This is a genomic window from Leeuwenhoekiella sp. ZYFB001, assembly GCF_011784865.1.
Taxonomy (GTDB): Bacteria; Bacteroidota; Bacteroidia; order Flavobacteriales; family Flavobacteriaceae; genus Leeuwenhoekiella; species Leeuwenhoekiella palythoae.
The window spans coordinates 2,975,999-3,033,669 of the sequence record NZ_CP050460.1; the positions used below are offsets into that span (position 1 = coordinate 2,975,999).

At 39.7% G+C, this 57,671-nt stretch carries 56 protein-coding genes (2 of these 56 running past the window's edge); 17 read left to right on the forward strand and 39 right to left on the reverse strand.

Annotated features, from left to right (window positions below):
* The 4 genes in view from HCN54_RS12850 to arsM are tightly spaced (at most 60 nt apart) and all read left to right on the forward strand, a layout consistent with a single transcriptional unit that may run on beyond the window.
* On the forward strand, positions 1-930 hold the 3' portion of the coding sequence (locus HCN54_RS12850; RefSeq protein ID WP_167598107.1) for a SusD/RagB family nutrient-binding outer membrane lipoprotein. The gene continues 513 nt to the left of window position 1, outside the view; 930 of the gene's 1,443 nt are visible here — the last part of the coding sequence; its start codon lies beyond the left edge, outside the window; the stop codon is at positions 928-930.
* Between the two features lie 10 nt (positions 931-940).
* Positions 941-2,278 (forward strand): sodium:solute symporter, encoded by a 1,338-nt coding sequence (locus HCN54_RS12855; protein ID WP_167598108.1) that lies wholly within the window; start codon positions 941-943, stop codon positions 2,276-2,278.
* Complete coding sequence (locus HCN54_RS12860; protein ID WP_167598109.1) at positions 2,260-3,087, forward strand: metallophosphoesterase family protein; 828 nt, start codon at positions 2,260-2,262, stop codon at positions 3,085-3,087. Before HCN54_RS12855 ends, HCN54_RS12860 begins: the two co-directional genes overlap by 19 nt.
* 60 nt (positions 3,088-3,147) lie before the next feature.
* Positions 3,148-4,116, forward strand: coding sequence for an arsenosugar biosynthesis arsenite methyltransferase ArsM (gene arsM, locus HCN54_RS12865; RefSeq protein WP_167598110.1), 969 nt, complete (start codon positions 3,148-3,150; stop codon positions 4,114-4,116).
* 59 nt (positions 4,117-4,175) lie between these two features.
* Here arsM and HCN54_RS12870 read toward each other — a convergent pair whose 3' ends face one another.
* The 8 genes from HCN54_RS12870 to HCN54_RS12905 all read right to left on the reverse strand — a co-directional run bounded on the left by HCN54_RS12870 (position 4,176) and on the right by HCN54_RS12905 (position 10,782).
* Positions 4,176-4,493 (reverse strand): type II toxin-antitoxin system RelE/ParE family toxin, encoded by a 318-nt coding sequence (locus HCN54_RS12870; protein WP_167598111.1) that lies wholly within the window; start codon positions 4,491-4,493, stop codon positions 4,176-4,178.
* Complete coding sequence (locus HCN54_RS12875) at positions 4,475-4,717, reverse strand: hypothetical protein (protein ID WP_167598112.1); 243 nt, start codon at positions 4,715-4,717, stop codon at positions 4,475-4,477. The genes HCN54_RS12870 and HCN54_RS12875 overlap by 19 nt, the downstream gene beginning before the upstream one ends.
* Before the next feature lie 96 nt (positions 4,718-4,813).
* Positions 4,814-5,743: a GTPase Era gene (era, locus tag HCN54_RS12880; protein WP_205881715.1), complete on the reverse strand. Its 930-nt coding sequence runs from the start codon at positions 5,741-5,743 to the stop codon at positions 4,814-4,816.
* 172 nt (positions 5,744-5,915) lie between these two features.
* Complete coding sequence (locus HCN54_RS12885) at positions 5,916-6,668, reverse strand: head GIN domain-containing protein (protein WP_167598113.1); 753 nt, start codon at positions 6,666-6,668, stop codon at positions 5,916-5,918.
* Positions 6,669-6,785: 117 nt separating this feature from the next.
* Positions 6,786-8,003, reverse strand: a complete 1,218-nt coding sequence (locus tag HCN54_RS12890) for a tetratricopeptide repeat protein (protein WP_167598114.1) — start codon at positions 8,001-8,003, stop codon at positions 6,786-6,788.
* Between the two features lie 25 nt (positions 8,004-8,028).
* Positions 8,029-9,462 carry a M56 family metallopeptidase gene (locus HCN54_RS12895; protein WP_167598115.1) on the reverse strand — a complete coding sequence of 478 codons (1,434 nt, stop codon included), beginning with the start codon at positions 9,460-9,462 and terminating at the stop codon, positions 8,029-8,031.
* A 2-nt stretch (positions 9,463-9,464) separates the two neighbouring features.
* Entirely contained in the window at positions 9,465-9,824 is a 360-nt protein-coding gene (locus HCN54_RS12900) for a BlaI/MecI/CopY family transcriptional regulator (protein WP_072983189.1), read from the reverse strand.
* Positions 9,825-9,984: 160 nt separating this feature from the next.
* On the reverse strand, positions 9,985-10,782 hold the full coding sequence (locus HCN54_RS12905; protein ID WP_167598116.1) for a DUF2797 domain-containing protein: 798 nt from the start codon (positions 10,780-10,782) through the stop codon (positions 9,985-9,987).
* 99 nt (positions 10,783-10,881) lie between these two features.
* Here HCN54_RS12905 and HCN54_RS12910 point away from each other — a divergent pair, with 99 nt between their 5' ends.
* Positions 10,882-12,411: a GH3 auxin-responsive promoter family protein gene (locus HCN54_RS12910; RefSeq protein ID WP_167598117.1), complete on the forward strand. Its 1,530-nt coding sequence runs from the start codon at positions 10,882-10,884 to the stop codon at positions 12,409-12,411.
* 131 nt (positions 12,412-12,542) lie between these two features.
* On the forward strand, positions 12,543-13,505 hold the full coding sequence (locus HCN54_RS12915) for a PD40 domain-containing protein (protein WP_167598118.1): 963 nt from the start codon (positions 12,543-12,545) through the stop codon (positions 13,503-13,505).
* A gap of 190 nt (positions 13,506-13,695) precedes the next feature.
* Here HCN54_RS12915 and clpX read toward each other — a convergent pair whose 3' ends face one another.
* The 8 genes from clpX to HCN54_RS12955 all read right to left on the reverse strand — a co-directional run bounded on the left by clpX (position 13,696) and on the right by HCN54_RS12955 (position 22,361).
* Complete coding sequence (gene clpX / locus HCN54_RS12920; protein WP_072983182.1) at positions 13,696-14,928, reverse strand: ATP-dependent Clp protease ATP-binding subunit ClpX; 1,233 nt, start codon at positions 14,926-14,928, stop codon at positions 13,696-13,698.
* Positions 14,929-14,973: 45 nt separating this feature from the next.
* Positions 14,974-15,648: an ATP-dependent Clp endopeptidase proteolytic subunit ClpP gene (gene clpP / locus HCN54_RS12925; RefSeq protein ID WP_167598119.1), complete on the reverse strand. Its 675-nt coding sequence runs from the start codon at positions 15,646-15,648 to the stop codon at positions 14,974-14,976.
* 152 nt (positions 15,649-15,800) lie between these two features.
* Entirely contained in the window at positions 15,801-17,123 is a 1,323-nt protein-coding gene (gene tig / locus HCN54_RS12930) for a trigger factor (RefSeq protein ID WP_072983179.1), read from the reverse strand.
* Positions 17,124-17,218: 95 nt separating this feature from the next.
* On the reverse strand, positions 17,219-17,560 hold the full coding sequence (locus tag HCN54_RS12935; RefSeq protein ID WP_072983177.1) for a phage holin family protein: 342 nt from the start codon (positions 17,558-17,560) through the stop codon (positions 17,219-17,221).
* A gap of 273 nt (positions 17,561-17,833) precedes the next feature.
* Positions 17,834-19,327, reverse strand: coding sequence for a G-D-S-L family lipolytic protein (locus HCN54_RS12940; protein WP_167598120.1), 1,494 nt, complete (start codon positions 19,325-19,327; stop codon positions 17,834-17,836).
* A gap of 13 nt (positions 19,328-19,340) precedes the next feature.
* Complete coding sequence (locus HCN54_RS12945) at positions 19,341-20,603, reverse strand: OmpP1/FadL family transporter (RefSeq protein ID WP_167598121.1); 1,263 nt, start codon at positions 20,601-20,603, stop codon at positions 19,341-19,343.
* 270 nt (positions 20,604-20,873) lie between these two features.
* A complete protein-coding gene (locus HCN54_RS12950; RefSeq protein ID WP_167598122.1) occupies positions 20,874-21,644 on the reverse strand; it encodes an alpha/beta fold hydrolase in 771 nt (256 codons plus the stop codon).
* Positions 21,645-21,647: 3 nt separating this feature from the next.
* Positions 21,648-22,361: a pyridoxine 5'-phosphate synthase gene (locus HCN54_RS12955; protein ID WP_167598123.1), complete on the reverse strand. Its 714-nt coding sequence runs from the start codon at positions 22,359-22,361 to the stop codon at positions 21,648-21,650.
* Positions 22,362-22,447: 86 nt separating this feature from the next.
* On the opposite strand from HCN54_RS12955, the gene HCN54_RS12960 reads away from it, so the two are divergent.
* From HCN54_RS12960 to murI, 8 genes are all read left to right on the forward strand, one after another.
* Positions 22,448-23,110 (forward strand): CBS domain-containing protein, encoded by a 663-nt coding sequence (locus tag HCN54_RS12960; RefSeq protein WP_167598124.1) that lies wholly within the window; start codon positions 22,448-22,450, stop codon positions 23,108-23,110.
* 5 nt (positions 23,111-23,115) lie between these two features.
* On the forward strand, positions 23,116-24,000 hold the full coding sequence (locus HCN54_RS12965; RefSeq protein WP_072983168.1) for an NAD kinase: 885 nt from the start codon (positions 23,116-23,118) through the stop codon (positions 23,998-24,000).
* Between the two features lie 99 nt (positions 24,001-24,099).
* Positions 24,100-24,792: a DUF6089 family protein gene (locus HCN54_RS12970; protein ID WP_072983167.1), complete on the forward strand. Its 693-nt coding sequence runs from the start codon at positions 24,100-24,102 to the stop codon at positions 24,790-24,792.
* A gap of 9 nt (positions 24,793-24,801) precedes the next feature.
* A complete protein-coding gene (locus HCN54_RS12975; RefSeq protein ID WP_072983165.1) occupies positions 24,802-25,542 on the forward strand; it encodes an isoprenyl transferase in 741 nt (246 codons plus the stop codon).
* A 4-nt stretch (positions 25,543-25,546) separates the two neighbouring features.
* On the forward strand, positions 25,547-28,129 hold the full coding sequence (gene bamA, locus HCN54_RS12980) for an outer membrane protein assembly factor BamA (protein ID WP_175546498.1): 2,583 nt from the start codon (positions 25,547-25,549) through the stop codon (positions 28,127-28,129).
* Positions 28,130-28,164: 35 nt separating this feature from the next.
* Positions 28,165-28,974: an OmpH family outer membrane protein gene (locus HCN54_RS12985; protein WP_167598125.1), complete on the forward strand. Its 810-nt coding sequence runs from the start codon at positions 28,165-28,167 to the stop codon at positions 28,972-28,974.
* Positions 28,975-29,039: 65 nt separating this feature from the next.
* On the forward strand, positions 29,040-29,552 hold the full coding sequence (locus HCN54_RS12990; protein WP_072983161.1) for an OmpH family outer membrane protein: 513 nt from the start codon (positions 29,040-29,042) through the stop codon (positions 29,550-29,552).
* 68 nt (positions 29,553-29,620) lie between these two features.
* Positions 29,621-30,412, forward strand: a complete 792-nt coding sequence (gene murI, locus HCN54_RS12995) for a glutamate racemase (RefSeq protein ID WP_167598126.1) — start codon at positions 29,621-29,623, stop codon at positions 30,410-30,412.
* Here murI and HCN54_RS13000 read toward each other — a convergent pair.
* The gene (locus HCN54_RS13000; protein ID WP_167598915.1) at positions 30,409-31,404 is read right to left on the reverse strand and encodes a type IX secretion system membrane protein PorP/SprF; all 996 of its coding nucleotides are present in this window, start codon (positions 31,402-31,404) and stop codon (positions 30,409-30,411) included. The genes murI and HCN54_RS13000 overlap by 4 nt on opposite strands.
* 137 nt (positions 31,405-31,541) lie before the next feature.
* Between HCN54_RS13000 and HCN54_RS13005 the strand changes: the two genes are divergently transcribed.
* The 3 genes from HCN54_RS13005 to HCN54_RS13015 all read left to right on the forward strand — a co-directional run bounded on the left by HCN54_RS13005 (position 31,542) and on the right by HCN54_RS13015 (position 33,785).
* On the forward strand, positions 31,542-32,447 hold the full coding sequence (locus HCN54_RS13005; RefSeq protein ID WP_167598127.1) for a NifU family protein: 906 nt from the start codon (positions 31,542-31,544) through the stop codon (positions 32,445-32,447).
* Between the two features lie 85 nt (positions 32,448-32,532).
* Positions 32,533-32,733, forward strand: a complete 201-nt coding sequence (locus tag HCN54_RS13010) for a dodecin family protein (RefSeq protein ID WP_072983154.1) — start codon at positions 32,533-32,535, stop codon at positions 32,731-32,733.
* 191 nt (positions 32,734-32,924) lie between these two features.
* Entirely contained in the window at positions 32,925-33,785 is an 861-nt protein-coding gene (locus tag HCN54_RS13015) for a mechanosensitive ion channel family protein (protein ID WP_072983840.1), read from the forward strand.
* Positions 33,786-33,789: 4 nt separating this feature from the next.
* Here the strand turns inward: HCN54_RS13015 and tsaB are convergent, their stop codons facing one another.
* The 22 genes from tsaB to sprA form a co-directional block, all read right to left on the reverse strand.
* Positions 33,790-34,464: a tRNA (adenosine(37)-N6)-threonylcarbamoyltransferase complex dimerization subunit type 1 TsaB gene (gene tsaB, locus HCN54_RS13020; RefSeq protein WP_167598128.1), complete on the reverse strand. Its 675-nt coding sequence runs from the start codon at positions 34,462-34,464 to the stop codon at positions 33,790-33,792.
* A 3-nt stretch (positions 34,465-34,467) separates the two neighbouring features.
* Complete coding sequence (locus HCN54_RS13025; RefSeq protein WP_167598129.1) at positions 34,468-35,730, reverse strand: efflux RND transporter periplasmic adaptor subunit; 1,263 nt, start codon at positions 35,728-35,730, stop codon at positions 34,468-34,470.
* A gap of 35 nt (positions 35,731-35,765) precedes the next feature.
* Positions 35,766-37,091: a TolC family protein gene (locus HCN54_RS13030; protein ID WP_167598130.1), complete on the reverse strand. Its 1,326-nt coding sequence runs from the start codon at positions 37,089-37,091 to the stop codon at positions 35,766-35,768.
* A 66-nt stretch (positions 37,092-37,157) separates the two neighbouring features.
* Positions 37,158-38,309, reverse strand: coding sequence for an efflux RND transporter periplasmic adaptor subunit (locus tag HCN54_RS13035; protein WP_167598131.1), 1,152 nt, complete (start codon positions 38,307-38,309; stop codon positions 37,158-37,160).
* Positions 38,310-38,340: 31 nt separating this feature from the next.
* Entirely contained in the window at positions 38,341-39,600 is a 1,260-nt protein-coding gene (locus tag HCN54_RS13040; protein WP_167598132.1) for an ABC transporter permease, read from the reverse strand.
* 9 nt (positions 39,601-39,609) lie between these two features.
* Complete coding sequence (locus HCN54_RS13045) at positions 39,610-40,854, reverse strand: ABC transporter permease (RefSeq protein ID WP_072983144.1); 1,245 nt, start codon at positions 40,852-40,854, stop codon at positions 39,610-39,612.
* The gene (locus tag HCN54_RS13050) at positions 40,847-41,548 is read right to left on the reverse strand and encodes an ABC transporter ATP-binding protein (RefSeq protein ID WP_072983142.1); all 702 of its coding nucleotides are present in this window, start codon (positions 41,546-41,548) and stop codon (positions 40,847-40,849) included. Before HCN54_RS13050 ends, HCN54_RS13045 begins: the two co-directional genes overlap by 8 nt.
* Before the next feature lie 119 nt (positions 41,549-41,667).
* A complete protein-coding gene (locus HCN54_RS13055; protein ID WP_167598133.1) occupies positions 41,668-41,889 on the reverse strand; it encodes a hypothetical protein in 222 nt (73 codons plus the stop codon).
* 10 nt (positions 41,890-41,899) lie between these two features.
* A complete protein-coding gene (locus tag HCN54_RS13060) occupies positions 41,900-42,475 on the reverse strand; it encodes a DUF420 domain-containing protein (RefSeq protein ID WP_072983139.1) in 576 nt (191 codons plus the stop codon).
* Positions 42,476-43,225 carry an SCO family protein gene (locus HCN54_RS13065; RefSeq protein ID WP_167598134.1) on the reverse strand — a complete coding sequence of 250 codons (750 nt, stop codon included), beginning with the start codon at positions 43,223-43,225 and terminating at the stop codon, positions 42,476-42,478.
* A 5-nt stretch (positions 43,226-43,230) separates the two neighbouring features.
* A complete protein-coding gene (locus tag HCN54_RS13070) occupies positions 43,231-43,863 on the reverse strand; it encodes a hypothetical protein (protein ID WP_167598135.1) in 633 nt (210 codons plus the stop codon).
* A gap of 120 nt (positions 43,864-43,983) precedes the next feature.
* Complete coding sequence (locus HCN54_RS13075; RefSeq protein ID WP_072983134.1) at positions 43,984-44,343, reverse strand: cytochrome C oxidase subunit IV family protein; 360 nt, start codon at positions 44,341-44,343, stop codon at positions 43,984-43,986.
* Positions 44,344-44,368: 25 nt separating this feature from the next.
* A complete protein-coding gene (locus HCN54_RS13080; protein WP_167598136.1) occupies positions 44,369-45,352 on the reverse strand; it encodes a cytochrome c oxidase subunit 3 in 984 nt (327 codons plus the stop codon).
* Between the two features lie 131 nt (positions 45,353-45,483).
* Positions 45,484-46,077 (reverse strand): heme-copper oxidase subunit III, encoded by a 594-nt coding sequence (locus HCN54_RS13085; protein WP_167598137.1) that lies wholly within the window; start codon positions 46,075-46,077, stop codon positions 45,484-45,486.
* Complete coding sequence (gene cyoE, locus HCN54_RS13090) at positions 46,077-46,970, reverse strand: heme o synthase (RefSeq protein ID WP_167598138.1); 894 nt, start codon at positions 46,968-46,970, stop codon at positions 46,077-46,079. Before cyoE ends, HCN54_RS13085 begins: the two co-directional genes overlap by 1 nt.
* A 187-nt stretch (positions 46,971-47,157) precedes the next feature.
* Positions 47,158-47,559, reverse strand: coding sequence for a Dabb family protein (locus HCN54_RS13095; RefSeq protein WP_167598139.1), 402 nt, complete (start codon positions 47,557-47,559; stop codon positions 47,158-47,160).
* A gap of 10 nt (positions 47,560-47,569) precedes the next feature.
* Positions 47,570-49,678: a gliding motility protein RemB gene (locus HCN54_RS13100; RefSeq protein WP_167598140.1), complete on the reverse strand. Its 2,109-nt coding sequence runs from the start codon at positions 49,676-49,678 to the stop codon at positions 47,570-47,572.
* Positions 49,679-49,815: 137 nt separating this feature from the next.
* Entirely contained in the window at positions 49,816-50,592 is a 777-nt protein-coding gene (locus tag HCN54_RS13105) for an energy transducer TonB (protein WP_167598141.1), read from the reverse strand.
* A gap of 113 nt (positions 50,593-50,705) precedes the next feature.
* A complete protein-coding gene (locus HCN54_RS13110; RefSeq protein WP_072983124.1) occupies positions 50,706-51,434 on the reverse strand; it encodes an energy transducer TonB in 729 nt (242 codons plus the stop codon).
* 57 nt (positions 51,435-51,491) lie between these two features.
* Complete coding sequence (locus HCN54_RS13115; RefSeq protein WP_167598142.1) at positions 51,492-51,878, reverse strand: VanZ family protein; 387 nt, start codon at positions 51,876-51,878, stop codon at positions 51,492-51,494.
* Positions 51,871-52,251 carry a glycine cleavage system protein GcvH gene (gene gcvH / locus HCN54_RS13120; RefSeq protein ID WP_167598143.1) on the reverse strand — a complete coding sequence of 127 codons (381 nt, stop codon included), beginning with the start codon at positions 52,249-52,251 and terminating at the stop codon, positions 51,871-51,873. Before gcvH ends, HCN54_RS13115 begins: the two co-directional genes overlap by 8 nt.
* Before the next feature lie 12 nt (positions 52,252-52,263).
* A protein-coding gene (gene sprA, locus HCN54_RS13125) for a cell surface protein SprA (RefSeq protein WP_240924888.1) crosses the window boundary here: on the reverse strand, positions 52,264-57,671 show its 3' portion. It continues 1,834 nt past the right edge of the window; 5,408 of the gene's 7,242 nt are visible here — the last part of the coding sequence; the start codon falls outside the window, past its right edge — the gene reads right to left on this strand; its stop codon occupies positions 52,264-52,266.

Genomic DNA, 57,671 nt, shown 5'->3' on the forward strand with positions numbered 1-57,671 from the left:
AACCTGGATCAGGGGATTGCCGCGATCAATGCCTACTCTGGCGCTGTGGCTCTAGAAGGCGATTTGTTTTTTGATGGGGACCTCAGCAAATGGATACAGTTTGCAAACTCTTTAAAGCTGAAAGCCTTGATGCGTATTTCAAGTCAGGAAGATGTAGCGGCCGCTATCGCTTCGATTTATGCCGAAGGAAATTTTATCACTACTAATGCAGATAATGCTGTTTTTGATTTTACTTCAAGTGCTCCTAATAGTTTCCGCTTTGCACAATTGCGCGCAGGAGATTTCAACAACTTTGTACTTTCTGAAACTATGGAGGATATTTTGACCGATCTTGACGATGATCGTATTTCGGTATTTTTCCGTCCTTTTGCCAATTCGACTTCCGGAGAATTTAACGGACTCATCAACGGAATTGATGCCTCACAAACTTCGATCGAGCCTGCTAATTATTCGTTGGCCGGAACACTTTTCCGTGAGAACACTGCGCAATTAGATGCTAATTTTATGACGGCTTGGGAAACGCATTTTATCCTTGCGGAAGCTGCTGAAAAAGGTTTTATAAGTGCTGATGCAGAATCTTTATACAATCAAGGCGTTCAGTTGGCTTTTGATTATTGGCTGACCGATCTTCCGGCAGAGTACTTGACCGGCCCGGCTGCGTATAACGCCGCAGGAACCACACCTATACAACAGATCATCACGCAAAAATGGATCGCCAACCTCATCAATGGCTATGAAGGTTGGATCGAATGGCGCCGCACCGGCTTCCCGGAATTTAGATCGGTAGCAGCGAGCTTGAATGATGGGATCATTCCTGTGCGTATGCCGTATCCTGCAGAAGAGCAGGCCTTAAATGCAGATAATTATCAGACAGCGGCAGCAGCTACAAACGACAACAGTTTAAACAGTCCCGTTTGGTGGGATAATTAAAATTACCAATTTGGATATAGCAATCTGGCAATGGATTCTGATCATCGCGTCTAGTGTGACGCTCTTTTTCCTTTCGCCTCTGGCAAAAACAACCGATGATTTTTTTAAAGCAACGCATCGCAAGAAGGCGCCCAATGCCTTTATGCTTACCGGTAGCTTGATCATTTCCTGGATTTTTGCCAAAAGTATTACCAATGCGGCCAATCTTGGATTGGAATTTGGTATTGTGGGTGGTGTTGCTTATGCCGCGTACTATCTCTCTTTTGTAATGGCCGGGATTCTCATTTATTCGCTGCGTACGCAAGGTGGTTTTACCAGTTTGCATCAGTTTCTCACCTCCCGCTTCGGTAAAAATGCCATGCGTGTGTTTTCGGTGTTGATCGCAATACGTCTGTTTAATGAGGTTTGGAGCAATACGATGGTGATCGGTAGTTATTTTGGAGACATAGGCAGCACTCCCTATTACGCTTCGATAATTGTATTTACGCTGCTAACGCTTGCGTATTCGCTAAAAGGTGGCTTGAGCAGTTCAATTTTTACCGACGTTTTACAAATGGGACTTTTTGGGATTCTACTGTTTGTGATCTTGGCGAGCATTTATTCAACTACTAATTTTACAGTGGCAGAAACCTTGCAATCTGGAGTTTGGAATTTTGATACCGGTTTGAATTTACTCTTTGCGGCGCTTATTCAAAGTTTGAGTTATCCATTTCACGACCCTGTTTTGACCGATCGTGGCTTTTTAAGTTCGCCAAAAGTCACTTTACGAAGTTTTCTTTGGGCAGGTATTTTAGGAGCGATCTGTATTGTGCTTTTCAGCGTTATTGGGGTTTATGCTAAAGCGATGGAAATGCAAGGCCAGGCGGCTGTTGAAGTGGGAAAAGCTTTTGGTAGCATAATCTTATTGATCATCAATTTTATTATGATCACTTCAGCAGCTTCGACTTTAGACTCTACATTTTCCTCATTTTCAAAGCTGGCAGCAGTAGATTTAAAACTAGGCGAAAGCATCAGTTTTGGTCGTTTAGCGATGTGTGTATTGGTTGTTTTGGGTACAATTCCTATCTTTTTAGATGCTGAAATTTTATCGGCAACAACCATTTCAGGCACGATGGTTATTGGCCTTACGCCTATATTTTTCTTTTGGAAACTCCCTGCCCCTAAACTCAGTTTTTACCTGAGTGTTTTTTGTGGCATTGGTTTCGGACTTTTATTGGTTTTTAACCTGATTCCTGAATGTTGGATTTTAACTCAAGGTCGTTATGCCGATCTTTTATGGGCCAACATTTGGGCCGCGGGATGTTGTTTAATTTTATATATGATACCCGCATGGATAAAACTGTGGTAGACCTTGGCAACCTTAACGGAAAGGTGCTTTTGTTTGGTGGAGTGTACAGCAATCTTCAAGCTTTAGAAGCGCTGAAGCAAATCGCCGAAGCGCAACACATCGCACCAAAAAATTGCTTGTGCACAGGGGACATTGTGGGGTATTGCGCACAACCTGAAGAAGTGGTGCAACTTTTTAAAATTTGGGGAGCGCAAAGTATTTTAGGTAATGTGGAGATTCAGTTGCGGGATGGTGCAGAAGATTGCGGTTGTGATTTTAGAAAAGGTTCGCGTTGCGATGGATTTAGTCAGATGTGGTTTCCGTACGCGCAAAGTAAACTCAGTAAAAGTTCGTTAGACTTCATTGCCACCTTACCTGATCATATTCAATTCCGCTTTGCGGATAAAAAGTTCGTTATGGTTCATGGTGACTATTTTAATGTTTCCGAATTTGTATATAAGTCTACCGACTGGCCCCTTAAACAGAAAAACTTTGATGCAACGGGTGCTGATGCGATCATCGCTGGTCATTGCGGTTTACCCTTTAATCACAGTAAGAATGAAAATCTCTGGCTCAATCCCGGAGTCATCGGAATGCCGGCAAATGATGGCAGTCCGCACGTGTGGTATGCGATTTTAGAGGAACAGGATGGCCAACTTAAGTTTACGCATCACACGATGGATTACAATTACAAATTGGCAAACCAACATATGCAAACCGACTTTTTACCGCAGGAATACGCCCGAACCCTGATCACAGGAATATGGGATAATACCGAAATTCTGCCGGCATATGAAAGCGGCTTGCAAGGTTTTGGCATTCAACTTTAATAGACAAAAGAACTTAAATAACCTTCTCTAGTTTATCTTTAGAGAATAACATAATGTATTATGAGCTATTTAGAAACCACCAAAAATGTATATCGTGACGCTGCACTCACTCCAGATGTTGGACTTTGTTGCACTACAAATCCCATTTGGGAATTGCCGGGATTGAAAATCCCTAAGATTATGCAAGAGATGAATTACGGCTGCGGAAGCACCGTAAATGCACGTGATCTTACTAACGATCCGAGGGTGCTTTATGTAGGCGTAGGCGGCGGAATGGAGCTGTTACAGTTCGCTTACTTCTCGCGCCAAAAAAGCGGCGTTGTAGGCGTGGATGTGGTCGATGAAATGCTCGAAGCTTCACGTAAAAATTTTGAGGAAGCTGAGGAATTGAATCCTTGGTTCAAGAGTGAATTTGTAGATCTTAAAAAAGGCGACGCGCTTCACTTACCTGTAGAAGATAACAGCATCGATGTAGCAGCTCAAAATTGCCTCTTTAATATTTTTAAAGCAGAAGAGCTTAAAAAAGCGATTGAAGAGATGTACCGTGTGTTGAAACCTCACGGCAGACTCGTAATGAGCGATCCTACTTGTGAGCAGGAAATGAATGAAACCTTGCGCAACGACGAGCGGCTACGTGCCTTGTGCCTAAGCGGAAGTTTACCTATAAAAGAATATGTAAAAGCCTTGACTGATGCCGGTTTTGGCACTATCGAAATTCGTGCGCGCAAGCCGTATCGCATTCTTGATCCTAAAAACTACCCGACAGACGAACTTATCTACATCGAATCTATTGAGGTTGCTGCAATCAAAGATCCTATGCCCGAGGATGGCCCGTGTATCTTCACCGGAAAAGCTGCCATCTATTATGGCGCTGAAGATTATTTTGATGATAAAAAAGGCCACGTTTTATTGAAAAACCAACCATTGGCCGTATGCGATAAAACGGCTGGTGCGCTTGCTGCCTTAGGCCGTGATGATATTTTTATCAGCGAAAGCACCTTTCACTATGATGGTGGTGGATGCTGTTAACCGCCGGCTTGCAGCCGGAGGCAGAAATATAAAGCCCCGCATTGCGGGGCTTTATATTTCTATTTATTTCTAGTTTTTAAATACTGTAATAGCTTTTTATCATCTTGACGGTTATCCCAAAAAGCCAGAATAATAATTTGGTCAGAATAGGCTTTATAAAAAATGCTGTACTGATTTAGTGGTGCAACCCGAATATCCTTATAATTAGTTGCCTTAAAAAGATTGGGGTTTTTAGCAATTTGTTTTGTGGTTTTTGAAACGAGACTAACTAACTTCTTAGAATACGTATTAGATTTATTTCGGTGAACCCAATATTCAAGTATTCCTACAAATTGCATATCTGCCGTGCGCGTCCATACTACATTGCGTCCAGCCATTTTAAATTTCTTTGATCTAATTCCTCCTGAGAAAGTAAAGATCCTGTTGCAACATCTTGCTCTGCCAGATCAAGCAATTCCTTTTGCGCTTCAGATAATTCAAGTATATCTGATTCGGCTTTGCCTGATGCGATTAAACGATCTAAAGCGACTAAAAACTCTTTATCTTTTATCGCTTGTATTTTCTCAATCAGTCCGTTTCTTAAAGTTTCAACAGTTGCCATCTCCATTCATTTTAGTTCTAATTTCCGAAAAAATATGCTTAAACACTAATTTAGCATTTTAAAAACCCACTTTATAAACCGACTGTGGCGCTGCCACTACTTCCCATTATACCCAAAGCGACGCAACTCGCGCTCACTGCTGCGCCAGTCTTTGTTGACTTTTACATAGAGTTCTAAATGCACTTGTTTGCCAAAGAAAATCTCGAGATCCTTACGGGCTTCTACGCCGATGCGTTTTAGCGCCGCACCTTTATGCCCGATGATAATTCCCTTTTGACTATCGCGCTCCACCATAATGATGCTGCGCATTCTAATGATATTTTCTTCTTCAAAAAACTCTTCGGTATCGATCTCTACAGAATACGGAACTTCCTTTTTGTAATGCATCAAGATCTTCTCGCGAATGATCTCGTTTACAAAAAAGCGCTCAGGTTTGTCGGTCAATGCATCTTTAGGATAAAAGGGTGGCGACACCGGTAAAGCGTCAAGAATACGATCAAACACCTGACTTACCCCAAAATTCTCCAAAGCTGAAATAGCGAAAATCTCTGCATTAGGCACTTTCTCCTGCCAATGGGTGCGGCTGGCTTCAAGCAACTCTTCATTTCCTTTATCAATCTTGTTGATGAGCAACAACACCGGAATATCAGTATTGCGAATTTTATTGAAGAAGTCTTCGTCTTTCAACTCTTTTTCGCCCAGCTCAACCATATAGATCAACACGTCGGCATCCTCAAAAGCCGACTTTACAAAGTCCATCATCGACGCTTGCAATTCGTATGCGGGTTTTATAATTCCCGGAGTATCGCTAAAAATCGCCTGAAAATCATCACCATTCACGATACCTAAAATACGGTGGCGCGTGGTTTGTGCTTTTGAAGTAATGATCGAAAGGCGCTCGCCCACGATCGCATTCATCAAGGTAGATTTACCCACATTTGGGTTCCCGATAATGTTTACAAAACCGGCCTTATGTGGTTTATTTTCAGCTTCAGATTGCAATGGGTTATTATTTTGAGCTTCCAAGATTGAGGTATTTTTTGAGGTTTTAAGCTGCAAAGATACGGTTTAAAATCAGCGTTTGAGATTTTGTGAGGTATGGAAAATGAGAGCTTCCCTAAATCATGGATGCAGGATTTTGAACTGGATGAAATTTGTGAGATTTCCGCCTTCGCGGAAATGACTAAAGCGCTTTGCGCTACTCAAATATTAATCGACCGGTGTACGTCTCTTCAACCTCAACAATAGGCGGACGATTGACTGAAATTAAATCTCCCGTGCTTAGAACACTTCCGCGCAAAGACTGAATGGGATTTACGATCACTTTATTGGTTCCGCGATGATAGATATTGGCATTTTGAATGGCAAAATTTTCGCCTTCAAAGCGAATATCACCTTCAAGAAATTCAATATTGGCTGTTTCGGCTGCGCCGGAAATAAAAAAATTACTGAGTCCGTTTGCGGTGATGTTGAGCGTATTCACATCCAACTCCAACCTAAAATCGCCGTCTTTATGATAAAAATCTTCTTCTTCAACATCTTCACTGGTCAGGGTTAACGAATCAAAAGACAACACGCCATCGCTTTGCACTTCATATCCTGAAGCATTACGGATTTCGGTCAACTCTGGAGTAGTCACATAAACTTTGCTGATGTTGTAGTCGCGCACGAGATTGCAGCCGTTGTCGTTAAACAGGGTAAGGACGCCATCGGTAACGCTTACTTCGATATCATTGACTAAATTTTCACCGGTGGCAAGCACTACTTTTTGCGTTTCGCCTTGTTTTACAATAAGCTGCAAACGCTCTTCAACAATAATCTTAGAAAATGCTTCTACCGGGATTTCTTGTTCGATGCGCTCCCCTTCAGCCTGAAAACAATTGAGTCCTTTTTCTGAGTTACAGGAAAGAAAAAAGATAAAGCTAAAAGATAGAAGTAGGTAATTTTTCACAGCGCTTGATTAAGAATGCTAAAAGTAAGCAACTGCTTTAATTATTGTTATTGTAATTACTATTAATATCACTAGAACTCAAAAGTATCTAGATAACGCTCAATGTGACAGAAGAAATTACTCCTCTTCTCCCTCAGCCATAAAGATCTCCCGATTGAGTTTATCTCGACGTTCTTTAGCGAGCTTTAATGTAGGATCAAATTTTGCATATTTCCCGTCCTCATATTTTTTAATGAAGTCCTCGTACAGTTTAAGCACCGCCCGGCGGTCTTCAAAATAATTGTCTGCGATGATCGCTTTAGTATATTCTGCGCTCTTATTTCTAGGGTTTTCATCCAAAGACCGGTTGACATACTTCATAGCGCTGGCCCATTCTTTTTTCATCTCGTAGGTTCGCGATAAGGTAAAGTACTCCTCAAACAATGGTTGGTCTTTGTAAAGAACTGCAAACAAGCCGTGCATTTCCGCAGCATCTAAATCGGCTGTGAAATTATATAATTTGGCTAAGGTTGCGTGATCGTAGGCATCTTCAGGAGCGAACTTTAAAGCGCCAAGATACTGCTCGATAGCATCCTCGTACTGTCGTTTTTTATAATAAAGATTGCCCAGTTTTTCTCTGATGAATTGGGTGTCTTGCCCCAGTGCCAATAATTTTTCGAACCACTGGATGCCTTCCTCATTCCATCCCTTGTAATAATAATTTTGAGCGAGCGTGCTGATGATCTCCACATTAGTAGGATAACTTTCTAAGGCTTTAAACGCCAGTTTTTCAACCATCGCAAAGTCCTTTTGTTTAAGATAAGAGGTCGCAACTTCGGCAAGTGCTTTTTGGTGCGTACTGTCTAAGGCGATAGCCCTTTCATAATCTTCTAAAGGATCGTGAACTTTTGCAAGCTTTTCTACTAAAACACTATCAGACTCTTTTATTGAAATGTCTCTAGGTCTGTTTTCATTAGCCCTTCCGCGCTGGTAATAAAAGTCTGGATTGGTATCATAAACTGAAATTAACACTGAAAAAACACTATCTGCTTCTTTAAACTGACGCTTGGTGATGAGCAATTTCCCATACTCATTCATTGCGATAACCTCATCTGTACCTGTTGCTGCTAATTTATAATTGGTAAGCGCATCGTCAAGAGTCCCTTTAGCTTGATGGGCACGCGCCAATTTTAAATAAACACGCTCGTTTTTAGCTTTGATTTGTTCATAATTTGCAATGGCCTTGCTGTAGTTTCCCACAGCATATAAACTATCGCCAATGGCCAAAGCCGAAACCTCTTGTGCTTCGGCCCGGCTGGCTAGTACTAAAAATATAAATAGATAAAAACTGCGCATTTTTGAGTGCTTAAGGTTTTAGAATCTACTTTGTCTGAAAAACAATAGGTAGTGAATACAATACATTTACTGCCTCTCCGTTTTGTTTACCTGGTTGCATTTGCGGTAGACTGCTTACGACACGCCTTGCTTCTTCTTCTAACCTAGGGTGTGGGCCACGAACGCCTATTTTATTAATATTACCTTGAGGATCTATCTCAAAGCGCACATAGATTCTATTAATACCTTTAAGCCCAAGTTCTTTACCTAGCTTAGTATTAAAGCTTGTATTTACGTGTCGCGAAACTTGTTCAGACATGCATTTTTTACGCTCCGCATTGGTCTGCAGACTTTCACACCCCGGGAAAACCGGCACTTCTTCTACAACGGCATAAGGAACATCATTAATTTCTTTTTGGCTTTGAGTTTCTACCACTTCTATAACAGCATCTTCGTTAAGCGAAGGCGGTGGCGGTGGCAAAGCTTTTTGATTCGCCTTGTTAAAAAGATTACTTACAAGTTCGCGCTCTTCAATGCTTATTTCTTCTTTAGCATCTAAAGTTGCCTCTAGATCTGCCACTTGTTCTTCAAGGGTAAGTGCTGCTTTATTTTCGGCGAGGCCGTTGTCATCGGTACATCCTACATAGGTTAGAATTCCGGCGATGACGGGGATCAGGACTAAATATTTGAGTCCGGCTCTTTGTTTACTTTGTTTTTGTAACATAACGATTCGTTTTTTGATTAATGAATGATTGAAAAATGTATTAATGAATGAAATGTGTTGCGTACCAAAAGCAGTATTTAATAACTGATTGTAATAGGCTTTCATTTCGGTTTTACGCATTGCCTGAGCATCTGCGATAAATTCGTGTATTTCGGCTAGTTTATTTTGATAGATATACACCAGCGGATTGAACCAAAAGATTACGCGCATCAGCTCAAACAGCATCAAGTCAAGACCGTGCCAGTGTTTGAGATGCACCTCTTCGTGCGCCATAATATGCGCTTTAGCCTCAGCATTGATATTTTCACCAATAAAAATGGTTCCCATAAACGTAAAAGCGGCATCGCTGTTGGGTATGGTGATCATCTTTGGCGTCGTATCATTTTTACGCTTAAACCTAAAGTAGCGCTGAATCTCTTGATATTTTCTGAACAGCATTCCCGTGCTAAAAAACACTCCGGCTGCATAAAGTAATAGATAGATACTCCAGTCTGTTTCTTGTGGTATCGGCGCAGCTGCAACTTCACTTGCTTCAGTAGTTATCACTACTTCCGGCAGAAAAAACATGTTTTCGCGCAGCGGAATTTGATTCTGAAACAATTCAAATTGCATAAAGGGCAAAACGAAAGCTAGAAGCGCTGTACTTATCAAATAAATTCTATTGATATTGAAGAAGGTTTCTTTGCGAAACCAAAGCTGGTACACGGCTAAAAACAATGCCTGAAAAACAATAACTTCGAGTATATATCTTACCATAACTAGTCGTCTTTATTAATTTCTTTTAAAATAGATTCGAGTTCGCTCGCGCTCATTTCTTTCTTTTTCACAAAGAAAGAAACCATGCTTTTGAAGCTTCCGTTGAAATAATCGTTTACCATTTTAGACATCGAGGCACTACTGTAATCTGATTTTTTCACCAGCGGAAAATAAATATGTCCTCTACCCTCCTTCTTGTAGCCCACAAATTCTTTGGTTTCCAGAATACGCACAATAGTTGATACGGTGTTGTAGGCCGGTTTAGGCTCCGGCATCACCTCAAGCATTGCGGCTACGTTAGCTTCACCCAGATCCCATAAAATCTGCATTACTTCTTCTTCGGCTTTGGTTAACTGTTTCATAATTTTACTGTTTAGGGAATTAGTTTTGTTATTGAACACTCAAATATAACTAATTAATTAGTTTAACTAACATATTAGTTATATAAATTTTAAAAAAAGTTTTCCAATCTGAAGAAAAAGCACCCTTCAGATTGGTGTAAACTACGATAAATACACGGGTTTAGGCCGAAACAGCAAGGCTTACTACATAGCCCTCCCAGTTGCGTACGTTAAAGACGGTTCCGTCCCCAAATAGAAGATACTGTCCTTTTATTCCTTTTAAAACACCTTGATACTCCGGCGTTTTTTCAAGGTTAAGGCTCTTTAGTTTTTTAGGGTATTGCAGTACCGGGAATTCTATATTGGTTTCCTGATTGCTGGCAATGTAGTACTCTAGCGCCTCGTCTGGAATGTACTGTTTTAAGGCGTCACGCTGCTCAACGAGGTTCTCATCTTCGATCTCATTTTTGAGCATTTTACGCCAATTGGTTTTATCAGCTATATGTTCTTTAAGAGCGACTTCGGTGATTCCTGCTAAATACCTATTAGGCACCTCAACGATCTCAATCGCTTCATGTGCGCCTTGATCTATCCAGCGCGTAGGTACTTGCGTTTTGCGCGTTACGCCCACTTTTACATTACTGCTGTTTGCGAGATATACAATATGTGGCTGCAGCTGTACTTTCTTTTCGTACTCCAGATCGCGATCTTCCTGATCCAGATGCGCCTTACTCAGCTCCGGTTTCATAATCCAGTCAGCTGCTTGAGGCACTTTATAGAAGTCTTCATAACAATATCCCTGACGGTAGATTTTTTTATTCAGGCCGCACGCAAGGCATTGATATTTTAAAAATTCGATGCGTATTTCTTTGTCTAAAAGCTGGTTGACGTGAATAAAATCATCTTCAAAAACCAAATAATATTGCACCGGATTTTGGAGCTCGGTTTGCATTTTGGTAAGTACGCCTTGGTATTGCATAAAAGTGAAGGATGTTGAATTAATTCAGTTTAAAAAAAGTATTTTTAGGCGTGATTTTTTATCAATCCTAATAAACTAGAGCTCAAATATACTAACAAAATGCCGATACCCTTAGTCAATTCTATCGCCAGCTGGTTTCTCAAAAAGCGTATTCACCAGATGGAATTGTTTCTAAAATATCCTCACGAAGTTCAAAATGAATTGCTGCTGAAGTTAGTACACAAAGCTAAAAACACAGAGATCGGTAAAAAATACGGTTTTAAAGATATTCGTTCCTATAACGATTTTGCACAACAAGTTCCCATCACCAATTATGAAGCCTCGCACGAAATGATTGAGCGTGCGCGTCGTGGTGAAAGTAACATCTTCTGGCCTTCCCCCGTCAAACTATTTGCTCAAAGCAGCGGAACAACAAACGCAAAAAGCAAATACATCCCGGTAAGCCCTGAAGCGCTCGAAGATTGTCATTATGCAGCGAGTAAAGATCTGCTTTGTGTTTATTTAAATAACAATCCCGACTCTCAATTATTTACAGGTAAGAGCTTGCGCCTGGGCGGAAGCAAACGCCTTTATGAAAGTAACGGCACCTCGTATGGTGATCTCTCAGCGATATTGATAGATAATATGCCGTTTTGGGCAGAGTTTAGCAGTACTCCCGGGAATGAGGTTTCCCTGATGAGCGATTGGGAAGTAAAGATGCAAGCTATCGTTCAGGAAACCATTCAAGAAAAAGTTACGAGTCTTGCCGGTGTGCCTTCGTGGATGCTGGTGCTCATCAACAATATTTTAGCCACAACCGGCAAACAAAGCCTTTTTGAGGTTTGGCCCAATCTGGAAGTATATTTTCACGGGGGTGTGAGTTTTGAACCTTATCGTGATCAGTATAGAAAAGTATTACCGCGTCACGACTTTAAGTATTATGAGATCTATAATGCTTCTGAAGGTTTTTTTGCACTTCAGGATAAAAACGAACGTAGCGATCTCTTGCTTATGTTAGACTACGGAATTTTCTATGAATTCATCCCAATGGATTGCTATGGGCAGCCCGGTCAGAAAATTATTCCGCTTAGCGAAGTTGAAAAAGGAAAAAACTATGCTATTGTGATTACTACAAACAGCGGATTGTGGCGCTATCGCGTAGGTGACACGGTGCGATTTACTTCTATAAATCCGTATCGTATACGCGTGAGTGGGCGCACTAAACATCACATTAACGCCTTTGGTGAAGAATTGATCATTGAGAATGCCGAAGAAGCCCTCAAGAAAGCAACAGCGCTTACCCAATCTGAAATCGTAGACTACACGGCTGCGCCTATTTTTATGGATGGAAAAGAAAAAGGTGCTCACGAATGGTTCATTGAATTTAAAGTGGCTCCTAAAGATCCGGAGCATTTTAATCAACTTTTTGACAAGGCTTTACAGGAGATCAATAGCGATTATGAAGCCAAACGCAAGAATAATATGACCTTAAATCCGCCCACAATACACTACGCCCGTACCGATCTATTTTACGATTGGTTAAAATCAAAAAATAAGCTTGGTGGTCAGCACAAAGTTCCCAGACTCAGTAATTCTAGAGAATTTGTAGAAGAATTGCTGGTTTTAAACGCCGCCTGCACACAAGGATAACCCCTAGACTTTCACTTCAACGAATTTTAATCCCGCTTCAACTAAAATATTAGCATATGCGCCCAGTCTCCCCTAAATTGGCTGCAACAAATCACAACTCAAATTACTCAAGCTTTTCGAAGCTAATAGCTTTGACACTGATAGTAGCTCTGCAAACCGGGTTACTATCAGGACAAAGTAAAAAAAGCGAAACTACGATCGCTTTCAATTCAAACTCCTCACCTAATTTATTTGCAAAAAGGTACACGTCATCGCCAGATGACCATACCTATATCGTTTCTGAACTTAGTTTCAACACTGCTTCAGATGAGTATGCCACGTGTTTGTTTGAAGATAAACTAGTTGTGGTCTCCAACCGAAAAATCACATCACGGTCCGGAAGTTCTACAGTTTTAGATCAAAGCGAATACAAACTTTTAGGCTTTTCAAAATTTAAAAACAACTGGCGGAATCCTCATTTACTTGCTGGAGCTTTTACAGGAAAAACCAACCACGGCGGTCTCACATTTAATAAAACGCAAACGCAGGTGTTTTACACTAAAACCGAAGCAGGTAGTACAAATTATCAACTATACGTTGCCACCCGAAACCCTAAAATTCCCGCACAATGGTTTGCTTCAAAACGTTTACCACTCGCTCCCAAAGAATATTCTGTTGAAAATCCGTGGTTAAGTCGCAATGGCAAAACGTTGTATTTTTCGAGTAATATGCCCGGAGGTTATGGCGGTTACGACTTATATTCTGTTAAAATATTACCTAACGGAAGATTTACAATACCAAAAAATCTTGGTAAAAACATCAATACTTCAGCTAACGAAAAATATCCCAGCTTAAGCGTTGAGAACCATATACTCTATTTCGCCTCTGATCGCCCGGGAGCTTATGGCGGCTATGATGTGTATAGCGCATATACCGATGCTGAGCTATATAGTTCTGCTCAAACTTTAGGTTCGGCGATCAACTCTGCGGCAGATGAAGTAGGTTTTGTACCAGTCACTGCAACTACGGGCTATTTCAGTTCTAATAAGAATTCGTTGAGCAAAAAAATGAATGTGTATCAGTACGAGCACGCAGCTTCGGTAGCCGGGTTTTGAACGAGCTAGTGAATAACCTTCCACACCTTCGGCAAACTAGCTAAGGGTAAGCTCTTAAAACATTAGCTGGAAGTAAATTTTTGATTTCGAGGCTTTTCAATAGTTATTGAGACGGAGTATTAAAGCCTTTGGCGGGGCCAATAAAAAAAGCCCGGCAATACCGAGCTTTTTCATCTTTATGTATTTCAGCTTAAGAAACTGCCTTAAGCTTTTTAATAGTTGATTTCTCTAGCTTAAACTGCGCATATTCTTTATCTACTTTAAAGGTAGTAAGATCAGAACTTGGCAGATCAAACATCGCGTCGGTAAAGATCGCTTCACAAAGTGAGCGTAATCCACGCGCACCCAACTTATATTCAATCGCTTTATCTACGATATAATCCAGCGCCGGTGCAGTGATCTCAAATTCGATATCATCCATCTCAAAGAGCTTTTCGTACTGCTTTATAATAGCATTTTTAGGCTCGGTAAGAATTGCTCTTAGTGTCTTTGCATCAAGCGGATCCATATGTGTGAGTACCGGAAGACGCCCAATAATTTCTGGGATCAAACCAAAATCTTTCAAGTCTTTAGGAATAATGTATTTCAAAAGATTTTCGCGGTCAATCACTTCGTCGCTCATACTCGCACTGAAGCCCACAGCTTGCATATTCAAGCGCTTGCTGATCACACGCTCAATACCATCAAACGCACCACCTGCAATAAACAAGATATGCTCTGTATTGACCTCAATAAATTTCTGATCAGGATGTTTACGACCTCCCTTAGGCGGAACGTTTACAGTAGTTCCTTCTAAAAGCTTCAATAACGCTTGTTGTACGCCTTCTCCGCTCACATCTCGTGTGATTGAAGGGTTATCACTCTTACGGGCGATTTTATCGATCTCATCGATAAATACGATTCCGCGTTGCGCTTTTTCAAGATTGTAATCTGCTGCTTGTAATAAGCGCGTTAAAATACTCTCTACATCTTCTCCTACGTAACCTGCTTCGGTCAAAACGGTAGCATCTACAATAGCAAGCGGCACATTCAGCATACGCGCAATGGTTTTTGCCATAAGCGTTTTACCGGTACCGGTTTGCCCTACCATTACAATATTACTCTTCTGTATCTCGATCTCATCTTCGGTCTCAGGTTGTAATAAACGTTTGTAATGATTATACACCGCTACAGCCATTACTTTTTTTGTAAAGTCCTGACCGATGATATACTCATCTAGAAAATCTTTAATCTCTTTAGGCTTCTTGAGTGTAAGCTCTCCATCTAACCCATTTTTGTTCACGTCTTTGGCTTCTTCAAGTACAATACCGTGTGCTTGCTCGATGCAACGGTCGCAAATGTGTGCGTCCAGCCCTGCAATAAGCAAGTTAGTCTCAGACTTTTTTCTTCCACAAAATGAACATTCTAATTCTTCTTTCGCCATAATTCAATCATTTGGGTAATTCAACAACTTCAACGTTGTTCTGACTTATTCTCTCGCCAGAATTTCGTCAATCATTCCGTATTCTAAAGCTTTATCAGCTTTCATCCAGTAATCACGATCACTGTCTTCATAAACCTTCTCGTAAGGCTGACCTGAATGTTTTGCAATTATCTTATACAATTCTTCTTTAAGCGTAAGGATTTCCCGCGCGGTGATCTCGATATCACTTGCTTGTCCTTGTGCTCCACCTAACGGCTGGTGAATCATCACTCGTGAGTGTGTTAATCCACTACGTTTTCCTTGTGCACCAGCACAAAGCAAAACTGCGCCCATAGAGGCTGCCATACCAGTACAAATAGTGGCTACATCAGGTTTTATAAATTGCATGGTATCATAGATCCCTAAACCTGCATACACACTACCACCAGGAGAGTTAATATAAATCTGAATATCTTTAGAAGCGTCTGTACTTTCTAAGAAAAGCAATTGCGCCTGAACAATATTTGCTACTTGGTCATTGATACCAGTCCCCAAAAAGATGATACGATCCATCATCAAACGTGAAAAAACGTCCATCGCCACAGCGTTCATCTGACGTTCTTCGATAATATTTGGAGTAAGACCTACCGGGTACATGCTACTCATGATTTTATCATAGTACATGCTGTTTACGCCCTGATCTTTAATCGCGTATTTTTTAAATTCGTCTGCGTAGTTCATAGTATTTTTTTCTAATTCCTGAAGCGCGCTAAGGCTTCAAAATAAAAGTTCAATAAAAAAGGTGTTTAAAACACCTTACTAATTTTTAAGTAAAAAGGCGTTTCAACATACCGTTAAAACGCCTTAAAGATACTATATAAATTAGAGAATTACTAGTTGTAAACTTCTTTGACAAACTCGTCAAAAGTCACTTCTTTCTCTTTTAATTTTACATTCTCTTTAAAGAAATCAAGCAATTTTTTGTTCATCAATTGCTCAGAAAGTCTTTTAACCTCATCCTGATTACTCAAAATACGTGCTGCGATTCCTTCTAACTCTTCATCTTTAGGATCGTTTTGACCAAACTGTGCCATCTGCGCTTTGATCATTTCTTTAGCATAAGCTTTAATTTCTTCAAAAGTGATCTGCAGCTCGTTATCTGCAATGATCTTACCTTCGATCAACTGGTAACGTAGTCCCTTTTCAGAACGCTCGTACTCTTCAACAGCTTCTTCAAAAGTCAACTCCTTCTCACCACTTCTCTGAATCCATTTCTTTAAAAATTCAGCAGGAAGATCAAATTCTGTATTCTCGATCAATCTTTCGGTTACATCATTGAGCAACTGCTGATCGCTTTGCTGCTTGAATTGATTTTCGCCTTCTTCTTTAATTTTTTCTTTAAGCTCAGTTACCGAAGTAATAACACCCGGGCCGTAAAGCTTATCAAAAAGATCCTGATCTAAATCTGCAGGCTCTCTGTGGTTTACTTCTTCAATAGTAAAAGAAACCTCAAGGTTTTTCTCTTTTGCTTCCTCTTCTGAAAGACCTAAGAATGAACGGTAGTCACCTGCTTCTTTAAACAAACCTTTAGTAGAAACAGTAACCGTGTCACCTACTTTTGCACCCACAAACGCCGAAGTATTTGCTTTACCTTTAAGTTTGTTTACTTCAAACATGGTTTTCTTTTCAAACTCAGCTTCTTCATTCACAAAGCTTCCAGAAACCTCATCGTCTTTCTCTACCTCCTGCTTGCTTGTGATTTTCCCATATTGCTTTTGAATAGTAGTGATTTGATTATCTACCATTTTATCATCAACAACAATAGTATAGCTTGTGATCGCTTTTTTAGGCTGAAGATCTATTTCAAACTTAGGCGCAAGACCTAATTCAAATTCAAAGGTATAATCACCGGCATCCCAATTAAGATCTTCCTGATCTTTAGGTAATGGATTACCTAACACATCAAGTTTTTCTTCAGTAAGATATTTTTGCAAACTGTCTTGTAAAAGCTTGTTTACCTCATCTACCAAAACGGCCTTACCGTACTGCTTTTGAACAAGACCCATAGGCACGTGCCCTTTTCTAAAACCAGGAATGTTTGCAGATTTTCTATAATCTTTAAGTACTTTCTGTACTTTGTCATTATAGTCATCTTTTGCAATATCTACCTTAAGTACTGCATTTAAATCATCAATATTCTCGCGTGTAATATTCATCTTCTAGTGATATTTTCCTATAAAATTTGGAGTGCAAAAGTACATCTTTTTTATATCCCCACAAAGTTTATAAGCATTTGGTATTCAGCAAGCTTCTAATCCTCTTTTATAAGTGCAAAAAGCAAGGACTGAAACAAGGAGAGCAACAAACTAAAAATCAATGCCCACCAGATACCATCTACTGCAAAACCACCCACGAAATAATCTGCTATCAAAATGATGATCGCATTGATAAAAAGCAGAAAAATTCCAAACGTTACTATCGTGATCGGCAGTGTAAGTATGACTAATATTGGTTTCACGATCAATCGCAACAGCGCGATTACCACCGCGACGATAAAAGCTGTAAAAAATGAGGTTACTCCTACACCAGGTAACAAATACCCTAAAATGATAACGGCTAATGCGGTAAGTAATAATTTGATTAAGGTTTTCATAAGGTTAGGTCAAGTTAAAGTAAACAACCTCAGAGCAAGTCCGTGAGGTAATAGTCGGTAACAAATTTTCAATTTCAAGGTATTTCGATCGCTATCTGGGCGAAATATTTAACCCGTTGGCGATGCCAATATAAGCCTTCGATACAAATCTTAAATACCTGAAATCGAGACCACACAGAAACCGATTTTAGGCATATTAGGATTTACGTAAAAATAAAAAAATCGCTATCCTCACAGATAGCGATTTCTATAAAGTAAACTTAATGTTTAAGCTTAATTACTGATGTTCACCGTTCCGTAATCACCTACGTTAACCATTGGTAGTGTAGAACCGTAAGTTTCATTTATTGCAGCAATTGCTTGATTTGCTAAATAGGCATAGCCCCTTGGCGTAGGGTGCACACCATCTAAAGAGAACGCTCCACCGGTGGCAAAAGTAGAAGTCAATGTACCTGCGTCAAAAGCGATACCACTTTCTGCCAGTTGGTTTAAAATAGCACGCGCATCAACAAATGCTAGTCCGTTAGCTTGAGCTAAACCTTGTATTGTTGCATTATAAGAAGCCTGCGCAGTAGCGATCATCGCCTGCTCTTCAGGAATTAAAACATATTGATCTCCAACAGGAACTCCTACTCCAATTACAGAATTAGGATTACTAGGATCTGCAAGAGTCCCAATGATACTTGATGATGTTAACACAAAAAGATCATCTGGAGTCGCTTGTCTTATTTTTGGGATTTCCTGACCATTGGTAGGATTAAGCAGTGTGGTAAGATTTTCATCTTCGATCACAATCGCGTTTTGACCCGCTGTGAAATTAATAGTTCTTGCATCACGCTCTTCAGTAGTGATAACTCCTAAAGCCGCATATTGTGCTAAAGCTCCATTATATTGCACATACGCTTGATTTACTCCTGCTGCAGTAGCCTCATCTAAAGGTATTGCGTTATAAGGCACCGTCGTAAAAAACGGTATAGAAGTCACATCAGGAATATTAAAAACCACTCCGCCTGAGGCCGAAGCTGTCAAAGCTTGAACTTCTTGATTATACACACTCGCAAATACATTAGGATCTGTAATATCATTAGCACCGTACGTCGTCGGGTCTAAATTTCCGGTCTGGTCTACTCCAGTTCCCCCGCTCGTTGCATAGCTTAAAATATCATTATTTCCAATCCAAAGGGAGAAAAACGACGGACTTTGAGCTGCCGCATCCCCTATAATTGTAGCATCAGTACTTGACGCAAAACGCACAAAATAGGGGTTTGCTGCACCTGCTGCTACCCCGGCAATATTACCGTAGCCCGGTGCTACTAAATGAAAACTTTTTGCTCCAGGAACACCCATATTATTAAAAGGTCCTTCTAAAACATTTGCAATATCAGTCGTAGGAGTTCCCTGCAAAGGTGTTGGGCCTGGATTACCATCAGCATCTAAGGTCAATACAAAACGATTCGGTTGAATTTGCGTACCATTAGCTAACAAACCACCCGTATTATCATCAACAAGAGGCTGTGTAAACATGCCTCCGCCAGCTAAGGCAAATTGACCTGCTAAAATATTAGGAAAACTATTCTGTTGCCCACTTATGTATAATGCGCCATCAGCATAGCCTGAGGTCAGTGAATTCCCTACAGCAACGTAGTTTGAAAAATCTGCTGAGCCACTGCTATAAAAGCCACCATCTTCAATAGGATTGTCTAATTCTGCCTCACAAGCTGTTAAAAGCACGGCTGACAAAGCCATATATTTAATATAATTTTTCATCGTATAGCTCTTTTTAAAGTTTATAAGTCAAACCAATTCCCGGAATAAACGCACTTGATTTATAAGTACCACCAAAAGAAGACCCGTCATCTACATAATCATAAGACTCATTGATCTCTTTAAAGCGCACATAAAGGAACGAGGCATCGATAGCAAAACTGCTTGAGATCGCATAAGAAAGTCCGGCTGAAAAACCATTACTATCGTTACGCGGTGTCTCAGGAGCGAAGTAGCCTGACTGCACCGGTGATTCGTCAAAATAATAACCTGCACGCAGCATGAATTTTTCACTTGCCGCATAGCCTACACCAAACTTATAAATAGAAGAATTTTTATAGTTACGAGGGTTAATAGATTCTGAACCATCTGCAAAAACAATATCCAGATCTTCATAAACATCCCAATATGTTCTGGTATAATCCACATTAATCACCCACTTATCTTTGCTATACGAAGCACCTACAGTAAGTTCTGCCGGAAGCGGAAGTGATGCATTAAAACCTTGAGTTCCGTTTGAAGGAATTGCAGTTCCTCCTACAACCACTGGTTGACCACTGTCATTAGGAAAGTTTGCAAAGGTTGCCGTACCATCTTCAGATTCTAAAATAATTTCAGAACGATAATTTGCCCCAAAAGTCAGGTTTTCGGTAGCTCTAAACATACCACCTACAGACCATCCCCAATTGGTTACCCCACTATCATCAATAGTTACGTTAGAGCGATTACCCTCTTGATCGGTTAAGAAACGATTGGCATTTCGGTTAAAGTTTACATTACCTGTTACAAAAATAGGCCCACCACCAACACTGAATTTATCGCTGATTTTAAAAGAAACCAAAGGTTGAATAAATACGGCCGCCAACTCTATATTGTTAACCAGATGCGAACCCGCCCAATCTGTTGGCCATTCTACTGTACTACCGTAAGGTGTATATACTGCAAGTCCTAAACTCAATTGCTCATTTAATGCATAAGAGCCGTATAGGTAAAATGGAGTTCCCATAGGGCTATCAGTATTGGCAAACTGACCGGTACTCTCATTTTGCCACGCCACACTAGAAAAAACACCAAAACCACCGGCTGAAGCATTAATCTTGTTCTCTAAATACACTAAACCGGCAGGATTGAAAAAGGCCAACTCGGCACTGTTTACATAAGCCACTCCGGTATGCCCCATCGCAAGGGCACGCTGACCTTGAAGTCCAACTCTATAACCTCCCGCAAACGTTATCGCCGAGGCTAATAAGAATAAAGACGTTGCTAAAACTCTCTTCATACTTTAAAAGGGTAAAATTATAATTTAATAATTGAGGTGAAATTTTTTAAGAATCTCATAAAAATTAACCATATTTATTATGCATGCACAATAAATACCTTCAACAATGTTATAAAAATTTATTGAGTTGTAATAGGATTTATAGTGATTTTATGATTACCTAATCACTAATTCGTTTAAGCACTAGCAGTAATAGCAATAAGAACTATAATTTATTACAAAGCTAAAATTCATCTTAAGAAGGAAACGTTTATCGAAAAAGACAAAACCCTACTCTAGGAATTTCATTACTTCAGAATAAAAGTCTTTCGGGTTTTCTGCGTGTAACCAATGACCTGCTTTTTCAATCCCTATAATTTCAGCTGCAGGAAAATGTGTTTTGATTAGCGGTTTATCATCTTCAGTGATATAATCAGACTTCAACCCATTTAAAAATAAAGTCGCTCCTTCATAAACCGTTTGAGTTGGCAATCCTTCACCTATGACCTCTACTTCCCTCTTGAGCACCGGCAAATTGACTCGTAAGGCTAAGGTTTTATCCTTCTGCCAATACAAGTTTTTTAATAAGAATTGTCTTGTCCCCCAGTCTGATATGTATTCTTTTAAAAAGTCATCTGCGTTACCACGTGAGGTTCTTGCTTCGTGACTTTCAGATAATGCCGTTAAACCTTTTAAAATTTGCTGATGATGCGGCGCATAATATTTTGGTGCGATATCAGCAATGATAAGTTTATTAATGTATTCCGGATAACGCATAGCGAAGAGCATTGCGGTTTTCCCACCCATAGAATGCCCCAGCAGTACAATATCTTTCAAGTCATGTTCCTGACAATACTTCTTTAGATCCTCAGCTAGAACTTCGTAGTTAAAGGTGTCGCTATGAAAGCTTCTTCCGTGATTGCGCTGATCAACCAAATGCATTTGATATCCGGCTTCTGCAAACTGATTGGCTAAAGTTTTCCAATTATCTCCCATTCCCAGAAAACCATGTAAAATCACAAAGGGTTTTCCTGTGCCGGTAATACTGCTGTGTAAAATCATAAATTAAATTAAGGCGTCTAAATACGATTTGATGGTTTTTTCTAGTCCGTCATAAAGCGCTTCGGCGATCAATGCGTGCCCAATAGAAACTTCTAACAGCCCCGGAATACTATCAGCGAAAAACTTGATGTTTTCTAATGAAAGATCGTGCCCGGCATTGAGCCCCAAATCTAAGTCCTGAGCTAGCAATGCGGCATCTACATAAGGCTTAACCGCATTAGGATGCCCTTCTTTAAAACCCACCGCAAAAGCTTCGGTGTATAACTCGATGCGATCTGTACCGGTTTCCTTTGCACCTTCAATCATTTCGACAACAGGATCAACAAAAATAGAGGTGCGAATTCCATGAGATTTAAATTCGGCGATAACTTCTTTTAAAAAGACTTTGTTCTTTAACGTGTCCCAACCTGCATTTGAAGTGATCGCATCTACAGAATCTGGCACTAATGTCACCTGATCTGGCTGAACTTCTAAAACCAAGTTGATGAACTTCTCAACCGGATTACCTTCTATATTCAATTCAGTTTTTACAACCGTTTTTAAATCTCGGGCATCCTGATATCTAATATGACGCTCATCGGGCCTTGGATGAATGGTAATTCCCTGCGCTCCAAAAGATTCAATATCTTTTACCGTCTTAATTAAATCAGGAACATTACCTCCTCTGGCGTTACGTAATGTTGCGATCTTATTAACATTTACACTTAATTTTGTCATCTCAATAATTGTAACTTTGCTTGCAAAAATACGAAGTAACACAGGCTCTGACCCTACTTTTTTAATTAAATTGCATCAAAGAGGCTATGAAAATCACAGATTACATCATTAAGGATATTGACCCGCTTGACGAGCATCTGCTCATGGGCGAGGCTCAAGAACTGTTTACACAAACCACCTACTCCCACGTGCCTATTTTAAGAGAAGGAGTTTATGTAGGTTGTCTGAATGAAAATGATGTACACTGTCTGGATGCAAAAGAAGTGATCGCAGAAAACAATCATATGTACGAAGTGTTTTTTGTGCGTACTGATACCAACTGGCTCAATGTTTTAGAAGCTTTTGCACAAAACAACGCTAACTTGATGCCCGTACTTGATGAGGAAAACGCTTCTTATTTGGGTTACTACGAGCTTGCAGATGTGATGACCTATTTTAACAGCACGCCTTTTTTAAGCGAAAACGGAAGCATCATCGTTATTGAGCACGGCATTTATGATTACAGCTTTAGTGAAATCAGCCAGATCATAGAGTCTAACGACGGTAAAGTGCTAGGCGCATTCATCTCTCAGATAAAAAATGAGGTTGCTCAAATCTCCATAAAGATTGGATCAGACACGAGCTTTAATACGATTCTTCAAGCCTTTAGGCGCTATGGCTACGTAGTCGTTTCTGAGCATCAAGAAGATGCCTTTATAAAAGATTTACGTGATCGCTCTCAATATTTAGATAAATATCTCAACATTTAAAATGTATGAAAGTAGGTATCTACGGTCAATTTTATCATAAGAATTCAGGACATTACGTTCAACAACTGCTTGATCTTTTAAATCAAAAGGACGTTGAAGTTATAATTGAAGAGAATTTTCTGAAGTTGATTCATGAAAATGAAGAAATTGACAAAACCTATTCACACTTCAGCACTTTTGAAGAGTTAGATAACACCTACGATCTTTTTTTTAGTATTGGCGGTGATGGCACGATCCTGCAAACAGTTACCTACGTACGCGATCTTGACATTCCCATAGTGGGTATCAACACCGGACGCTTAGGATTTTTAGCCACAGTAAATAAAGAGAAGCTGGTTAGTTCTGTAGATGAAATTCTCAAAAACAACTATAGCATCACTGAGCGATCTTTAATAAGTATCAAAACTTCCAAAGGGGAAGAAACTTTTGGCGGACTCAACTTTGCACTCAATGAGGTTACAGTAAGCCGAAAAAATTCTACCTCGATGATCTCTGTAGATACTTCGCTAAACGGTGAACGTCTCACAAATTACTGGGCAGACGGCTTAATCATTTCAACTCCCACAGGATCTACAGGATATTCCCTAAGTTGCGGCGGACCGGTAATTATGCCAAAAACTTCAAGTTTTATACTTACACCCATAGCACCACATAACCTCAACGCCAGACCTATTGTGGTTCCTGATTCTACCGAAATAAAATTAAAAGTGAGCGGTAGAGAAGAAGAACATCTGGTATCACTAGATTCTCGAATCGCCACGCTTCCGGTAGAAACAGAGATCACACTTACCAAAGCACCCTTCAATATTAAACTGGTGCTTTTAGAAGAAGACACTTTCCTGACCACATTACGCAAAAAATTATTGTGGGGCGAAGACAAGCGCAACTAGGCAATATTTTTTACACTTTCTTGTTTATTCAGCAGATGCATTCGTCTTAATAAGAAGCACCTAAACAATATTGTTATATTTGCAAACTTTTTACAGCCTATGAGGTATCTTTTAGTATTTACACTTGTTTTATTCGCCGTTGGTTCTACACAAAGCCAGACGTACGAGGTGGGTGTACTCGCAGGAGGAAGCAATTTTATAGGCGATGTAGGCAGAACGAATTATATTTCTCCAAACAACATTGTTTTCGGCGGAATCGCTAAATGGAACCGAAGCGCCAGACATGCATTTAGAGCAAGTATTCTTTTTACCAACTTAGAGGCTTCAGACACAGACAGTAATGATGCCAGACGTCAAAACCGCGGATATAGTTTCACAAACACTGTCATTGAAGGATCAGTAGGTATTGAATATAACTTTTGGGATTTTGACATGCATCAAAGCTTTGATAAGCCGCATACTCCGTATTTATATACAGGATTTACTTACTTTTACCACGATTCTTTTGCGCTTGATCCCGTAGAAGATGCATTGGTTAACACAAGTTCTGAATGGGATCTGGCAATCCCAATGGTTATTGGTTATAAAGCGTACATTGGCGGCAGCATCGTACTTGCTGCAGAGTTAGGTGCACGGTACACCTTTACCGATAACCTTGACGGAAATTTTCCGGGGACCGAAGAATATAATTATGCCAGTTTTGGCAACATTAATAATAAAGACTGGTATATGTTTTCAGGAATCACTGTAACCTATACCTTTGGCAGACAACCGTGTTATTGCGGTTTTTAATGACGAATAATGGATTTTTTAGACGAAATAGATCAACATAAGCTCCCTAAGCATATTGCCGTGATAATGGACGGTAACGGTCGTTGGGCTAAAAATCAAGGACTTCTGCGTGTAAAAGGTCATAAAAAAGGGACTAAAGCTGTACGGGAAACCATTGAAGCCTGCGCAGAACTAGGTGTAGCATTTGTTACGCTCTACGCCTTTTCTACCGAAAACTGGAACCGTCCTAAACTTGAGGTGGATACGTTGATGAATCTTTTGGTTTCTTCTCTTAAAAAGGAAATCAAAACCTTACAAGACAACAACATCTCCTTATCTGCCATTGGAAGTCTCAATAACTTGCCCGAAAAAGCACAACGCGAACTCAAAGAAGTTATTGAAAAGACTAAGAATAATACACGCCTTAAGCTTACCCTTGCGCTCAGCTACGGGTCTCGCGAGGAGTTAGTAAAAACTATACAAGACATCAGTCATAAAGTTAAAAAAAACTTAATTTCGCCACATTCAATAAATGAGTCAGTCATTAAGGAGCATTTGTATACTCACGATATGCCTGATGTTGATTTACTTATTCGCACAAGCGGAGAGCAGCGGATAAGTAATTTTTTATTATGGCAAATCGCCTATGCAGAGTTATATTTCACACCTGTACTATGGCCTGATTTTACAAGAAAACATCTGTACGAAGCAATTTATAATTATCAGAAAAGAGAACGACGATTTGGAAAGACGAGCGAGCAAATTAATTAAGCAGATGCCTAAACAAGCAGGCCTGTTCCTGGCCTTTTTATTAAACTGCCTAACTTTTACAACCGCAATTGCCCAAGAAGATTTACCCGTTTCTAACGGTAAACAGTATACTATAGGAGAGATTTCTGTAGTGGGTGCAAAACAATACAACGAGCAAACGGTGATCGCATTTACCCGTTTACGTGCCGGGGAACAGGTGTATTTACCGGGAGACCGTATCAGTAATGTCATCAAGCGCTTGTGGGACCTAGATCTCTTTAGCGACATCAATTTGTATGCTACAATTAACGGTGACGTGGTTGATCTTAAATTTGAAATTGAAGAAGTTCCTGAGCTTAATAAAGTTACCATCAACGGTATCAAAGAAAAGAAGGCTAAAGACATCATCAAGGACAATGATCTTAAAAAAGGCACTAAGGTGACCGAAAACCTGATCACAAAAACCAAATTTTACATTGAGAATAAATACAAAGAACAAGGGTATTTAAACTCTAAGGTTAACATCATCACGCGTCCGGCTACAGATACCGCCGAAACGCAAAAGGTAGATATGTTAGTCAATGTTAATTTGAGTGATCGCGTTAAAATTGAAGACATTGAATTTATTGGCAATGAGCAACTTTCTGACGCAAAGCTGCGCAAAGCGATGAAAAACACAAAAGAGAAGCGCTTATTACGCTTCTGGAAACGCTCAAAGTACATCCCTGAGAATTTTGCAGAAGACAAAGTTTCTGTGGTTGACAAATACAAAGAGCGTGGTTTTAGAGATGCGCGTATCGTTTCAGACACCTTAATTCATAGCGGTGAAGATTTGATCACGCTTAAATTAAGTGTTGAAGAAGGTGATAAATATTACATTGGAGATATTGATTTCTTAGGGAACACGGTGTATTCAGATCGTGAACTAGCAAGACAATTAGGTCTTGAAAAAGGCGATGTTTACAACGGGGTTTTATTGAAAGAACGTATCTCTAAGGATGGTGACCCTAACGCAGACGACCTTTCAAACCTTTATAAAAACAGTGGTTATTTATTCTCCTCTATCAACCCGGTGGAAACCAATGTTGAGAATGACACCATTGATTTTGAAATTAGAATTACCGAAGGTAAACTTGCGTATTTTGACCGCATCACCATTTCAGGAAACGACAAAACTAAAGACCGCGTAATCTACCGAAACCTTCGTACTAAACCGGGTCAACGTTACAGCCAGGCCGCTGTTTTACAAACAACCCGAGAATTGGGTCAAACAGGATTCTTTAACCCTGAAACTTTAAACCCGCAGTTTTTAAATGCGAACCCTTATGATGGTACTATTGATATCAACTATGCTTTAGAAGAGCAAGGAGCTAGCCAAATCGAACTACAAGGTGGTTATGGTGGTGGTGGTTTTGTAGGAACCTTAGGACTCTCATTCAACAACTTCTCTATCCAGAATTTGTTTAACAAAGACGCATACCAGCCGCTTCCTATGGGAGATGGGCAAAAATTCAGCTTAAGAGCGCAAGCGAGTACATTCTATCAAACCTACAGTGCCTCGTTAACAGAGCCTTGGTTAGGTGGTAAAAAGCCGGTGCAATTGCAAATGAGTTTTTCTCATAGTGTGCAATATCTGTACAACTATGGTACTTCAGGTGCTAATGTAGATCGTGACCGCCGCTTTTTGATCACGGGTGGATCGTTAGGCCTTGCTAAACGTCTAGAAGTGCCAGATAACTACTTTACCATTTCACATGCGATAAGCTTTCAGCATTTTGATCTAAAAAATTATAATGTAGGTTTATTTACCTTCGGAAACGGTTCTTCTGAAAACCTAGCATACACCATTGGTATTTCGCGTAACGAAGGGGATGTCAACCCTATTTTCCCAAGAACAGGATCACGATTCAGCCTTACAGCTAAGTTAACGCCACCTTATTCTCTTTGGAATGGAACCGATTATAAAGAACTTGCAGATGATCGCGCAGCCGCTGTAGAAAACGGAAATAATGACCGTGTAGCAGAAATTGATCAAGAGCGTTTTAACTGGTTAGAATATTATAAAGTTAAATTTGAAGGACAGTGGTTTACTTCTTTAGTTGGTAAATTAGTCTTGAGTTCTAAAGTAGATTTTGGTTTCTTAGGAGCTTATAATAACGATCGTGGTATTCCTCCGTTTGACCGTTTCTTCTTAGGTGGTGATGGTCTGGGTGGTTATGCACTAGATGGTCGTGAGGTAATTCGTTTACGTGGTTATCCAAACCAATCTGTAGTTCCATTAGACCGCGATGAGGCAAGTACTTTAAATGGAAACACAGGTGCAACTATTTTTAATAAATTTGAATTTGAACTTAGATATCCTATAACTTTGAAACCCTCTGCGTCTATTTATGCATTGATGTTTGCTGAAGCCGGATCTTCGTTCGACAATTTTAGAGACTATAATCCGTTCTTAATGAACAGATCTGCCGGTGCCGGGGTACGTATTTATATGCCAGCCTTTGGTTTACTAGGTATTGATTTTGGGTACGGGTTTGATCCTATTCCAGGAACCGTTGGTGGACCTAACGGATGGGAGACGCACTTTATAATTGGACAGCAGTTTTAATTTTGGCACGATATTTTCTAATACTCTAATTGCATATGAAAAACAACGTTATTTTTCTTAGTATCGCCCTCATTTTCTTAGGGCTTACCGCAGAAGCACAACGTAGTATTCGTATAGGGTATGTAGACATGAATTACATCTTAGAAAATGTCCCCGAGTATCAGGAAGCTCAAGCGCAACTAGATAAGCGCGTAGCCGACTGGAAAACGGAAATTGAAAAGCGCACCAAAGAGATTGATCAAATGAAAAAAGCGCTCGAGAACGAGCGTGTACTGCTCACTCAAGAGTTGATCAAGGAGCGTGAAGATGAGATCAAGTTCGTTGAAAATGAAGTTTTACAATACCAGCAGAAGCGTTTTGGCCCTGAAGGTGATTTGATGAAACAGCGCAGCATTTTAGTTGAGCCTATTCAAGATCAGGTATTTAATGCGGTTCAGGAGATTGCTGAAGCAAGACAATATGACTTTGTCTTAGACAAATCTTCAGACTTAGTGATGCTGTATGCAAATAAAAGACACGATATTAGCGATCAAATTTTATTAAGCATCAAGCGTTCCTCAAAACGCACGCAAGTAAACTCTAGAGCTGACAAAGAAGAATTGAAGCGCGACGAAGCCTTAACCTTAGATCAGGTAAATGAGCGAGAAGAACGCGAAGCAGAAGCGCAAGCGCAACAAACAGAGCGAGAACAGATCATCGCAGAGCGTAAAGCAACGCGAGATTCTATTCAAGCAGCTCGTAAAGCAGAGTACGAAGCGCGCAGACAAAAATTATTAGAAGAGCGTCAACGCAGAAGAGACTCTATATTAGAAGCAAGAAAAAAAGTAAAAGACTCTATAAATTAAACCTTGTCAACAGGTCATAATTGGCACCTAAAACTTAAATAATTATAACACTTAATATTACTAAAATGAAACACGTTAAAACCCTAGTTGTAGCCTTAGCTTTAATTTTAGGAACAACAGGATTTGTTCAAGCTCAGGATTCTAAAGTAGCGCATATTGCAACTCAAGAATTATTAACTTCAATGCCAGAATACAAGAAAGCTCAAGCTGACTTAGAGAAACTTCAGAATTCTTACGATGCTGAAATGAACACAATGGCAAATGAGCTTAAGAAAACTATGGAGCGTTATGGTAATGAAGCTCAAAGTCAAACTGACGAGACTAACTTACAGCGTCAAGCAGAGGTAGAGCAAACTCGTAATAAAATTATGGAGTATCGTCAAAATGCACTTAGAGATCTACAGAAAAAAGAATCTGAAGCGCTACAACCTATCGTAGAAAAAGCGCGTACAGCAATTCAAAAAGTAGCACGTGCTAAAGGATATAAGTATGTACTAGACAGCACAACCGGTACTGGTCTTATCCTTGCTGACGGATACGATCTAATGGCTGACGTTAAAAAAGAATTAGGTATCTAATACTTTAAAAAGCTTATAATTTTCAAAAGCCCTTCTGTTGATTCAGAAGGGCTTTTTATATTTGGCCTATGCAACACAAGCACCCGATAGGCGTTTTTGACAGTGGCGTAGGCGGCACTTCGATATGGAAAGAAATTGTAGATAAACTTCCACAGGAAGACACGATCTATTTAGCAGATATCAAAAATGCACCGTATGGAGAACGCTCCAAAGAAGATATTCTATCGCTTTCCATTAAAAATACAGAATACCTCATCAGTCAAGACTGTAAGATTATTGTGGTCGCCTGTAACACCGCTACAACCAATGCCATTGACGTTCTACGCGCTAATTATGCCATCCCCTTCATTGGGATCGAACCCGCCATTAAACCTGCTGCTTTAGCTTCAAAAACCAAAGCCATCGGGATACTTGCCACCAAAGGCACCCTCAGCAGCGCCCTGTTTGCCCGAACCTCTAGCTTATATACCACAGACCTAAATGTAATTGAAGTAATAGGTACTGGTCTCGTTGAACTTATTGAAAGCGGCAAATTGCATTCTGAAGAACTTTTTAAACTACTCAAAAGCTACGTTCAACCCATGATGGATCAAAATATCGATTATCTGGTTTTGGGTTGCAGCCACTACCCGTATTTAATACCGGTTTTAAAGAAAATACTTCCTGAGCACGTTCAGATCATAGATAGCGGTCAAGCTGTGGCTAAACAAACAGAACGTATTCTAAGTGAAAACAAGTTGCTTTTTGAAAGTGAAAAGGAAGGAAAGCATAACTTATTCAGCAATTCTTCAATTGAAGTGCTAAAAGCGCTTACCGAAGATGTACCTGTAAACCGAAGCGTTTCTTTTCTTGATTTTTAATTTACGGCAGGACAATTACATTCATAAGGTTCGCGACGCTCGCCAAAATCGTAGCCTAAGGTAATCTGATGAAATCCATTAGACAGCATAATATCATTCTGCTGATAGGTATAGGTATAGCCCACTAAAAAGCGCTTATAGGTGACACCAAGAAATGGGGTTAAATACTGCGATTTTTGACTTTCTAAGTCTCCGTCGCTATTCAAGTACTGCGCTCCGTCTAGATTTCTTCTGTACGACAAACCGCCCCAGAGCTTACCCCAGTCAAACTTGCGGTAGACTTTTCCGTTGATATCAACAGAAACTTCCTGCGTTTCATCTGTTGCCTGAAACATCACTGAAGGTTCATAACTCCACGGACTGTTTAATTTTCCAAAAACATACCCCGCAGAAGCTAAATACCGGCGTTGATCAGTAGACTCTAAAGCTGTAAACATCGCTCTATTTCGCGGAAGCACATTCTTCACAGTAGCGTGCGCCCAAAAATCCAGAAAATAATACGACATCCCGATATCTACATTAAAGTAGTTATCTGTTTGACTCCCACCGCTTATTATAGGATCAAAATCGGTAAGATCAAAACTGCTTTCGTCGAGTGTGTTTTGCATAAGCCCCACACTTACACCAAAAGAAAGTTGGTTTAAATCAACATAATTACGCGATAGCAATAAATGATAAGCAAACGTCCCATAAACACCACGCTGAGAAAAATTACCATTCTCATCAGAAAATAGCTGCATTCCTAAACCTACCTTTTCTCCTACTCTACCGTTTACCGCAGCCGTATACAAATTAGGCGCATCTTCAACATCAAACCATTGTTGACGCCCGGTAAGTCGTATTTGATTAGCATTTGCAGCGCCGGCCATTGAGGGGTGCAACAGATAAAGATTTTCGGTAAGGTAATCCCAATATACAGGAATACCCTCTTGACCTCTTGCATAAAAACCACACACTAAGCAAATTAAGAGTAGTACTTTTCTCAAAATAATCTTCGGCTTTTTATAGCTCAGTTTTATAAAACGTTAACCTTGTAAATCTAAATAAATAATATAAGGAGATGGCATGATACACGACTAAAAAAAGGAGCAGCACTTATAAATTAGTTAAATTTGCACAAAATAAAACCATGAGTACTTTTAATATCACTATAGAACCTACTTCTAATCCTGCGATTAAAAAATTTCAGGCTAATTCATTTCTGGTAGATCATAACAGTTATGAATTTAAGAATATTGATGAAGCAAAGAATTCTCCACTAGCCCAGCAATTATTCTACCTTCCATTTGTAAAAACGGTATACATCGCGCAAAATTTTATTGCGATCGAAAAATTTAATATCGTAGAATGGATTGATATTCAAGATGAACTTTCAGGTCAGATTGAGAACTTTTTAAACGACAACGGTGTGGTGATCATTGAAGATGCCGCTGCTGCCAAGAAGATTCCCGTAACAGTTTATGCAGAAAGTACGCCGAACCCTGCAGTACTTAAATTTGTCACTAATAAAAAGATCGTAACCGAAACACTAGAGTTCAAGAATATTGATGAGGCAAAAAATGCTCCATTGGCTTTGGCATTATTTCATTTTCCTTTTGTGAAGGAAGTCTTTATGGACTCTAACTACGTGAGTGTTCAAAAATATGAAGTGGCCGAGTGGGATGATGTTTTTCAGGAAGTACGTGAGTTTATTAAAAACTACATTGAAGAAGGTAAAGAAATCGTTTCTGAAAATTTCAAAAAAACGCCTCAAGCTGTTGAACAGCAAAAAGAAGTGGAGTTTGAAGCGCTCGATGATACCTCAAAAGAAATCGCCAATATTATTGAAGAATATGTGAAGCCTGCAGTTGCGAGCGATGGTGGTAATATTCTTTTTAAACATTATGATCCTGAATCAAAAAATGTAAAAGTGATTCTGCAAGGGGCTTGTAGTGGTTGCCCTTCTTCTACCTTCACGTTGAAGAACGGTATTGAAACGATGCTCAAAGAAATGCTACGCGGAAAGATCAATAGTGTAGAAGCTATAAACGGTTAACACATTAACAATACATTCTCTTTTATAACCGCTTAGATTATTGTATATTCAAATTTCGACTTAGAAATTAACTAAACTAATAATTATGGCAGTTTTAAAAGTAATCGAAGTATTGGCAAGTTCTAACAAAAGTTGGGAACAGGCCACAGCAAATGCAGTGAAAGAAGCTTCAAAAACCGTAAAAAATATTCGCTCTGTTTACGTAAATGAGCAAAGCGCTGTAGTAACCGGCGATACGGTTTCAGAATTCAGAGTGAACGTAAAGATCACTTTTGAAGTCAAGTAACACTTTGCATTTATAAGTATTTAAAATCCCGCAATAGCGGGATTTTTTATTGTTATCAATATTTGATTACCTATTAAAATACCGCACCTCCCAAAAACTATTAAGGTTTTAACAATTAACGATATTTAAACACTCGTATTTTTTATTTATGCCACCTATCTGTGACCTTTGCAGAAACTAAAAAATTATTTATGGATTTTGACATTACCCAATGGGAAGATTACGCCTCAAGATTTGGCGCTAAGATTATAGATTTTATTCCGAGTTTGATCGGGGCAGTTTTAACGCTGTTCATAGGTCTTTGGATCATTAAAATGATCAACAGGCTTGTAAAAAAATTCTTCGCTAAAAAAGATTACGACGCAACTTTAGAAAAGTTTATCGCAGACCTGATCAATTGGACCTTAAAGATTTTACTTTTTGTTTTAGTTGTTACCCAACTAGGCGTTGAATCTGCATCTTTAGTCGCTGTAATTGGTGCCGCTGGTTTGGCAATTGGTCTTGCACTGCAAGGATCATTAGCAAACTTTGCCGGTGGAGTTCTCATCTTATTATTGCGCCCGTTTAAAGTAGGCGATTGGATCTCTGCTCAGGGTGTTGACGGTTCTGTAAAGGAAATCTCAATTTTCAACACACGCTTGGTTACCTTCGGCAATCAGGAAGCCGTGATCCCTAACGGAAAACTTTCTAATGACAACATCATCAACTATTCTTCTTTAGGTATCAGAAGAAATGCCCAGACTTGGGGAATCTCTTATGACAGCGATATTAAACTTGCTAAAGATATTTTATTAGAGCTTGTAAACGAGCAAGAGACTGTTTTACACGATCCACATCCGGAACCTATGATCGTAGTTACCGAACTTGCAGATAGTTCCGTGAATATGTCACTACGCTTCTGGGCGACTAATGACGATTACTGGGCATTGCACTGGTATATTCTTGAAGAAGGTAAAAGACGTCTTGAAGATAAAGGTATTGTTATTCCGTTTCCACAACGCGATGTACATGTTTTTAATGAAAGTGGTGCGACATTTAGCAGTAAAGAATAACTTATTATTTTTTAGACTTGGTTACTAAAAAGTCTTTCAAATAAAAAGGTTCAAAATAAGCGACATCTTCGGTGTCGCTTATTTTATGTTTGGCTTCGGCTAAATGTGCCATTTCACGTGCTGAAGGCAATGCTTCGGTAGCAAAATGCGCATTAGTATGGTTTAAAATACCTTTTAACTTTTCGGCACCATTTCCTATAAATAGGCACCTTCCATTAGTGAGTTGTTCTTGAAAGGAGTCTTCTTCAATAATTTGCGCTTCGATCCCCCGAAGCTCTTTAAATTCGGTATCAAAAATTGCCCTATAAACTTCCATTCTACGGGCATCAAGCACCGGGATAATAGTCCGCACATCTGTGGTATCTGCTTGCATTGCTAACGCCTTGAGCGTATTTGTAGCAATTAGAGGAATGTCTAAAGCAAAACATAAACCTTTAGCACTGCTCACTCCTATACGAAGACCGGTATAAGATCCCGGGCCTTTGCTAACCGCAACAGCATCTAAATCTTGCTTGTTTAGACTTGCTTCTGCCAACACCGCATCAATATACTGATGCAAGCGCTCTGCGTGACTGTAATTAAGCCCCATATCCTCTTTTAACGCGATAACATTTCCGTCACGAGAAAGGGCTACAGAACAGTTAGTAGTTGTAGTTTCTAAGCAAAGTATAAGCGCCATAATTTAGTCTTCTTCTGAGGCACCAAATTTAGCATCTTTTTTAACCTCAACCATATCTCCGTCCTTAAGTAATTTGGTCACCGTATTGTAAGGCCCTGTAATTACCTCATCACCGGTTTCTAGACCTTCTGAAACTACGATATTAGAATCATCCTGAATTCCGGTTTTGATGCGTTTTAAAGAAGCTTTATCTCCGTTTTTGACAAAAACTGCTTCGTATTGACTGGTTCCAAAACCGGTGGTCGCTGTAGTATCATTTTTAATCACAATAGCGCTGATAGGCACTGAAATCGCATCATCAACTCTATTGGTGATGATATCAACCGTCGCTGTCATTCCCGGTCTGAACGGCGAATACGCTTCAGGTTTCCCTTCAACCAGGTCTTTATAGGATTCTTCTAAAATGCGTACTTTGACTTTAAAGTTGGTCACCTGATCAGCGGTCAGGTTACTTTCAGCAGAATTAGCGATCTCTGTTACTTCGCCTTTAAATCGCTTTTTAAGATAAGCATCAACCTCCACACGGGTAGAATCACCTATATTGATTTTTACAATGTCATTTTCATTTACATCTACCTCAACTTCCATATTGCCTAAATCTGCTACGCGCATCATTTCGGTACCGGCCATTTGCTGAGTTCCCACAACGCGCTCTCCCAATTCTACATCAAGTTTAGAGATCGTTCCGCTAATAGGCGCATAGATGCTGGTACGCGATAAGTTATCGCGAGACTGATTCACATTTGCCGCAGCACTTTGTACGTTATAGAAAGCCGATTTCACATTGGCTTGCGCAATCTCATAATCAGAGATCGATTGATCCCACTCTGACCGTGAAATAACCCCTTTCTCAAACAATTTTTGATTACGCTCATAATTCGCTTTAGCCACTTTTAGTGCAGCTTCAGATTGGGCTTGATTCGCTTTTACATTCTGTAAAGATGCCTGTGCTTGCGTTAGGGCAGATTGAATCAAATCTGGGTTGATGCGCACCAGAAGATCTCCCTTTTCTACCTGCTGCCCTTCAACAACCGGAAGTTCTATAATCTCCCCTGAAACTTCAGAAGAAATTTTAACCTCAGTTTCCGGCTGAATTTTTCCGGTAGCAGCAACGGTTTCTACAACACTCGCCAAGGCGATCTCCTGAGTTTCCACAGGCTTAAATTCGCCGGTTTTACCAAACAATCCGGCTTTTTTTCCACCAATTAATGCAGCAATTAAAACAACTGCTACAACCAGAATAATGATAAGGGTCTTTCTATTCATCTTTTACTTATTACGAGAAAGCGATCGTTTTGTAATTAGAATTTTAGCTCCTCAACTGGAACTCCAAAATACAATTCGAGTACTTTCAGCTTGAATATATAATCATATTTTGCGCGATTCAGGTCGATCTGCGCATTGTCAAAACGTTGTTTAGATTGGCTAAAATCAAAAGCATTGATCAGCCCCACCTCATAGCGATCTTGAGAGTATGAGAATGCTAACTCCTGAGATTCTACAGCGGTTTGTGCAGCTTCAAAAGCTTTAAGCGCACCCTTGGCATCTAAATAAGCCTGATACACGGTAGATTCTAAATCTAACTGTGCCTGCTCTAAATTTATAGCCGCACGGTCTGCAGCGATCTTGCTTCGGCGTACATTATTTCTCGTCTGAAAACCATTAAGAATAGGAATATTTAAACGCAGCCCGTAAGAAACCCCGTCATTTAAATACAACTGCTCTTGAAACGAGTTTAAAACATCTTGCTCAGAGTATCGCGTGCTGTACCCAAAGAAAGCTGAAAGTGTAGGCCAGGCAGCACCTTTAGCGATCTCTACATCCTTCTCTGCCAATTCCAGATTATTTTCAGCGATTTTAACCTCATAACGCTCCTCTTTAGCAGCATCTGTAATTTCAGCTGGGGTTTTTAGCAATACGTCTTCACCGTAAATCTGATAATCACCATCTGCAATATCAAAGTTTTTATAATCTCTGATCAACAAAGTTTGCGCAAGACTTATTAACGAGATCTGCACCGCATTTTCTGCTGCCACAATATTTTGAACTTCGTTAGCATTTTGTGCCTGTACCTCAAGCAAATCACCTCTTGGCGCAACGCCACCTTCTACAAGGTCAGTAGTTTGTTGAAGCTGTTGCTGCGTCACTTCGTTTTGCGAGCGTAACACCTTTAAATTTTCTTTATTTAATATTACCTGAAGGTAGCCGTTAGCCACATTGAGCGCAATATCATCTTCAAGCTTCTCATAGCCGTATTGTGCAGCTAAAGCCGAAAGCTTTGCACGCTGTACTTGCTTGAAGTTTCGAAGTCCGTCAAAAAGATTATAAGAAGTGTTGATTCCACCACTCGCTGACAAGAACTGCGTTGTAGTTGCCAGGTTACTCGTAGGATCAAAGTTCAAACCGGTGTTTTCTGAAACTGAAGCGTTTGCATTTAAGGTAGGTAAAAAGCTACCGTCTGCATCAGATTTGTCTAAAGCAGCCGCCTCAACATCAAGCTGTGCCTGACGAATCTGGATGTTTTCGTCTAAAGCGCGCTGAATACACTCTTGCAGCGTCCACTTTTTCTGTGAAAAACCAGAAGCTACCGAAAAAACTAAAATAAAAAAGAGTATTGCGTTTCTCATGATTTAATTTCTGTATGATATGTAGTACTTAAGAATAAAGTGTTACACAATAGGTTTTATATTTTGTTAAAAACTTTGAGCAGGCTTAACTGCATTCCAAACTTTGATCTTGTCATCTGCTGAAACTCCATCTAAAATTTCAACATAAATACCGTCGCTAACCCCCAGTTTAATGTCTCGTTTTTCAAATTCTTGCTCACCGACCTCAACCTCTACAAAAGGCTCCTGCGTTTTAGAATCGTATTGCACTAAAGCTTCTTTGATCGCTAAAACATCGTCTGCTCGCTCAAGAATTATAGAAGCATTGGCACTCAATCCTGCACGAATAAAAGTGGAATCTTTTTTAGCCAACGTTCCTTTTATTTCAAACTGAATTGCGCCATTTTCTGCTACTCCTTTAGGAGCGATATAATCTAAAGTGGCATCAAATTTTTTATTTTCAATAGCACCCACAGTGATCTCTAGCGGAAGGTCTTCTTTTATTTTACCTACTTCACTTTCGTCAACTTTCCCTTCAAAAATCATATCGTTTACGTTAGCTAAAGAGGCAATGGTAGTCCCATCATTAAAGTTGTTAGACTCGATCACCTGATTCCCTTCTTTAACAGGAACTTCTAAAACCATCCCGGTTATCGTAGCACGCACTGAAGTAGTAGCGTTATTGCCCAAACCAGTAGTAGTTCCTGTTTTTACGATATCATAGTTTTGCTGCGCACTCGCCAGACTTACCTGTTGTTGCTTATAGTTTTGTACCGCCTGATTATACTCCCGCTGACTGTTATCAAAATCATTGGCACTTACTACACCTTTATCAAATAGTGTTTTTTGTCTTTGATAAATGCTTTCTTGATTTTCTAGCGTAAGCTTAGCGGTTTCCAGATTTGTTTTTGCAGTCTGAATCGTATTGCGCGAACTTACCAAAGACGATGCGTTAGGCACGACCTCTATTTGCGCCAGTAGATCACCGGCTTCAACAAACTGTCCTGCTTCGACAAGAATTTCTTTTATAATCCCAGAAATATTTGGCTTGATCAACACTTCTTCACGAGGAACAATGCTTCCAGTAGCTACCGTTTTTTTAACGATGGTTTGCGTAGACGGACTTTCAGTAGTATAGACCACAGGATCTTCCTGATTTTTTTGGTACAAATAGTAAAGTGATCCTATAAAAATGACAGCAATAACTGCCAGGACAACAATAGTAACAGATTTTTTCATGGATTAGATATTCGTTTTATTGATGAAATTGTTATTCGGTGCGCAAAGCATCTATGGGTTTAACTTTTATGGCATTCTGAGCAGGAATAAAACCGGCTAAGAGTCCAGAGAATATTAGAATAAATAGTGCTGTAATCACTGTTCCTAAATCAACACTAGGATTTGCAAACATCTCTACAGGGCCGTTTGCATCAAGAATTTTATTAAGTACATAAATCAATGCTGCTCCTAGAGAAATCCCAACCATTCCTGAAATAATGGTCAAAAACACAGATTCCATTAAAATTTGCCCGCGGATAGACCAAGGGCTCGCACCTAAGGCACGGCGTATTCCTATCTCTTTTGTACGTTCTTTGACAACGATGAGCATAATATTGCTGATCCCAATAATACCCGAAAGCAATACCAAAATCCCCACAAAATAAGCCACGATCTTCAGCGCTATAAAGAGTCCGTCTACTTTTTGATATTGTTCATAAAGGTCAAAATTACCTATGGCGCGCTCATCTTCCGGGTGAATGCTATGACGTGACTTGATCACATCAAAAACTTTAGGCTTTAATGCCGTGATAGAAAAACCATCTTTTGCGGTAACGGCCATCCATCCCACGCGATTACCCATATTGAATGCCTGAGAAAAAGCCGTAAACGGTACATAAATCTCCTTTTGATTTTCTTCGGAATCGCCTTCGCTTGCCACTTTAGCGTAAGTCCCAACCACCATAAAGTTGACACCATTGATCTTGATGTATGTACCAATGGGTTCTTCCCCTTTATCGTAAAGCGCATTTTTTACACCTTCTCCAATGATCGCAACTTTACGCTTTTGCTGAATATCGCCGTAATTCATAAAACGCCCCGAAGTGATATTCATAGGTTGCTGCTCTATATATTCAGGATAGTCGCCATACACATTAAATGCCCCGGAGTTCAGGCCACGAACCACATTGTTTGCACCTCCAAAACCTCCTAGCTGATTTCGCGGCGATACAAACCGCAACTGTGGTATATTCTGTTTTAAAGCTGCTACATCGTCAAGATCATAATTAAATCTTCGGCCTTTAGGTAAGCCTTTATAGGGTTTAGAGATAGTCTGCGTCCACATAAACATCGTGTTTGTGGCAATACCTCCGAAATCCTTTTTGACTCCGTTTTCCAACCCCTTTCCGGCGGCGAGAAGTACTACCAAAATAAAGATTCCCCAGAGCACTCCAAAAGCGGTAAGAGCAGTTCTAAACCAATTTCGGCTTAGTGCTTCAATAATTTCATCCCAACGATCTTTACTAAACATACGCTTAAGTTATTCTTCCCGAAGGGCAGTTATGGGTTTAATGCGTGCGGCTCTCCACGCAGGCACAAAGCCCGCCAACGCCCCGGCAAACACCAAAATAAACACTGTGGTAATCGCAACATTAAAGTTTACAGACGGATTTTTGATATAATCCATTTGCATATTAGGACCAAGCACTTCAAGCAAGGCCATACTCAAAATAAGACCGGTAAAGCCCGCTATTGCCGTAACAAAAATAGATTCGTGCAACACCATCCCGATTATAGATAGAGGTTGTGCACCTAGCGCCTTGCGAATACCAATTTCCTTAGTGCGCTCTTTTACGATGATGAGCATAATATTACTTACCCCAACCACTCCGGCAATTATGGTACAAATACCTACTACCCAGAAAAAGGTTTTGATCATCCCAATTAGATCATAAAATCGTTTGGCGCTCTCTAATGTATTATTGACATTGATCGCACTCGTATCTTCGGGAGCAACCAAGTGGCGCTCTTTTAAAAATTCTTCTATTTCTGCAGAAAACTGAAGCGATTGCGCCAGAGCATCTTCAAAATTCTCCTGGGGTTTTAGTGTGAATCCCAGATTGCGCACTTTGTCTGCTCCTCCAAAAACACGCTGCGAAGTCGAAAGCGGGACAAATACACGGGTTTCTTCGCGCTCACCTCCAGGATCTGAATACACTCCAACGACTTTAAAATTGATTCCATTGATTTGAACATATTCACCAACGGCACTTTTGCCTGCAAAAAGATCTTGCTGCACCTTATTACCAATAACCATAATCTTGGATTTTAAGCGCTGATCATCATAATTGATATAGCGGCCCGCAACAAGATTTTCGTTTTCTAAAAATTGATAATCGGGATAAACACCTTCTACGCGATAGCTTCCGCTTTCATTACCGTAGTTTAACGTTCCGCTCCAGATGCGATAGACCGAAGATTTAAATTCGATATCATCTTCATATTTTGTGATCAGGTAATTATAATCATCATTGGTCATCTCAATGAAACGCCCAGGATTGAGCCCTTTATACCCCATTGATGTAACCCCGCTATAAACCGAAATTCTATTTGCAGCATCCCGCTGAAATTCGGCGCTGATTCCGTTTTGCATTCCTTGACCAAAACCCAGAAGAATGACCAGAATGAAAATTCCCGATGCCACAGACAGTCCGGTTAAAAACGTACGCAGTTTGTTTTTAGATATCGTTTCGAGTATTTCTTGCCAGCGCTCCAGACTAAACATGACTTGCAGCTCGTATTTGATTTACCGGGGCGTCATCGATTATAAGACCGTCTTTGAGGTTTACAATACGTTTAGTCATATGGGCGATATCGTCTTCGTGCGTTACGATAAGAATAGTTTTACCCTCATCGTTAATTCCCTGAATAAGATCCATCACTTCGTAGCTGGTTTTGGTGTCTAATGCACCGGTAGGTTCATCTGCCAGCAGGACTTTAGGATCACTAGCTAAAGCTCTGGCGATAGCAACTCGCTGCTTTTGACCTCCGGAAAGTTCGTTAGGCATATGATGCGCCCAGTTTGCCAATCCTACTTTCTCTAAATATGCCATGGCTTTTTCCGTGCGTTCTTTACGCTTCATTCCTTGATAATACAGCGGCATACCTACATTATCTAGGGCGCTTTTATAGTTGATTAGATTGAAGGACTGAAAAATAAAGCCAAGAAACTTATTGCGGTATTGGGCTGCAATTTTCTCATTAAGATTTTTAATAGGAACCCCATCAAGTGTGTAAGAACCTTGATCGGCCTCATCTAGCATTCCTAAAATATTAAGTAGCGTAGACTTTCCTGAACCTGATGAACCCATAATAGAAACGAGTTCGCCTTCTTGAACCGAAAAATTAATACCCTTGAGAACATGAAGAGAATTTGTTCCCATGGTATAAGATTTATGCAAATCTTTAATGGTGATCATAAACAAGTGATGGTTAAGTGTATTGACGAACGTTAAATTTTTAACGCTTATCTGTTTAATAGACCCAAAAACCTATCATTTGTTACACGAAAACAGGAAGAAAATAATTTGAATAGCTCTTAAGCTCCTTTATTTGCCTTCTTTCGGCTTTTATAAATAAACCAAATCAAACCACCCATTAATAAGTACGGAATTGCTGCCAAATAGATAATTCCATTGTTTACGCCTTCTGCCATACTGTTATCGGTCTCACTTTCTAAAACCGCTCGACACATAGCGCATTGGGCATTAGCTGCAAAACTAACTACAACAAAAAGTACAGTGAGTAAGAAACGTTTCATAGCATTCAATTTAAGCAGGATAATACGGAAAAATCATAAAATATACGATCACTCCTGTTACGGCAACATACAGCCATATAGGAAACGTGATGCGTGCAATCTTTCGGTGTAGTGCAAATTTACCTAACATAGCTCTCACATAAGTCACCAAAACAAAAGGAATCACTCCAATAGATAGAAGTATATGAGATATGAGGATAAAATAATAAATGTATTTATAGATGCCCACCGCGGCGCTTTCAGCTTCTGACACTATTCCGTCTAGATTAGCATCTCCAAATTTAGTAGAATCTGATGTTGCGTGATATAAAACATACAAAACCAGGAAAATCACCGAAAGCACGATACAGATTTTTATATATCGCTCGTGTAATTTGCGGTTTCCTTTTTTAATCTGAATCACTGCGGAAAATAGCAATATCGCGGTGAGCGCATTGATTGCAGCATAGGTAGGCGGCAAAAAGCCTAATCTAGGCACATTAGGAATACGAATGGTAAACAAAAACGCAACAGCCACAGGAATTGCGATAGACAATGCAATAATCCACCGATTATATACTTTTTCTTTTTGAGCCAGATTCTCCATTTATTTCTTGTTCTTATTAAGCAACTTATTAATATCCTCTATCAAAATATCGATTTGTGAAGTTTCTTCACCTTCCACTTCTGGCGCTCCATACGGAATGAAACCTCTATAGTAGATCAGCGGATTTCCGAATTCATCTCTACGCGAACGAATAAAACCATTTTGATCTACCAAAGCAAACAATCCTGAATGCTGAAAATTACCTTCAATATTTGGATTTTCCTGCGCCAAAAGGTTGAAGCCCACGTTAGCCAGCTCGTAAATCTCTTTACGGTCTCCGGTCATCAAATGCCAGTCAGGATCGGTGATTCCATAACTTTCAGTATACTCCTTTAAAACTTCTGGAGTGTCGTGCTCAGGATCAATACTAAAACTTGCAATACCAAAGTCAGGGTTGTCTTGAAACTTGTTTTGTATAAGTACGAGATTTTTGTTCATCGGGATGCAAATAGTAGGGCAACTTGTGAAGAAAAATTCCACTAAAAAGACTTTACCCTTATAAGTATCCTCTGTGATCGTATCTCTATTCTGATCTATAAACTCAAAATGCGGGACTTTGCGATCAGCGCCATTTATATTGATATATGCCAGCTCACCATCATTTTCCTGAGTATCTAATTGCCCAACATTGAGACGATCGTTATCTACAACCTCACCGCGCATAGACCTATCGATAATTTTTGGAATTACAATGATTCCAAAAATCAAAACGATGACAGCAATTCCTATGTAGGTTTTTTTTCTATTCATAGCATTTATTTTTTGCGATCAGCATTATTCTTTTTCAGCGCCAGGCGGTATTCGGCTAAAATAATCTTTACATCATCTTTCATTTTATCAGCCAACTCTGCGATGTCAGTACTATCATAGCCATACAACACTCCGTAATCCTCATCATCATCCCGCCCTCTAAGGTTACGATCTTTATCGATGATAAAAATGTATGGAGATCCGCCATCAGCCTCTAAACTGTATGGAGTATTTAAATTGTCGAACACTGTATTTATACGCTCTTGAGAAGTTTTTATAAAATACCAATTTGACAAATCTACTAATTGCCCAAGTTCGTAGGATACTTTTTCTAACGCTGCATCATCAATCTCCTCGGGCACCAGATACACAAACTGAAAATCATCAAAGGCAGCAAATGGCTTGAAAATCTTTTGATTTAAGTTGAAAAGATCGCCTCCTTCCCGCTCGATAGTACTTCCTAAAAATCCAAGTACAGTGATCTTATTTTGAAGCTTTACCTTTTGATCAAGGGACAACTCCGGCAACTGCTCTTCTAAAACAGGAAGTTTAGCAAAATTATGTACCCCAGAAGCAAAAAAGAGATACGCAACAATAGGCAGAATAAATAACACTCCTAGTACAATAAACTTCTTCATCTCAACCTTTTTACGCTGTATTTTATAGCGATTGCAAAGGTACATCACAGACCGCTTTTCAAGAAATAAGGCATAAAAAAAGACGGCGCTTGCCGTCTTTTTTTCTATAATTTGTTCTGTTTAGAAATCCCAGCTGATATACCCTTCATCATAAACGTCAAAGATATAATCACCTTCGGTTAAAAGAATGAAGATCAAGTAGCATATCAAGAAAATGGCTGTCCAAACAATAGAGCGACGTAACCCTTTAGTTTCGTGCTCCATGTGCATAAATGCCCAAGTGATATAATATGCTTTATAAATAGTAAGGATTATAAAGACCCAGTTAAGTAAGTGCATTCTCAGTAAGTGAGTTTCCACTAAAAATGCCGGTCTGATGATACCTAAAATAACTTCTACAATTGTTACAACCGAAAGGATTGCAAAAACCGTCCAAATTCTTTTTGTGGCTGATCCGTGATTTGTTGCGTCGTGTGCCATTATCTATTTTTTAAATCCTTTATAATTAAACTAAGTAGAAGAATGTAAATACGAATACCCACACTAAATCTACAAAGTGCCAGTACAACCCTACTTTCTCAACCATCTCATAACTTCCTCTACGCTCATAAGTACCTAAGATCACGTTGATAAAAATAATGATGTTGATGATCACACCCGAGAATACGTGGAATCCGTGAAATCCTGTGATGAAGAAAAAGAAATCTGCAAAAAGTGGTGGACCGTACTCATTATGAATAAGGTTTGCACCCTGAACAACACCCATTGCGTCATTTTCTAATTTTGCAAGAGACTCTTCACGAGAAAGAATAGTTTTCTCACCTCCTTCGGTAAGTAATTGTGTACGAATTAATAGATCTGGATTTGCTTTAAAGCCTTCAACTACTTCTGCAAGATCAAAATCAGGCATAGAACTTTCTGACTCATACCATAATGCTTCGCTCTTGGTAAGCTGTGTTCTGGCACTTGGTAATTCTACAGCAAAACTTTCCAGAGCTACTTGCTCACCTTCAGCATTAACTACTTGAAGTATTTTACCTCCTTTAGTTTCAATTGCCCCATACTCACCTGAGATGAAATTCGCCCATTCCCAAGCTTGAGAACCTACGAATATAAAACCACCTAAAATGGTAAAGAACATATACCATATTACTTTGTTCTTTTTCATATGATGCCCTGCATCAACTGCAAGAACCATAGTTACCGATGAAAAGATCAATATGAAAGTCATTAACGCCACATAATACATTGGCGCATCAACACCATGTAAAAACGGAAAGTGTGTAAACACTTCATCGGCTATAGGCCACTGGTTAACAAATTTAAATCTAGAAAATCCATAAGCGGCAAGAAATCCTGAAAAGGTAAGTGCATCAGAAAGAATGAAAAACCACATCATCATCTTTCCGTAGCTAGCTTTGAGAGGTTGAGCTTCTCCACCTCCCCAAATTTTGCCTTCTGTGCCTGTTTTAACAGCAGTAGCGTCCATATTTTAATATCGGGTTTATAAGCGTTGCAAAAATAGGTATTTTAAAAATGCTTTTCAAAGCAATAATCGGTATTTATAACCATTCAAAAAAAAGAATTTTTAAGAATTCTTAGTATTTGCGAGATCAAATGTTAATGAATTAAATCGTCTGCAAATATGAAAAACAAGAAGAGGTAGACCCAGAGAATATCTACAAAATGCCAGAAGGTCGCCCCTAAAGATAAACCAAGCATCTGATCTTTAGTATACTTCCTGCGCAATTGCTGCACGATCACGACCAACAACACTATTAATCCGGCTGCAACGTGCACAATATGACTAATTACAAAAGCATAAATAAAAGAAGTGGTCACGGTGCTTTCACTTCCGGTAAAGAAATAACCGTTAGCAATAATCTGATCAAAACCTATGAACTGGTAAACCACAAAGGCAATCCCCAAACCTAGTGTGAGGAGCAGCATTATAGTCGCTAAGCTTTTCTTACTTGTTTTAACTGCTTGCTTGGCAACAAGCATAGTCAAACTACTGAGTATAATTATAAATGTACTGATGTAAAACGCCTGTGGCAATTCAAAATCACGCAACCAATCACGACGCTCACTACTTACAATGTATGCACTAGTCAAGCCGGCAAACATCATGGAAAGACTAATAATTCCAAACCAAAGCATCATCTTTTTAGAACGTGCAATTTTAGTTTGTTCTGATTGTGAAGTATAATCCATTATCTCAAAAATTTATCAGCCACATAAATGATCTGAATCAAGGTGATATAACTTACACTTGACAACATCAATCGTTTTGCTGTAACATTATTTTTAAATCTGAATAAACGAATGGCGTAATATAAAAGTACAAGGCCTAAAATCCCTACCAACACTGCCGACACAGGCGTTAAATACAACCTGCCGGTGACGCCAAAAACAGGAATTAGAGAAACCAATATCGTCCAGATCGTGTACAGAACCACCTGCACGGCCGTACCGCGGTCTTGTCTTCCGGTAGGTAACATAAAGAATCCACCTTTCTTATAATCTTCATACAAAAACCAGCCGATAGCCCAGAAATGCGGAAATTGCCAAAAAAACTGAAGCATAAATAAGGTTCCGGCTTCGATGCCAAAATCACCTGTTGCGGCAACCCAGCCCATCATAAAAGGGATAGCCCCTGGAAATGCTCCTACAAATACAGAAAGTGGTGTTTTAGTCTTTAAAGGCGTATACACGCAAACGTATAGAAATATTGAAATCCCCCCAAAAACTGCGGTAATAGGATTGATATAATACAGTGTCACTAATCCTAGAATAGTAAAAACGCAAGCGATCACAAAAGCAGTACGCACAGACATTCGGCCGGAAGGTACCGGGCGATTTTTGGTGCGATCCATTAAGGCATCGAGGTCTTTTTCTAAAATCTGATTATAAGCATTAGAAGCGCCCACCATTAAATATCCGCCAACAGCAAGCATCGCAATAGTAACCCAATCTATAGTGTACGCCCCCAACAGATAACCTGCCATACTAGAAAAAACCACGCTAATGGCAAGCCGCATCTTAGTGATTTCTTTAAAATCAATCCAGATAGATGAAGGTGATTTATGGGTTTCTACGAGGCTCAAAAGTGTGTTATTCAAGGGCTTTAAAAAGTCGTGCAAAGATACTGCACGAAGTGCTTTTACACAACCAAATCAACACTTAATATAAACGCTCAACAAAGCACCGTTTTAGATGAGAATGAAATAAAAGGTCTTAACTGAAAACCGGGTATGTTTTCACAAAAAGTACAGATCGATTACCCTTGGCAAATCACTCTAAACCAACAGCATCATAAACCTGAACACGCTCCCAAAGATCCTCAGACTCTTCTATAAATTTGAGGTGTACGGGTTCTTGCTGATACTTATTCTGAATTTCTTTAGATGGAAAAGTTAAAATGATAGAATACGTCCAGCTATTATCAACCACCTCTCGAGGCGTATTGGCCGGCGTACCTATAAATTGAGTTTGCGCATAATCGCTAGTGCTTAAAAATTTCTTCAAAGAAGCTTCAAAAGCGCCTCGATCTTCTTGACTCTCTGGATTTTTCAACCAGAAATACACTACATGAGCAAAATTGGTATCAAATTCTTTCATAGGCGTTGTTTCGTTTTTGCAAGATGTTGCAAGAGTACTCATCATTATAAGTAATCCTAAAAGTGCTGCTTTCATTTATAATAGTTTAATAATCAAAATACCAGTTAAAAATATCTGTACGAATCCCAAAATTCACCCAGACCGTACTTTCCTCAAGGTTCACGGGATCAAATTGATCTATCGTGTGGTTTCGGTAGAGCACATTAGCGTAGCATTTAAAATTGGTTGAAGGATTTACAATATAGCCCAGCTCTACATTACCAATGAGTGTTGTCGCAGTATTTCCTTGACCGATTTCAATACCAAATTCACTCGGGATATTTTCATCATTTCCGTAGATGCTTCCTCCAAAATAAACATCATTAATATCCCCTATCTCAAAACCACGTTTTCCATAAATGGCTTTAGCAGTACCGTACCAGCGATCATTTTGATAGCGCGCAATAGCAATGAGCTCTCTAAAATTAGCTCCCCACAAATGCGCCATCGACTGATTATTATGACCATAATTTAAAATGATCTCATTATTGCTATATACATAAGGCCGAACTTGATTAAACTCCAGTTGCAGTTGCAGGTTCTCTACATTAAACGCATCATAATATTTCACCCCTAACTGAACGCCCTGCTTGTTCTGAAAACTTTTAGTAGAACTGAAAACAGCTCCTGTAGAAAATTCATCTATGATCACCTGTGCGTATGCATTAAACTGATTGCTGAACTTATACTTCGCACTCAAACCTATTAGGGCATTTCCGCCGCGGGAACCCGTTGAAAATTCAATGGCCCGATAAAAAATAATTGGATTCAAATAATTAAGATCAAAACCACGATCGTTATCGTTAGTCCAAATCACATTCTCAAAGAGACCTATATTTAATCGCTTGGTCGCATTAAAACTCAGGTAGTGATTGGCCATGAATTTGGTTTTAAAAGAACCATTTTCAACAACATCAGAGCGCACATCTCTTAAGGACATCCAAGTGTTGGTATATTTAAATTTCCAAAAGCTAGTACTCATTTTAAAAAAGGGATACGGACTCGCATTATCACTTAAAAGTAACGAGCGGTAACCATCACCAATAAAATTTTTACCGTGACCAAATTGAAAATTAAAATATTTACTAGGTGAATACGACAAATACGCCTCTGCAACCGGATAGTCAAAATTACCGTCAGCAGCTTCTGCTGCTACGCCCCTTCCCGGTACAATCGCAGGATTACCGCCGTCTGGAGCAATAGAACGCGCATAGCGGTTAAAATAACCCGCAAACGTACCTTGACTCTCATAAAAGACCGTATAAAAATTGAGCTTCTCCCCTAGTCCACCTTGAAAAATTAAAGCCCGCGTATTATTATAAGTGAAACTTTGATCATCGTTATCTGCGGTTTCAAAACCCAACTGTAAATCTGCTGCTGGATCAAGCGTAAACCAGTAGTCTTCTCCCTGCAACGTCACCATATGTTCATTCCATAATTTACGACCAAACCAAGACTCCTTATCCTTATACAGACTTTCGCGCTTCTCTTTAAAGTCATAATATTTATTAACCTCGGAATAAATAAAAGGCTTCCCTGCAGTATGCGCATTAGTACCAACAGCATTCATCTCTTTATCAAATCTGCTGTAGGTCTGATGCGAAAAAGGTATGTACAACTCAGAGTTGTATTCTCTATTTTTAAACGGCAATGTTTTAATTGCGTCGTATTCAGATTCCAGATCCTGCACCGGTGTTACCCCGAAAGATTTATCGTTAACCTCTAAAAAACCAGCCGCAGACCGAAGCCCTTCAGGAACAGGAATAGGCATACTAAACTGCATATAGGTAGGCCTACCATTATAGGTCGCCGGCTTCACTTTGGGAAGCTCATCAAAAACACGCTTAAGTTCTTCTCTTAAAGCTTCAGATACTGCAGTAATATTGATCACCTTAAATACCCCTTCTTTTGTCACCTCAAAAAGCACAACCATCTCTCCCTTATAGTTGGTGTCTAAAATATCCTGCGGAATTTTAAACTCCATCTTTATTTTAGCGATAAGGGTTTGATTAAAACAGTCTTTAGAATCTGCAGCAGCAACCGTCTCACACGAACTAAAAACAGGATATTTTTCAAAATTGCCGCTTATGAGTTGCGCTATTCCTGTAGTTGAAATAAGCAATACGCAACCAAAAGCAAAAGTCTTCAATGACATGGATTCAAAAGATTTAGGAGACGAAAGATAGTATTTTTTTAAAAAGCAGCTAAGCCGGATAAAGTGAAGACTGCTAAAAACAAAAAAGCGTCTGCAACTTGTTGCAGACGCTTTTTATAAAGGTAGTTCTATATCATCTAATTTTGAACTTTAAACCAAATGGGCTGAGAGTAAATTACACGCACTTTGCGATCTCTTTGCTTTCCCGGTTCCATAGAAGGGAGTTTTTCCATAACACGTATAGCTTCCTTCTCTAAAGCAGGATGCGGTGCTCGCGTTTGGAGATCAATAATTTCACCGTACTCATCAATGGTAAATTGCACATCTACTTTATTCATTCCCTTAAGACCAAACTTATCGCCTAAAGAAGTATCAAAATTTTTACTGATGTGTGCATTCATTTTTTCTTGCATACAGGCTTTGCGTTCCGCATTGCTCTTTAACCCCTCACAACCCGGAAAGACAGGAACAGTTTCCACAGCCATAAAAGGGACCCATACAACAGGCTCATCGTCAGGAACAGGCTCAATATCCGTAAGATCTGGCGCTTCTGAAGTAGGTTCTGGAGTTTCAATTTCAAGTTCTAAAGTCTCCGGCAACTCCTCGTCTACAATAGATGGAACATCAGGAGACACTACAACCGGTTTTGGCGCTTCAGGCTTTTTGACCTCCCGACGAATGGGTTCATTCCAATCGTCATTAAAGGAAACCACAGCAACATCATTCATTTTTGGCGGTTCTTGAGCGAGCAAGGGGGACTTCAGCTCAATAACAATAATTGCTAAAATTAAAGCCAAGATCAATCCCACTTGAAAATGGACCACATTGTTTTTACGTAAATTTACGTCGTGCTTGCTTGCAGCTCGATTATCGCTTTGCCGAGCGACTTTTGAGCTTTCTTGTGAATTTTTCATAAGAAAAGTTTTAATGATTAATATTCGATAAAACTTTAACAATAAGCTTGCCACAAAAAAAATCCCGTCACACTTTCGTGGACGGGATTTTAAATTTTCTATGTATTCAAGAATTAATCCTGAACTTGGAACACAATTGGTAGTGAGTATAATACCCCTACTGCCTTTCCTCGCTGCATACCAGGAGTCATTTGTGGCAATAGTTTAATCACACGTGCAGCTTCCTGCTCTAGACGAGGGTGTGGCCCACGTGATCCTATATCAACGATGTTTCCTTTTTGATCGATTTTAAAACGTACATAGATACGATTGATTCCAGATAAACCTAGCTCACTACCTAATTCAGTATTAAACTTTCGGTTTACAAACTGGCTAATCTTCTCAGACATACATTTTTTCTTTGCATCGTTGCCTTTCTCTCCTTCGCAACCAGGATAAACCGGTACGTTCTCGATTACTGCAAACGGTACATCTTCGATAACCTCTTCTTCCTCAAAAGAAACTTCTTCAACCTCAACAATCTCTTCTTCTTGACTTGTTTCAGTAGATTCTATTACAGTTTCTTCGATTTCAACATCATCCTCAACAACTTCGATTTGCTCGGGAGCCGGTGGTGGTGGTGGAGGTGGCGGTGGTGGAGGTGGCGTGTTTAACTCTGTAATAGGCACATCTTCTTCAAGCATATCGTCCATCTGTAATTGTCCGATATCAATGGCCTCTTTCTCATACGTCTTCCACTCGATAGCCAAATAACTCAGCCCGAGTATCAGAATAAGACCTAACTGAAAGAAGAGTACACTTCTTTTACTTAGATCTGCTTTAGGATTTTTCTTAGGTTCCATGTGAATCTTTAGTTATTAAGGATTGCTAATTTAATTAAAAATAGTATCAACTCGAAATTAAAGTTTTGATTTTAGCTTAATAAATTGAGTTTTTGCAAGGAATACAAGCAGTATTCCTATTACAATCCCAATACTATTTGCTAACACATCATTAAAATCTGCTGACCTAGAGGTTGTTAACTCACCCTGTAAAATCTCAATAATTATACCATAAATAAAAGCAAGTATGCAAGATTTTATCAAAGCAGGCAAAAAATTGTCTTTTTTTTGCTTCAAACAATAAAAAAACAAAAACCACAGGCCTACAAAAAAAGTATACGCCAAGAGATGAACGATCTTGTCGCTATCTTTTGGCGCATCACTTATGTGCGGCATGGGCATTAAACAAACAAATGCGATAAATGCCGTATAGATGTAAACCGCAATTTTTAAAAGGTTAACCACCTATAATTTCTTGGTAGGCTGATGCATCTAAAAGCGTTTCTAATTCGCTCTCATCGCTAAATTTAATTTTTATCATCCACCCTTTACCGTATGGGTCTTCGTTTACTGCTTCGGGCTCAGACTCAAGATCTGCATTGAATTCAATGATCTCACCGGTAAGCGGCAAAAATAAATCTGAAACTGTCTTTACGGCTTCAACCGTACCAAAAACCTCTTCGCGATCTAGGGTCTCCCCTTCGGTTTCTACTTCTACATAAACGATATCACCTAATTCTCCCTGAGCAAAATCAGTAATGCCCACGGTTGCAACATCTCCTTCTATACGCACCCACTCGTGGTCTTTTGTATATTTTAAATCAGCTGGTAAACTCATAGTTAGTGTTAATTAATTTCCGAAATTATATCTTAATGTTATTCCTGAACGTATTGTGGTTTGCGGGTACGCGGTTGAAATCGCATACGTGGCAAACGCGTGATCATAATAAAAGATCGCGGTTAGGTTTTTACTCAAGGCGTAATCTGCCTTAAATGTCAAACCATAAATATCCTGACCGGCCGTTATCTGACTATTTTCAAGATCTAAATAACGCACAATGGTCTCATTTTGCCGCAACGACAGGTCTGCCCTAAAATTTAAATCACTTTTTAAAACGGTTTGTCGTCCTGCAATTCTGGTGGCAAATCTAATATCTTTTAGTCGATATCCCAGCCCTATTATGTATTCGTTTCCGTGAATTTCGGTGAGCAAGTTATTATCAAAACTCAATGACAGGGTACGATCTTTTCTCAATTCGGCTAAAATCTTTACCGAATTATTCATCTCAAAATCCAGTCGCACCAAGGGTGAAAATAATTCAGTTAAGTTGATATTTGAATACAACGTGGGGTTCAAAAAGTCTCCCGCCTGATTGGTTTGCGCATCGCTAGGATCATTATTCAAATCCCGATCATAATTCAAATTTGTACGGAATTGATTGATCGTATAACCCGCTTGATACCCGTGATTGATAGAAAAACGCTTAAACCGTTTTTTAAACCAATCTAACTTCATCAACCCAGTGTATTTTAAATTCCAGTTGGGCAACGGAAAACTTCTAAACGCTCCTAAAGAAACATTTGAAGCATTCCCTGGCGTATATGCTGATAAAAATGCGGGCAACAATACACGCTGACTCGTGCGACCAAAGCCTACAGGATAGCCATTTTCATCTCTTGGATACTGGTCATTCCCATAAAAGTCCTCTGCAAGACGCTCAGCGATCACAAGGCGATTGCTTCGGAAACGATTAAAATTAGCCGATGATTCTAGCGAACTCGAGTTAAACGCTGTACCAATCATTAAAGTAGAAATACTGTAATTTCCTAATGTGTTTCCGGTAAGGCTATTGTACTCTAAAGTCGTCGGGTTTACTCTATAGTTTTCATTATAGGTTTCCTGATAAATACGATTCATATTAATATCGATCGTAAGATCTTCAAGAAAACTCGTCTGTGCCTGAATGTCTAGATTTCGGTTTTCAACTTCGCTATACTGCTCATTATATTCTTGGTATAAGGTAAGCCAACCTTGTCTCGCAGCATAATCTCTAACCTCTGCCTGACTTCCGAATACAAAAGCAGTTGTAGGTCGCACCGTACCTAAAAAGCCTACTCCAGGCAAATACCCTGGAAGATAGGTCCCATTATTTTGCTCATAATTAACTTGAATACGCTTTATACCGGTTGCTATACCTATCAATGTATTGGTAGCCTTTTCGCCGGCGCTCAGCGTATTCTCTTCTTGCTGTTGCTTAGGCTGTGTTGGTGTTCCTAAGGTAGGAACAGCCCGACTACGGTCTGATCTAGAAGAAGGGCTTGCAGATTTTTTAGACAAGCCGATCGCATCATAAAGCGTTTTCATATCTAAGGTGGTCTGCAATGCGTGGGTATTTGCATTTTGAACCGAATTCCCAAGATCAGGTATTCCCTCTAAGGTTTGTAATTGATAAGAACCTCGTGTCCACTGAAAATCTGCACTGTAGGAATAGGTAGATTTTACAAAATCTAAAAACGGAAGTTTATTTACCGGCAAGTCATAATTAAGCTGCATCGTCTGATTATGACGATCAGGTGTTCCTACATCAAAAAATTGCGAATAAACACCTCCGGCGTTTTCATCTATAGAACTATCCGGATTCAAATAATTACGCACTACGCGATTCTGGTATTGATCGAGGTTGATGCGCAAGGATTTCGTAACCGGAAAGTTGATCGTAAAGTTGCGGTCAAACTGATAATTGCGCTGTAAATATTCTGGGATAGGAATAGAGCCTTCTGTCGCAAGAATATCTCTGAAGCGCTGCTGACTAAATTGTCTCGTAATATTAGAAGAGATATTAACGCTAGCCGGCAAATAATTAAAGTTGAAGTCTTTTAAAAGCTTCCAATATTTGTTGGCAAATAGAGAATCGTTCTTCTTAAAAGGCTCCACTGTTTTTGGCTGAAACGCCATTGTATATGTCGCTCCCGCGCGCACGTTTTTATTTACCGATTGCTCAATCTCAAAATCTTTGTGTTCTTCCTGATTGTGACTGTAAGCAAATGTAAAATTCTCAATATCCCACGGCATGGGTTTTTTATCTCCTGTGCGCTCTTTACGTACACCAATAAAGTTGATGCTCTCTCGCTTGGTGCGCTCAATTGCGATTTCTTTAATACGTTCACGTTCTGCTTCTGAAGACGCAGAAGCCAACCTATCATCTAATTCTAAATCGGTATATAACGGGTCGTATTGTGGCGTGATAGTCTCAACGCCTTTGGCGTAATTAAAAGGCACTTTAATACCCCACTTTTGCGGCAATAGTTGCCCTAAATTCACATTGGTAACCACATCATACGACTTCACATCCTCACGAGCACGCTGATTTGGCCCTGCATCAATACTACCAAAACCGGTAGTAGATTGTCTTGCTGTTCCTGAAAACGTAGCAAAGTCTGCGAGATTAGCATCCATATTCACGATCCCGGCCCAGCCGCCTTCGTTTTGTAAACCAGACAAACGCAATTCATTAAACCAAGCTTCGGCGCATACTGTTGAGCGACCTTCATCATTTCCATTTTTAAGCCCCAGCATCAACACGCGGACATCTCCAAAACTTGGATTCCCTTGAATACCTACACGAACTTTTCCGGTTTCATAAGGCGTTCCCGCAGGGTCAGCGATAGGATTTCCTTCCTCATCAAAATAGGTAATCTCATCTAAGAGTGTATTATAACTACCATTAAAGAAGGTCGCTTTTACCGTTTGCAGAACATCCAAAGGCACTTTGAGCTGATTAGCTTCCGGCCAAATCAGATCAGGACTTGTCGTTCCAAAAGCAGTTGGAGTCAGCGGCAATTCAATCTGATAAAAATTAGAAGTTAAGTCGGTCCCCATACGAATGATCGCGACCATTTCATTTTCTTGAATAGCCACTTCATTGATCAGAGACTCTAAGTGTATAAACATTTCTAGGTTTTCATACTGACGCATGTCTAGCCTGAAATTTTTATATACCGCTCTACTATCTTGCGTTTCTAGATCGCAAACCGTTAAAGACAGCGACTGCTCATTCTGTCTAATATTGTTATTGTTATTGATCAGCTCTTCCCTGTAAACACCGGGAGGCAACACATAAGGAATAGGGTTACGATTGTTGTTTTCTTCAATATTTACCGAAGTAACTTCAAAACGTGTATTCTCAGTTGAAGGGTCTGATTCGTCAGGATCAAGCGTATATAAGTAGCGACGATAATCTCCACGCACCAAGTCAAACGCACCAAAACGCAGCACCGTAGGATCTTCCCACCCGCTCATATACATACGCATAAAGCGAATAGATCTAAAATCGTTAATACCACCTTTGCTACCCGTAGGCTCACTGATAGGTATTTTAAATTGATACCAGGTCACCGGCATCGTATTTCCATTTTGAAGCGTCACTTCAATATCCCGCTGATCAACTATAAATTCGTTTGAAATATCAAGACTTTGCGGCGTGATTTCCATTTGATATTCATAGTAACTATCAACGGTATTCATAGAAAAATCTCTATTGAAATCTTCTACATCAGGAACCGTGGTTGAACCTCTATCGGTTTGAGAAACATCAACCGGCGAGTTTCCTTCCAGGCCGTTATAATTCTTATATCGGTTTAAAACCGAACCATTTGCCGCAACAAAATATTGATAGTTATCTGCCGAAGGATCTTCCAAGCCGGCAAACTCCGGAAAATTAACCGCTTCTTGATCATCGCTCAGACCGTCATACCCTACATCTTGATTGGTGCGCTGCTCACCTTCGGTATCAAAAGCATAGATCAGCGCTTGATTGGTGGGCACTTTACCCCAAGAAGTCGCAACTGTATTGCTCGCAGAGCCGTCTTGTGGCAAACCATTTTCGTATTGTTTTCGGCCATCCTTCAGGACATCTTCAGAAATATTTCCTAGATCTATAGTCAAACGTCCACCGGTATTGGTTGCATTTTCAGCATAAATGAATGGATCCATTACCCAAAACTCAATAAACTCCACGTTTTGCTGCTCAAAATCTGTTGAAGCAAATTGACGCATAATGCCTCCAAAATTCTCCACCGGATTTTCTAAAATTCCATCCTGAGCATCCAGACTGTAATTATACGGTCCGCGTTCTCCCGGGTAAAACGCGAGGTCTAGCGTAAATAATGCCTGAGTGGTTCCTGCAATAATATCTTGTTCCGGAAAAATCTCATCTCTAAAAACGCGTCGCGTCGCATAAGTTGAAACATCGGCGTCTGTTATTCCATCAGGACGCTGACTGGTGTAAAATATAGGATCTATAGTGTACCACGCCAACTTTGCGCGTTTATAGCCCGTCCTCAAGTCTCCATTAGAAAGTTCGCCTCCAAAATCTATAGGCGCAGACGATAAAAACCATTGCAACGGCGAACTGATGTCAAGCGAGGTTTGTGTTCCTTCAAAATCATCGATATACGAAGCTGCTTCCCCACCAAATTCAGTGGCTTTGGGTTGCCCCGGAATCAAATAAGCAACCTCGCCTCTAACCGAAATATTAGAAGGCACATCGGTATCAATATTAGGAAGCTTGTTTACAAGTCGGGTTAAAAAGGGAACTTCGGTAGAATAATTCACATTAAAACCAAAGATTGTATTGTTGATGGGCTCAAAGCTGTACGTTGCTTTTTGTGTTAAGGGACGCTCATTAAGATTAAGCAATGTACCCCCAATCATAAAATTCTCATTAAACTGATGCTCGACATTTAACCCTGTAAAACGCTTAGTCTGCTGACCAAATAAAGCGTTGTTTTCGGTAGAAACCTGAATAGGAACACCAGATCCCTTAAGCGCCTGATCTAAAATGATCACGCGGCCTCTTGCATAATCTACCGAATAATCTAAACCTTCCTGAAGCACGCGACCTCCGGCAGTTACTGTAACCGAACCTTGTGGAATATTAAACGCACCTATAGGAATCCCTTCTTCTTGTGTGGATTTAAAAGTTCCTTGCAGTTGAAACAGGTTTTTATCAGCATTGTCTTGCGCAATGGTTTTGGTAGACTCGTATAATGAAGTGTATACATATTTACGCTGATTGGCATTATACGTATCTGAATTCTCATAATTCTCACCTGCCGTCGTGCGCAGTTTATCAAACAGGTATTCTCCAAAAGGTTCAACCGAAGTAAAAATGATGCTTCCGTTTTGCACGTTAACCGTGATTCCTTCTTGAAAATCAAAGAAACCATCACCTCCCACTTGCGGGTCACCGTACTGCG

Excerpts from the sequence above, each read along its gene's own strand:
- HCN54_RS12860 (WP_167598109.1), top strand. The coding sequence starts at position 2,260 with ATGGATAAAACTGTGGTAGACCTTGGCAACCTTAACGGAAAGGTGCTT.
- arsM (WP_167598110.1), top strand. The coding sequence starts at position 3,148 with ATGAGCTATTTAGAAACCACCAAAAATGTATATCGTGACGCTGCACTC.
- HCN54_RS12870 (WP_167598111.1), bottom strand. The coding sequence starts at position 4,493 with ATGGCTGGACGCAATGTAGTATGGACGCGCACGGCAGATATGCAATTT.
- HCN54_RS12875 (WP_167598112.1), bottom strand. The coding sequence starts at position 4,717 with ATGGCAACTGTTGAAACTTTAAGAAACGGACTGATTGAGAAAATACAA.
- HCN54_RS12890 (WP_167598114.1), bottom strand. The coding sequence starts at position 8,003 with ATGCGCAGTTTTTATCTATTTATATTTTTAGTACTAGCCAGCCGGGCC.
- HCN54_RS12895 (WP_167598115.1), bottom strand. The coding sequence starts at position 9,462 with ATGGTAAGATATATACTCGAAGTTATTGTTTTTCAGGCATTGTTTTTA.
- HCN54_RS12900 (WP_072983189.1), bottom strand. The coding sequence starts at position 9,824 with ATGAAACAGTTAACCAAAGCCGAAGAAGAAGTAATGCAGATTTTATGG.
- HCN54_RS12905 (WP_167598116.1), bottom strand. The coding sequence starts at position 10,782 with ATGCAATACCAAGGCGTACTTACCAAAATGCAAACCGAGCTCCAAAAT.
- HCN54_RS12910 (WP_167598117.1), top strand. The coding sequence starts at position 10,882 with ATGCCGATACCCTTAGTCAATTCTATCGCCAGCTGGTTTCTCAAAAAG.
- clpX (WP_072983182.1), bottom strand. The coding sequence starts at position 14,928 with ATGGCGAAAGAAGAATTAGAATGTTCATTTTGTGGAAGAAAAAAGTCT.
- clpP (WP_167598119.1), bottom strand. The coding sequence starts at position 15,648 with ATGAACTACGCAGACGAATTTAAAAAATACGCGATTAAAGATCAGGGC.
- tig (WP_072983179.1), bottom strand. The coding sequence starts at position 17,123 with ATGAATATTACACGCGAGAATATTGATGATTTAAATGCAGTACTTAAG.
- HCN54_RS12935 (WP_072983177.1), bottom strand. The coding sequence starts at position 17,560 with ATGAAAACCTTAATCAAATTATTACTTACCGCATTAGCCGTTATCATT.
- HCN54_RS12940 (WP_167598120.1), bottom strand. The coding sequence starts at position 19,327 with ATGAAAAATTATATTAAATATATGGCTTTGTCAGCCGTGCTTTTAACA.
- HCN54_RS12945 (WP_167598121.1), bottom strand. The coding sequence starts at position 20,603 with ATGAAGAGAGTTTTAGCAACGTCTTTATTCTTATTAGCCTCGGCGATA.
- HCN54_RS12950 (WP_167598122.1), bottom strand. The coding sequence starts at position 21,644 with ATGATTTTACACAGCAGTATTACCGGCACAGGAAAACCCTTTGTGATT.
- HCN54_RS12955 (WP_167598123.1), bottom strand. The coding sequence starts at position 22,361 with ATGACAAAATTAAGTGTAAATGTTAATAAGATCGCAACATTACGTAAC.
- HCN54_RS12960 (WP_167598124.1), top strand. The coding sequence starts at position 22,448 with ATGAAAATCACAGATTACATCATTAAGGATATTGACCCGCTTGACGAG.
- HCN54_RS12965 (WP_072983168.1), top strand. The coding sequence starts at position 23,116 with ATGAAAGTAGGTATCTACGGTCAATTTTATCATAAGAATTCAGGACAT.
- HCN54_RS12970 (WP_072983167.1), top strand. The coding sequence starts at position 24,100 with ATGAGGTATCTTTTAGTATTTACACTTGTTTTATTCGCCGTTGGTTCT.
- HCN54_RS12975 (WP_072983165.1), top strand. The coding sequence starts at position 24,802 with ATGGATTTTTTAGACGAAATAGATCAACATAAGCTCCCTAAGCATATT.
- bamA (WP_175546498.1), top strand. The coding sequence starts at position 25,547 with ATGCCTAAACAAGCAGGCCTGTTCCTGGCCTTTTTATTAAACTGCCTA.
- HCN54_RS12985 (WP_167598125.1), top strand. The coding sequence starts at position 28,165 with ATGAAAAACAACGTTATTTTTCTTAGTATCGCCCTCATTTTCTTAGGG.
- HCN54_RS12990 (WP_072983161.1), top strand. The coding sequence starts at position 29,040 with ATGAAACACGTTAAAACCCTAGTTGTAGCCTTAGCTTTAATTTTAGGA.
- murI (WP_167598126.1), top strand. The coding sequence starts at position 29,621 with ATGCAACACAAGCACCCGATAGGCGTTTTTGACAGTGGCGTAGGCGGC.
- HCN54_RS13005 (WP_167598127.1), top strand. The coding sequence starts at position 31,542 with ATGAGTACTTTTAATATCACTATAGAACCTACTTCTAATCCTGCGATT.
- HCN54_RS13010 (WP_072983154.1), top strand. The coding sequence starts at position 32,533 with ATGGCAGTTTTAAAAGTAATCGAAGTATTGGCAAGTTCTAACAAAAGT.
- HCN54_RS13015 (WP_072983840.1), top strand. The coding sequence starts at position 32,925 with ATGGATTTTGACATTACCCAATGGGAAGATTACGCCTCAAGATTTGGC.
- tsaB (WP_167598128.1), bottom strand. The coding sequence starts at position 34,464 with ATGGCGCTTATACTTTGCTTAGAAACTACAACTACTAACTGTTCTGTA.
- HCN54_RS13025 (WP_167598129.1), bottom strand. The coding sequence starts at position 35,730 with ATGAATAGAAAGACCCTTATCATTATTCTGGTTGTAGCAGTTGTTTTA.
- HCN54_RS13030 (WP_167598130.1), bottom strand. The coding sequence starts at position 37,091 with ATGAGAAACGCAATACTCTTTTTTATTTTAGTTTTTTCGGTAGCTTCT.
- HCN54_RS13035 (WP_167598131.1), bottom strand. The coding sequence starts at position 38,309 with ATGAAAAAATCTGTTACTATTGTTGTCCTGGCAGTTATTGCTGTCATT.
- HCN54_RS13040 (WP_167598132.1), bottom strand. The coding sequence starts at position 39,600 with ATGTTTAGTAAAGATCGTTGGGATGAAATTATTGAAGCACTAAGCCGA.
- HCN54_RS13045 (WP_072983144.1), bottom strand. The coding sequence starts at position 40,854 with ATGTTTAGTCTGGAGCGCTGGCAAGAAATACTCGAAACGATATCTAAA.
- HCN54_RS13050 (WP_072983142.1), bottom strand. The coding sequence starts at position 41,548 with ATGATCACCATTAAAGATTTGCATAAATCTTATACCATGGGAACAAAT.
- HCN54_RS13055 (WP_167598133.1), bottom strand. The coding sequence starts at position 41,889 with ATGAAACGTTTCTTACTCACTGTACTTTTTGTTGTAGTTAGTTTTGCA.
- HCN54_RS13060 (WP_072983139.1), bottom strand. The coding sequence starts at position 42,475 with ATGGAGAATCTGGCTCAAAAAGAAAAAGTATATAATCGGTGGATTATT.
- HCN54_RS13065 (WP_167598134.1), bottom strand. The coding sequence starts at position 43,225 with ATGAATAGAAAAAAAACCTACATAGGAATTGCTGTCATCGTTTTGATT.
- HCN54_RS13070 (WP_167598135.1), bottom strand. The coding sequence starts at position 43,863 with ATGAAGAAGTTTATTGTACTAGGAGTGTTATTTATTCTGCCTATTGTT.
- HCN54_RS13075 (WP_072983134.1), bottom strand. The coding sequence starts at position 44,343 with ATGGCACACGACGCAACAAATCACGGATCAGCCACAAAAAGAATTTGG.
- HCN54_RS13080 (WP_167598136.1), bottom strand. The coding sequence starts at position 45,352 with ATGGACGCTACTGCTGTTAAAACAGGCACAGAAGGCAAAATTTGGGGA.
- HCN54_RS13085 (WP_167598137.1), bottom strand. The coding sequence starts at position 46,077 with ATGGATTATACTTCACAATCAGAACAAACTAAAATTGCACGTTCTAAA.
- HCN54_RS13095 (WP_167598139.1), bottom strand. The coding sequence starts at position 47,559 with ATGAAAGCAGCACTTTTAGGATTACTTATAATGATGAGTACTCTTGCA.
- HCN54_RS13100 (WP_167598140.1), bottom strand. The coding sequence starts at position 49,678 with ATGTCATTGAAGACTTTTGCTTTTGGTTGCGTATTGCTTATTTCAACT.
- HCN54_RS13105 (WP_167598141.1), bottom strand. The coding sequence starts at position 50,592 with ATGAAAAATTCACAAGAAAGCTCAAAAGTCGCTCGGCAAAGCGATAAT.
- HCN54_RS13110 (WP_072983124.1), bottom strand. The coding sequence starts at position 51,434 with ATGGAACCTAAGAAAAATCCTAAAGCAGATCTAAGTAAAAGAAGTGTA.
- gcvH (WP_167598143.1), bottom strand. The coding sequence starts at position 52,251 with ATGAGTTTACCAGCTGATTTAAAATATACAAAAGACCACGAGTGGGTG.